Here is a 56,367-nt window from a genome sequence, read left to right as displayed (position 1 = left end):
CGCCGCCAGCGCGAGGATCACTCCGAAACAGCCGACCTTGCGCATTAAAGTTCCCCGGCGGAGGCCGGGGCCCAGTTGGGCAGGCCCTCCGATAAAAGCACCATTCACCCAACTGGACCCGGGCCTTGGGCCCCATCGAAGTATTACTTCGATGGGTGACCCTTCGTCGGGGCGCAGCGGTTACTTGACCAGCGTCATCACCAGCGAGGCGTTGGTGCCGCCGAAGCCGAACGAGTTGTTCAACACCGCGCGGACTTCGCGCTTCTTGGCGACGTGCGGCACCAGGTCGACCCCCACGCAGCTGTCGCTCGGATTGTCGAGGTTGAGCGTCGGCGGGACGATCTGGTCGCGCAGCGCAAGGATGCAGAAGATGCTCTCGACCGCGCCGGCGCCGCCGAGCAGATGGCCGATCGCGGACTTGGTCGACGACATCGACAGGCCCGAGATCGCATCGCCGAACAGACGACGCACCGCACCGAGTTCGAGCTCGTCGCCGAGCGGCGTCGAGGTGCCGTGCGCGTTGATGTAATCAATGTCCTCGAGCTTCAGGCCCGACTTCTTGATCGCCATCTGCATCGACCGGAACGCGCCATCGCCTTCCGGATGCGGCGCGGTCACGTGATACGCGTCGCCCGACAGGCCATAGCCGATCACCTCGGCATAGATCTTCGCGCCACGCGCCTTGGCATGCTCATATTCCTCGAGCACCAGCACGCCCGCGCCCTCGCCCATCACGAAGCCGTCGCGGTCCTTGTCGTAGGGACGCGAGGCCTTTTCGGGCGAATCGTTGAAGTTGGTCGACAGCGCACGCGCCTGCGCGAAGCCGGCGATACCGAGCGGGCAGACGGTGCCCTCAGCGCCGCCAGCGAGCATCACGTCGGCATCGTCCATCGCGATCATCCGCGCGGCATCGCCGATCGCATGCGCACCGGTCGAGCACGCGGTGACGACCGCGTGGTTCGGCCCGCGCAACCCGTATTTGATCGAGACCTGACCCGAGATCAGGTTGATCAGCCGGCCGTGGACGAAGTGCGGCGAGACGCGGCGCGGCCCCTTGGTGTGAAGAACGATCGATTCGCTCTCGATGCCCGGCAGACCGCCGATGCCCGAACCGATCGACACGCCGGCGCGCCAGCTTTCCTCGACCGTCATCTCGGTCAGGCCCGCATCCTCGAGCGCCTGGCCCGCGGCGTCGATGCCATAGATGATGAACGGATCGACCTGGCGCTGGACCTTGTGGTCCACGCGCTTGCCCGGATCGAAGCCATATTCGTGATCGGCCGGCTTCACCTCGCAGGCGATCCGGCAGACCTGATCGGACGCGTCGAAGCGCGTGATCGGGCCAGCCCCCGACTTGCCGGCGAGAATGTTCGCCCAAGCCGTTTCAACATCGGCCCCCAGGGGGGTGACCAGGCCTAGCCCGGTTACGACGACACGCCGCATGACCTCAAACTCCGTAAGCTTTCAAAACGAAACGGCTCCCCGCCCTCTTAGCCCAAGGACGGGGAGCCGCTCAGATCAAACCCATCAGGGCAGGTCCGAAGGCTCGGACCTCAGGCCCTGATCAGGCCTTGTGCTCGTCGATATAGGTGATCGCGTCCTTGACGGTGGCGATCTTCTCGGCCGCATCGTCAGGGATCTCGACGCCGAATTCTTCCTCGAACGCCATGACCAGCTCGACGATGTCGAGGCTGTCGGCACCCAGATCGTCGATGAAGCTCGCATCTTCGGTCACCTTGTCGGCTTCGACGCCGAGATGCTCGACGACGATCTTCTTCACGCGGTCTGCGGTCTCGCTCATGTTCGTTCCCTCTATCTTTGGGGGTTTTTACCAGTTCCTGAACGCCCGTAGAACGGGGTCCGTTTCGTGGCAAGCGTCAGTTCATCGGGTTAGGCGCTCACTCCACGCGATTGCGCGTCAGATCATCGCCATTCCGCCGTTCACGTGCACGGTCTGCCCCGTGACGTACCCGGCCTCGCGGCTGGCGAGATAGACGACCGCCGCGCCGATATCCGCGCCTTCGCCCAGCCGGCCGGCGGGAATTTTCGTCGTCAGCGCGGTCTTCTGCGCCTCGGGCAGCGCGTCGGTCATCGGCGAGGTGATGAAACCGGGCGCGACGCAATTGACGGTGATGCCGCGGCTGGCAAGTTCCTGCGCCATCGATTTCGACATACCGATCAGCCCCGCCTTCGACGCGGCATAGTTCGCCTGGCCGGGATTGCCGGTGACACCGACGATCGACGTGACCGAGATCATCCGGCCGAAGCGCGCCTTCATCATCGGCTTGGCGGCGGCGCGCATGAGGCGGAACGCGGCTTCGAGGTTGACGCGGATGACGCTGTCCCACTCCTCGTCCTTCATCCGCATCGCGAGGTTGTCGCGCGTGACGCCGGCATTGTTGACGAGGATATCGAGTCTACCGAGCTTTTCCACCGCCTGCGGCACGAGCGCATCGACCGCGGCGCCATCGGACAGGTCGCAGGGGAGCGCGACGTGATCGCCGCCGAGGGTGGCGAGGAAGGCGTCGAGCTTGGCGGCGTTGGACCCGGATACCGCCAGCCGCGCGCCTTGGGCTGCGAGCGCCTTGGCGATCTCGGACCCGATCCCGCCCGATGCGCCGGTGACGAGGGCGGTCATGCCTGTGAGGTCGAACATTCTAATCTCCAAATTCAAGAAATTTGTTCGCGCAGAGGCGCGGAGGACGCAGAGGGGCGATAATTGTTGACGAGACGACGGACGCCCTCTTTCAGGGTGTCGCCGCCGAAGTTGATGAGCAAGCCGACGGGCTGCTTGGTCAGCCTCAGATAGGTCAGCAGTTGCTTCGCGTGGACAGGCAGGAGGCGCTCGACCGACTTGATCTCGACGACCAATCGGTCGTCAACCAGCAGATCGATCCGAAAAGCTGCCTCGAAGCGCAAGCCTTCGAACTCGATATCGATCGCCCGTTGCCGTGCAACGCTGTAGCCCATCGTCACCAGCCGACCCGCAAGCACCGCTTCGTAGACGCTTTCGAGAAGCCCCGGCCCCAGATCCCGATGCAGGCGCAGTGCGACATCGAGGACGTCGCCACTGACCGCATCGATATCCTTCATAAGCTCTGCGTCCTCTGCGCCTCTGCGCCTCTGCGCGAAATCTAAAGCATCTTAACCAACGCCTCGATGTCGTCCATCGTGATGACGCTGACCGTCTCGACGTCGGGGGCGATGCGCTTGACCATCGGGCCGAGCACCTTGCCGCCGAATTCGACGAACTGCCCCACGCCCGCCGCGTGCATCGCCAGTACCGATTCGCGCCAGCGGACCATGCCGGTCACCTGCTGCACCAGCAGATGCCGGATCGTGCCTGGCTCTGCGACCGCGACCGCGTCGACATTGGCGAACACCGGTACCAGCGGCGCGCGCAGGTCGGCCTCGAGCAGGGCCGCCTCCATCGCGTCGGCGGCGGGTTGCATCAGCGGGCAGTGGAACGGCGCGGAGACGGGGAGCAGGACCGCACGCTTGGCGCCGAGATCCTTGGCGAGCGTGATCGCTTTCTCGATGGCGAGGCGGTGGCCGGAGATGACCACCTGGGACGGATCATTGTCGTTGGCGACCGTGCACACCAGTTCGGGTCCGCCCTCGGCCAGGATCGAATCGACCGCAGCGCCCGCGATCAGCTGCGCCTTCTCCAGATCCGCGCCGAGCAACGCCGCCATCGCCCCCTCGCCAACCGGCACTGCCGCCTGCATCGCCCGGCCGCGCAGCTTGAGCAGCCGCGCGGTGGTCGACAGGTCGAGTGCGCCCGCGGCACACAAGGCGGTATATTCGCCGAGGCTGTGCCCCGCGACATAATCGGCCTTGTCGGCAAGCCGCAGACCGCCTTCCTTCTCGGCGACGCGCAGCGTGGCGATCGCGTTCGCCATGATCGCAGGCTGTGCGTTCTCGGTGAGGAGCAGGTCGTCCGCCGGCCCCTCGCTCATCAGCCGGAACAGGTGCTGGCCGAGCGCCTCGTCGACTTCGGCGAAGACGTCACGGGCGACGCTGCTGGCGTCGGCGAGTGCCTTGCCCATGCCGACCGACTGGCTCCCCTGGCCGGGGAAGATGAACGCGCGCATGACCTCTCCTCTTTGAAGCGGGCGGACTAGAAAGGTGCGGCCCGAGTTGCAACCGCACGAACCTGAACGAAGGCGCCGGGCTTGCGACAAACTGCGACCATTTCGCCGTCCCTGCGACAAGCGCCTGCGACAACCGGCCCCCAGATTATGGAGGACGCCGCAGCAACGGCGCCGTGTTTCAACGGGAGATTACCCATGAAGAAGTTCATCCTCAGCGCACTCGCCGCCACCCTCGTCGCCAGCCCGCTGCTCGCCGCCGCGCCGGCCGAAGCGCAGCAGCGCCGCGAAGTGACCACCGTGCGCCAGAACAACAACGGCCGCACCGTCGTCACCAAGAAGACGGTCGTCCGCCCGAACCAGTATCGCAACTGGCGCACCGGCCAGCGCTTCGATCGTCGCCAGGCGCAGAACTACCGCGTGATCACGACGTACCGCAACTATCGCCTCGCCGCACCGCCGCGTGGCAGCCAGTGGGTCCGCTCGGGCAATGACGCGGTGCTGATCAACGGCCGCGGCAACGTGGTCCAGGTGCGTGGCGGCGCGTTCCGGTAAGACCGTGTCGTCCTGAGACCCGCGCCGTCCTCGATAGACCCCGTCATCCTGACGAAAGTCAGGATCCAGGGTTAGACAGGGCGGCGCTCCGTTAATCTGGATCCTGACGTTCGTCAGGATGACGGAGAAGGGGGTAGACGACCGAGGGGTAGAAGGATCACCAACACCTTCGACACCTTGCCTTTCCCCGCCAATCGGGTAAGGGCCATCGCAACCGGGGTGAGGGACTCGCGTCTCTCGCCCCTGTTTGCATTCTAGACGACAGCCGGAGGGGTGCACGCATGGGGCGTGTATCAGCGATCGGCCAAGACGAAGGACAAGACATGGCTCTTTACGAGCACGTGTTCCTTGCGCGCCAGGATCTGGCACAGGCGCAGGTGGACGCTCTGGCGGAAATCGCCACCAAGATCGTGAACGACAACGAAGGTCGGGTCGTAAAGACCGAGAACTGGGGCCTGCGTTCGCTGGCGTACAAGATCGCCAAGAACCGCAAGGCGCACTATGTGATGCTCGAGATCGATGCCCCGGGCAACGTGATCGCAGAGCTGGAGCGCCAGACGCAGATCAACGAAGACATCATCCGTTACATGACGGTCAAGGTCGACACGCTCGAAGAGGGCCCGACCGTGATGATGCGCAAGTCGGACCGCGACCGCGAGCGTCGTGGCGACCGCGAAGGTGGCCGTGAAGGCCGTCCTGACCGCGGCGATCGTCCGGACCGTGGTCCCCGTCGTGACCGCGAAGAGGGAGCTGAATAATCATGGCACGTCCATTCTTCCGCCGCCGCAAGAGCTGCCCGTTCTCCGCCAAAGACGCTCCCCGGATCGACTATAAGGACGTCCGGTTGCTGCAGGGCTTCGTGTCCGAGCGTGGCAAGATCGTCCCGTCGCGTATCACTTCGGTGGCCGCAAAGAAGCAGCGCGAACTGGCCCAGGCCATCAAGCGTGCGCGTCATCTGGGCCTGCTGCCCTACATCGTTAAGTAAGGAGCGCCCCCATGGACGTCATTCTGCTTGAGCGCGTCGAAAAGCTCGGCGCCATCGGCGACGTGGTGAAGGTAAAGGACGGCTACGCCCGTAACTTCCTTCTCCCGAACAAGAAGGCGCTTCGTTCGAACGAAGCCAACCGCAAGGTTTTCGAAGCGAACCGCGCGCGGATCGAGTCGGACAACGCATCGCGCCGTGCCGATGCCGAGACCGAAGCGAAGACCTTCAACGACACGACCGTGACCCTGATCCGTCAGGCGTCGAACACCGGTCAGCTCTACGGTTCGGTCGCGGTTCGCGATCTGGTCGACGCGCTGGTGGCCGATGGCCACAAGGTCGGCAAGTCGGCGATCGTGCTCGACAAGCCGATCAAGGCAATCGGCCTGTATACCGTCAAGGTATCGCTGCACCCCGAGGTGTCGGTGGCCGTCAAGGTCAACGTCGCCCGCTCGCCTGAAGAGGCCGAGATGCAGGCTTCGGGCGTCGACGTGATGTCGTCGATGTTCGAGCGTGACGAGGCTGGCTTCGTCGAGGATTACGATCCGAACGCAGAGCCCGGCGCGACCGCCGAAGCTCCGCGCGACCAGGAGGAAGAGGCGCAGGGCTAACCCCCTCGCCTTCTCCAGGCCAATACGAAAAGGCCCGCCCGGAGCGATCCGGGCGGGCCTTTTTGCTATGTACGGCGGGGGGAAACCTCAACCGGTCCTATGCCACGTATTCAGGGGCAGGTGACGCAGGCCCCGATCATCGCGGCCAGCGGGATCAGGGCGAAGACGATGGGGAATAGCTGTTTCATGGCCTGAACTCTTGGGAGACGGAATGAACCCGAAATGCGCAACCGCGGGAAAGGTTGCGACAGGATTAACGCCGGAGGATCACGTCTCGCACGCCGTTTGGATACCCCTTTGACCGGGCGGGCTTTTTCTGGCCAGCCGACTTTAGTTTTTTCAAACCCGTCAGGCCCGCCGCATCATGACTGTTGAGGTCAGGTGCCGCCGACACCGTGCCTATGGCACGATCGCATAGCTGACGAAGACCTGCGCCCGCGTCTCGATCGGCTTTGGCTTGAGGTCGATCGGGATCGGCGCGGCCATGCTCGGCGCGGGCGGTGCGGGGGGCGCACCCGGCGCGACGCGCGCTTGCGCGCCAAACTCGAAATTCGCCTGGTCGCGGACGCTGACGATCGGGCCGAGCCGTACTCCGGCGCCGCTCGCCACGGCTTCGGCCCGCTGGCGCGCGGCTGCGATCGCGGCGGCACTGGCGCGACCCTGCGCCTCTTCCGGGTTCGCCAGGGCAAAACCCTGCAGCCGCGCATCGCTCGCACCCAGGCGCGAGGCAAGGCCGGCGGCGGTTCCCGCCTTGGCGACGTTCCGCGTCCGGACGGCGTTCTGCATGGTCGCGATATAACCGGTCACCGCGCAGTCGCCCGTGTTGAGCCGCGGCTGGCTGCCATAGCCGCGCCCGTCCGCACACGTCCCGCTACGCGCCTCGATGACAGTGATGTTGCTCGTGGTGAGTTCGCTCCCGGCGCCGAGCAATCCCAGGACGCCGCCCGTCACCGCCTTCTGCTTCGCCGCCAGCGCGGTGGTCGCCGCATCCGGCGTCGCGCCCTCGCCGCGCAGATAGACGTCGAGCAGTGCCAGATCGGGCGCGGTCTCGACGCTCGCCGTCCCGGTCACCTGGATGATCCGCTCGGACGACACCTGTGCCAGCGCGACCTGTGGCGGCACGACCTGCGGAAGCAGCAGCGCGACCAGGGCAAAGCGGTACATCATCGTCCATCTCCCGCCGCCCCTGTCCCCGGGTACCGGCGGCCGGACTATAGCAAGGCCGCAAAGCGGCGCCAGCCACGCCGCAGGGCGGTGCCTGCACCATAGGGCCGGCCTCGGTCACCCGAATGCCGACCGGGGGCCACATCAGGATTGGTGGCAGACACACCCCTCCCCGCCCGCAGAAACGGGGAGGGGTGTGTCCGTTTATGCGAGCCTCAATATCCGGCACCCGCATATGACGTGATCACCATCGCCAGGGCATCCGGATCACCGGTGGATGCGATGCGCGTCGTTTTCGCCTCTTTGCGAAGCAGCGCAACCTGCCGGTCATAATCGGCATAGTTGGCCGCGAAGAGAAGGTTCGCGACAAACCGCTGACCGGACCGGAACCCGTCCGGCATGACGGGCAACGTCCCCAGCCGGTTGATGGAAAGCATCGCGGCCCTGTCCAACCGCCGGTCACCCGATTTCCTGGTGACGGTCAGCCCCGTCGGTCGATTTGCACCATCGGCCCGGAAGCTGACCGACACGATCCCGCTTTTTGGCACCTCGTTGATGAATTGCGGGAAGACCATCACCCGCTCGAGTTTGCGGCTCACCGCGGTCACCCACCGGGCGGGTGTCTGCTTCAGAGCCTGGACCTGGATGTCCTGCTCCTGCGACTTGGCGTATGACGACGATGTCGCGAACAGCAGCACAAGCGCGGATATGAATGCTTTGAGAAGTGTCATCACGATCTCCATTTCAGGACGATCGGCCGATGAGCGCGCGCATACCCTCTGCGGTATGAGCAGCGTCGATGTCACGGTCGAAGGGGGCGGCGTGATTCTGCGGTCAACGCGCCTTCCCGCGCTCGCTCTCCCGCAACCGGCAGCCGCGGTCAATTCGTAGAACTACGTATGCGGTTCCTCGACATGTCCGCGCGCGCCTGACCCGGCTATTTGCGCCCGAACAGTTTCTCGATGTCGCCATGCGCCAGCTTCACCCAGGTCGGGCGCCCGTGATTGCACTGGCCCGAATGCGGCGTGATCTCCATCTCACGGAGCAACGCGTTCATCTCGGTCACCGACAGGATCCGGCCCGCACGGACCGAGCCATGGCACGCCATCGTGCCCGCCACCGCGTCGAGCCGCTCCTTGAGCGACAAGGCCTCGTCGAAGGCCGCGAGTTCGTCGGCGAGGTCGGTGACGAGCCCCTTGGGATCGCTCTGGCCGAGCAGCGCGGGTGTCGCGCGGACGAGCATCGCGCGCGGCCCGAACCGTTCGAGGTCGAGCCCGAACTCCGACAGTTCGGCCGCGCGCGATTCGAGCCGGTCGCATCCGGCCTCGTCGAGTTCGACCACCTCCGGGATCAGCAGCGCCTGGCTGGCGATCGTCCCCCCGACGAGCGCCGCGCGCATGCGTTCGAGGACGAGGCGTTCGTGCGCGGCATGCTGATCGACGAGGACGAGTCCGTCCTCGGCCTCCGCGACGATATAGGTCTTTGCGACCTGGCCTCGCGCGACGCCCATCGGGAAGGCGCTGGTCTGCGGCGGGGGCGTCCAGGCGGGCTCTGCGCGCGCCTGCGGGGGGGCGGCGAAGAAGGTCGGGCGAGCGTCGCTGACGCTGGCGTAGCTGCGGTTTTCCAGCGGCAGTCTTTGGGGCGTGCCCTCACCGTCCCACCCGCTCTGCGCGCGGGCCCCTTCCTCGCCCGCGGGGGAAGAGGCGGCTTCCTGTTGCCACATCGCCAGGGCGGTGTCGCTGGCGCGCTGGCTGCGGTGGCCGGCGGCGTCGAGCGCGCGGCGCAGACCCGAAACGATGAGGCCGCGGACCATCGCCGGGTCGCGGAAGCGGACCTCGGTCTTGGCGGGGTGGACGTTGACGTCGACCTGGTCGGTGGGGACGTCGAGAAACAGCGCGACGACCGCGTGCCGGTCGCGCGGGAGCATCTCGGCATAGGCGCCGCGGATCGCGCCCATCAGCAGCCGGTCCTTTACGGGTCTGCCGTTGACGAACAGATACTGGTGGTCGGCGATGCCGCGATTATAGGTCGGCAGGCTCGCGACCCCGCCAAGCACGATCATGCCCGACTCGACCGGGCGCTCGATGTCGATCGCGACCGAGTTGTCGGCGAGCGCGCGGTCGGTCAGCGTCGCCACGCGCCCCGGGCGATCCTCGACCTGCATCGCCGACAGCGCGCGCCGACCGTCATGCTCGATCGTGAAGCCGATATCGGGGCGTGCCATCGCCAGCCGGCGAACGACGTCGAGACAGGCGGCATATTCGGCGCGGGGGGAGCGCAGAAACTTGCGGCGGGCGGGGACGCGCGCGAACAGGTCCTCGACGATCACCCGCGTCCCGGGGGGGAGCGCGGCGGGTGCCTCGCGCTCGACGCGGCCATTGTCGACGATCCGCGACCACCCCTCCTGTCCACGGACGCGGCTCTCGATCGTCAGCCGCGCGACGCTCGCGATCGAGGGCAACGCTTCGCCGCGGAATCCGAGCGTCACGACCGATTCAATGAGCTCGTCCGGCAGTTTCGACGTCGCGTGACGCTCGAGCGCGAGCGCCATGTCGGCGGGTGTCATCCCGCATCCGTCGTCCACGACTTCGATCCGCGCGGTGCCGCCGTCGACCAGCACGACGGTGATCCGCCCCGCCCCTGCGTCGATCGCATTCTCGACAAGTTCCTTCAACGCACTGGCGGGCCTTTCCACCACTTCACCGGCGGCGATACGATTGACCAGATGCTCGGGTAGGCGCCGTATTGACATGGGTTTGCGTCTAGACCAAGCGACGGCATCCCGCGACCCGCAAACGCCCCTCTTCTTTAGTTTAGGCACCCGGTGGAGGACAACGCCGGCGGGCCTCGCGAGATTATTGTGCGATGTGCTGCCCGTCCGGCGGCCAGGAATACGGGACCCTGATTGAATGGCCTTTTCGCGTTTCTTCAAGTTCATGTCGCATGACATGGCGATCGATCTCGGTACCGCGAATACCGTCGTCTATGTCCGTGGCCGCGGCATCGTCCTGAACGAGCCGTCGGTCGTCGCGGTCGAGACGATCAACGGCATCAAGCGCGTCAAGGCCGTCGGTGACGACGCCAAGCTGATGATGGGCAAGACCCCCGGCAACATCGAGGCGATCCGCCCGCTTCGCGACGGCGTGATCGCCGATATCGACGTCGCCGAGCAGATGATCAAATATTTCATCCAGAAGGTGCACGGCCCCCGCCGCTTTGCCCGCTGGCCCGAAATCGTGATCTGCGTGCCATCGGGGTCGACCAAGGTCGAGCGTCGCGCGATCCGCGATGCCGCGTCGAACGCGGGTGCCAGCACGGTCTGGCTGATCGAGGAGCCGATGGCCGCCGCGATCGGCGCCGACATGCCCGTCACCGAGCCGATCGGTTCGATGGTCGTCGACATCGGCGGCGGCACGACCGAAGTCGCGGTGCTCAGCCTGCGCGGGCTCGCCTACACGACGTCGGTCCGCGTCGGCGGCGACAAGATGGACGAGGCGATCGTCAGCTATGTCCGCCGCAACCACAATCTGCTGATCGGCGAAGCGACCGCCGAGCGGATCAAGCAGGAAGTCGGGATCGCCAAGCCGCCCGCGGACGGGATCGGCACGATCATCCACATCAAGGGCCGCGATCTCGTCAACGGCGTGCCCAAGGAAATCCAGATCAACCAGGGCCAGATCGCCGAGGCGCTGAGTGAGCCGGTCGCGACGATCGTCGAGGGCGTCCGCGTCGCGCTGGAGAACACCGCACCCGAGCTGGCCGCGGACATCGTCGATCAGGGCATTGTCCTGACGGGCGGCGGCGCGCTGCTCCAGGGGCTCGACGAGGTGCTGCGCGACGAGACCGGGCTGCCCGTGACGGTCGCCGAGGATCCGCTGACCTGCGTCGCGCTCGGCACCGGGCGCGCGCTTGAGGATCCGCTGTTCCGCGGCGTGCTGATGAGCGGCTAAAAGAGGACTGGGGTGGAAATCGCATCGTCGGGACCGCGGGGATAGGGCCCCCGGGGCCGGCGATGCCCGAGAGCAAGGGGACAGGCGCATGGCGCCAGCCCGCGACCGTCGCACGGGGTTTTCAAGGCGACGCCAATATGGTGTGTTCGTTGGCTACGTGCTCGCGGTCGCTGGCGCGGTGGTGGGCGCGGCGCTGCTCGTCATGTCGACGTTCAACCCGCCGGCGTTCAGCGCCGCCCGGATGGGGATCGCCGGGGTCACCACGCCGGTCTCGTCGGGTCTTGCCTGGGCCGTCGGCGGGATCGCCGCGATCCCCGAGGCGATTGGCCAGTATTTCTTCGTGAAGCAGGAAAACATCGCGCTGCGCCGCGAGCGCGACCAGACGCGCGCGTTGCTGATGCGCGCGCGGGTCATCGCCTATGACAATCGCCGGCTGCGGTCGTTGCTCCACGTGCGCGACCGGATCGCCGATCCGGTGGTGTCCGCGCGGCTGGTCAGTTCGAGCGCGTCGAGCGGTCGCCGCTTCGCCTTGCTCAACGCGGGGCGGTGGAGCGGCGTCGGCCAGGGCATGGCGGTGCGCGGCCCCGACGGGCTGGTCGGCCGCGTCATCGAGACGGGCCCCAACGCAGCACGCGTGATGCTGCTCACCGACGCCGACAGCATCGTGCCGATCCGCCGGACCCGCGACGGCCTGCCCGCGATCGCGGTCGGGCGCGGCGACGGGATGATCGACGTGCGGTCGGTCAACGCCACCAACGTCCGTTTCAAGGCGGGCGACCTGTTCGTGACGTCGGGCGTCGGCGGGCTGTATTCGCCGGGGATCCCCGTCGCACGCGTGATGCAGGCGGGCGCGGATTCGGTGATAGCGCGGACGTTCGCGCATCCCGACACGCTTGACTTCGCCGTGGTCGAGCGCAGCTTCATGCCCGTGCCCCCGCCCCGGCCGATCGCCGCCCAGCCCGACGCGCGCCCGTGAGCACGCGAAACTCGGTCGACTACAAGCCGTTCGAACCCAAGGTCGCGGGTGGACGCGCGCGCGCGATCCCGTGGCTGACCGTCATGGCCGGATCGCTGATCACGATAGTGCCGATCGTCGCGACGATCCCGATCCTGCCGCCGTTCGGGTTTGTCATGCTGCTCGCATGGCGGCTGCTCGCGCGCTACGCGTTGCGCCCCTGGGCCGCGGCACCGCTCGGGCTGTTCGACGACCTGCTCAGCGGCCAGCCACTTGGCAGCGCGGTACTGCTATGGTCGCTCGCCTTCGTCGTGATCGACATGATCGAGCAACGGCTGGTGTTCCGCGACTTCTGGCAGGACTGGCTGATCGCGAGCGGCGGGATCGCGTGCTGCGCGCTCGGCGGGCGATTTCTCGCGGTCAGGGTCGGCACGCATGTCGACACCGTGCTATTGGCGCAGATCGTGATAACCATGATGCTTTTCCCCCTGGCCGCGCGCATCGTGGCGATGATCGAACGGCGTCGTGCCCAGGAATGAGTCGAATTCAGCAATGAGACGCCCGCCGCGCGTGGTGACCGAAATGTCGCAAGCCTACAGCTTCTCACGCCGCGCCTGGATATTGGGCGCGGCGCAGGGCGGCGTGGGCCTGATGCTCGCGGGGCGGATGGCGTGGCTGTCGATCGCGCAGAACGACCGCTACACGATGCTGTCCGAAAGCAACCGCGTGAACATGACGCTGTTGCCGCCGCGACGCGGCTGGATCGTCGACCGCCACGGCGTGCCGATCGCGAACAACCGCACCGATTTCCGTGTCGACATCATCCCCGACCGGCTGCGCGACAAGGAACGCGTGCTACCGCTGCTCGGCCGCATCCTCCAGCTACCGCCAGAGGAAGTGGAGCGGATCGCGATCGATCTCGATCATGCCGCCGGGTTCCAGCCCGTGCAGGTCGCGGAGAATCTCGACTGGGAACGGTTCGCCGCGGTCAGCGTGCGGCTGCCCGAACTCCCCGGCGTCGCGCCGACGCGCGGCTTTGCGCGCAACTACCCCGCCGGCGCCGCCGTCGCGCATCTCACGGGCTATGTCGGCGTGCCCAATGTCGAGCAGTACAAGAAGACACGCGACCCGTTGCTCGTCACGCCGGGCTTCAAGCTCGGCAAGGACGGACTCGAGAAGATGCTCGAGGACGAACTGCGCGGTCAGGCTGGCGCGAAGCGCGTCGAGGTCACCGCACGCGGCAAGCTGGTCGCCGAACTCGCGACCAAGCCCGACGTGCCCGGCAAGACCGCGCGCCTGACCATCGACGCAGGCCTCCAGGAATATGCCGCACGCCGGCTCGGCACCAATTCGGGATCGGTCGTCGTCATCGACTGCCGTACCGGCGAAATGCTCGCGATGGTGTCGATGCCCGCCTATGATCCCAACAGCTTCTCGGACGGGATCAGCCATCTCGAATGGCAGATGCTGAGCGACGACGATCACGTGCCGCTGATGAACAAGGTCACGCAGGGGCTGTATCCGCCGGGCTCGACGGTCAAGCCGATGAACGGGCTCGCGCTGCTCCATGCGGGCATCGAGCCGGGCGCGCGCGTCAACTGCTCGGGCGCGATGCGGCTCGGCACCAGCGTGTTCCACTGCCACAAGCGCGGTGGCCACGGGCCGCTCGATCTCAAGAACGCGATCATGCAGAGCTGCGACATCTATTTCTACGAGATGGCGCGGCGCGTCGGCTATGACCGGATCGCGCCGATCGCGCGGACGCTGGGACTAGGGCAGAAGTTCGACCTGCCCTTCTCGACGCAGCGCTTCGGGACGATGCCCGATCCGGCATGGAAGCTGCGCAAGTACAAGCGGCCGTGGACCGTCGCCGATTCGCTCAACGCCTCGATCGGTCAGGGCTATGTGCTCGCCAATCCGCTTCAGCTCGCGGTGATGGCGGCGCGGCTCGCCTCGGGGCGCGACCTTCAGCCGAGCATCCTTGCAAGCCAGGTGCACCGCGACGCCCCCGCGCTCGACATTGATTCGGAGAACCTCGCCCGTGTCCGCGAGGCGATGTTCGGGGTGATAAACGGCGGCGGCACCGGCGGTGCAGCCCGGCTGCTCATCCCGGGCGTGGCGATCGCGGGCAAGACCGGCACCGCGCAGGTCCGCCGCATCACGATGGCGGAGCGGCGTTCGGGCGTGCTCAAGAATGGCCAGCTGCCGTTCAAGCTGCGCGACCATGCGCTGTTCATCGGGTTCGCGCCCGCGGACAATCCTCGCTACGCGCTCGCGGTCGTGCTCGAGCATAACGGCCATACGGTGCGCAACCTCGACACGCCGATGATCGCACGCGACATCATGACCTACATGCTCGACCGCGAACGCGCGCTGAAATCGCTGGCGGAGGTCGAGCCGACCTGGGGCGGCGACATCAGGACGCGGATGGCGGCGACCGCCGCCGCCTATCGCACCGCGCAGTCGGCACCGCCCGCCGCCATCGCGACCAAGACCGACGCGATCGTCCCCAGCGATGCGCCCGCGGTTGCCAATGCGACCGACAGCGCGAACCGCGCGCAGGCCGATCTGGCCACGTCCGACGGCGGCGTCGCCGAGGACGGCACCACGGAGCGTGTCCAATGACCTCGCGTATCGTCCCAGAACAGCTTGCCGCGCTGCCGTGGCGCACGCTGCTGCTCGTCGCCGCGATCGGCACCTTCGGGCTGGTCGTGCTCTATTCGGCCGCAGGCGGCTCGCTGCGGCCCTGGACGCTGCCGCAGGGCGTCCGCTTCTTCGTCCTGCTTGCAGGGGCGGTCATGCTCTCCCGCATCCCCGAACGCGTCTGGAAGGCGGCGACCTGGCCGACCTATGGGGCGCTCGTGCTGGCACTGGTCCTCGTCGAACTGCTCGGTGCGGTCCGGGGCGGCAGCCAGCGCTGGCTCGACCTCGGCTTCATCCGGCTGCAGCCGTCCGAACTGATGAAGCCCGCGATCGTGCTCGCTTGCGCGCGCTTCTACGACATGCTGCCGCCCAACGAGACGCGGCGGTTCGCAGGCATCTGGCCCGCCGCAGTGCTGATCGGCATTCCCGCGGCGATCGTGATGAAACAGCCCGACCTCGGCACCGCGCTGATGATCTGCGCGGGCGGCGCGACGGTGATGTTCCTCGCGGGCATCCCGATCAGGCTGTTCGTCGGCGGTGCAGTCGCCGCGTCGGTCGCGATCCCGCTCGCGATCAACTTCGCGCTGCACGACTACCAGCGCAACCGGATCCTGATCTTCCTCGATCCCGAGAGCGACCCGCTGGGCACCGGCTATCACATCAGCCAGTCGAAGATCGCGATCGGATCGGGCGGGCTGTGGGGCAAGGGATTCCTCAACGGCACGCAGAGCCATCTCGACTACCTCCCCGAGGGGCATACCGATTTCGTCTTTGCGACGATGGCCGAGGAATGGGGGCTGGTCGGCGGCTGCCTGCTGATCCTCGCCTTCCTGCTCGTGATCCGCTGGGGGATCGAGGTCGGGCAGCGCGCACAGTCGCGGTTCGCGCGGCTCGCCGCCGCAGGGCTTGCCACGACGATCTTCTTCTATGTCGCGATCAACCTGATGATGGTGATGGGCCTCGCCCCCGTGGTGGGCATCCCGCTGCCACTGGTGAGCTATGGCGGGTCGTCGCAGATGACGGTGCTGTTGTGCCTCGGGATTTTGATGTCGATTGATCGCGAAAATCGAAAAACTGTTCGCTGGTAGGACGAAAAGGGGTTGCGGCCCCCGATGAGTCTGCTAACAGCGCGCCTCCAGCAGCGGGGCGCCACACCAGGGCGCCACCAAAACCGCCCCGGAATGGACGCATAGCTCAGTTGGTAGAGCAGCTGACTCTTAATCAGCGGGTCCTTGGTTCGAGCCCAAGTGCGTCCACCAGATTTTTCAACGGCTTCGCAGCGATGCGGGGCCGTTTTGGTTTGGGCCTTCCCTGACGTCCCCCGTTCCCTGCGCCACATGAGAACGGCGGGCCCGCTGTGAGCTACCAGTCGCGATCCACGCGCAGCCCTCTCCCATTTGATGCAGAGCAACGCTTCAACCGCTTGAAAACGGACAATGTAGAGATATGGTAGCGCTAACTATAAGATAGGGAGGATTGCCGATGGGCACGCAGTATCGCGCGTGGATGATTGCCGCGCTTCTCGCAACGAGCAGCGCAGGGGTGACGCAGGCACCCGATCGGGCGCCACTCCGGCTCGACCGCTCCGATTATTTCGAGGCGGCGGGCGTCAACTGGCTCGTCTTCTCCAACGTCAACGAAGGGTTGTTCGCCGACGCCAAGATCAGCGGCGTCGAACTCATCCAGCAAGGCGTGCGTACCGCCACCAACGGCGATGTGCGCCTGTCCGCGACGCCGGGTCAGTGGGACCCGGCCGCCACCTTCGTCCGCCGGCGCGTCGACAAGGCGGCGGGTGTGATCGAGGTCGCGATGCGCTATCCCGACTTCAGCTATACCGTCCGCGCCGAACGCCGCGGCGCCATCGTCGTCCTGTCGGTGCTGCTCGACCAGCCCCTGCCAACGGCACAGGTCGGCAAGGCGGGGCTGAACCTCGAATTCGTACCCTCTGCCTATTTCCACAAAAGCTATGCTGCCGACGGCAAGCCCGCGCTTTTCCCGCGCTATCCCGCCGACGCGATGACGCTGGCACCCGAGCGCAATCTGGCGAGCGGGCGCAGCGATGGTCCGGGCGCCGAACCGCAACCCTTTGCGAGCGCGCGCCAGTTGATCCTCGCGCCCGAAGACCCCGCGCGGCGCGTCGGCATCACCACGCGCGAGAGGGGGCGGTATCGTTGTACGACGGGCGCAACCAGGCGCAGAACGGGTGGTATGTCGCGCGTCAGCTGCTGCCGGGCGGTCGGACAGGCAAGGTGATCGAATGGACACTCGACGCCAACAGCGTTCCCGACTGGCTGCGCCCGCCGGTCATCGGGCATTCGCAGGCCGGCTATCGCGCCGATCTGCCCAAGGTCGCGACGATCGAGCTGGACCGCGACGATCGCCGCGCGCTCCGCCCTCGCCTGCTGCGGCTGACCCCGGGCGGCGTCTTCGCGCCGGTGGCGGCGGGGTCGACGCGCGAATGGGGCAACTATCTGCGCTCTCGCTACGTCCGGTTCGACTTCAGCACGGTGAAGACGCCGGGCACCTATGCGATCGACTATGGGACGACGCGCAGCGCGCCCTTTCCGATCGGCGCGGACGCGCTGACGGGACTGTGGCACCTCACCAACGACGTCTATCTGCCGATCGCGATGGATCATGTCGCCGTCAACGAAGCCTATCGCGTCTGGCACGGCGATCCACACCGCGACGATGCGCGACAGGCGCCGGTCAACCACGAGCATATCGACCTGTATCGGCAGGGGCCGACGACCGACACGCGTTTCAAGCCCGGCGAGCATATCCCCGGCCTTGCGGTCGGCGGATGGCTCGATGCCGGCGATTTCGACATCCGCACGCAGACCCAATATCAGGTCGTGCGCCAGCTCGTCGACGCGGTCGAGACCTTCGGGATCGACCGCGACACGGTGGCGGTCGACTGGGCGACGCGGCGGGTGGAGATGCACGTGCCCGACGGTGTGCCCGACATCCTGCAACAGATTCGCCACGGCAGCCTGCAATTGCCGGCGCAGTATGACGCGGTCGGCCATGCGATCCACGGTATCGTCGAGCCCGACGTTGGCCAGTACACGCATCTGGGCGATGCGGCGACCAAGACCGACGGGCTCATCTATGACCCGACGCTCAAACCCTATCAGCGCGCCTACGACGCGCGCGGGGGGCGCAGCGGTACGCCCGACGACCGCTGGGCCTTCACGAGCAAGGCCTCCGCGCTCGATTATGGATCGGCGGCGGCGCTGGCCGCGACCTATCGCGTGTGGAAGGCGCGCGATCCGGCGTTCGCCAAACGCTGTCTCGACCGTGCGCAACAGGTGTGGGCCGACGAACACCGCCATGCACCCGACCTGTTCAGCCACGGCAACACGACGGGCGGCCCGCTCGACGCCGAAGAATTCACCGCCGCGGTGGAGTTGCTCGTCGCGACCGGCGAAACGCGCTACGGCGAACGGGTCGAGGCGCTTGCCCCGGCGATGCTGCGTCGCTTCGATGCGACTGCGACGACGATGGTGAAGGCGCTTCGCCACATGCCGGATGGCTATCGCCGGCAGGTCGAAACCGCGGCGCGCGACTGGGCAGCCCGCGCGAAGGTGATCGAGGCCGCCAATCCGTTCGGCGTGCCGATCACCGCCGGGGGCTGGGCCGGGAGCGGCGCGGTGCTCAATTTCGGCCTGACCGCCGACGCGCTTCGCCGCGCCTTTCCAACCGTGGTCGACACCGCGCCAGTGTTGCGCGCGCTCGACTTCCTTCACGGGCATCATCCGGCGTCGGACCGCTCGTTCGTCTCTGGCGTCGGTGCGATGTCGAAGGAAGTGGCCTATGGCAGCAACCGCGCGGACTTCTCGTTCATTCCCGGCGGTGTGGTGCCGGGCGTCCTGCTGCTGAAGCCCGACTATCCGGAGAACCGCGACGACTGGCCGTTCTTCTGGGGGGCGAACGAATATGTCGTCCCGGAAGGCGCGATGTATATTAGCCTCGCGAGCGCCGCCGCACGGCTTTGACGTTCGTTACTGGAGGCGCGCCACGCACGCGCCTCTGTCGTTTACCGGTCGAGCCTCGCGTTCGATAGTGCGGCGGCCGACTGACGGACGCCGACGCTTCCTTCCTGGCCTCACCACGTCGGACGCCAACTCATCTCCGCGATTTGACCGGTTTTGCCGCCCGGCCTGCGAATGTCGTGACGGGAAAGGAAACCGGCTGGCCCGCTGTTGCGCAGGTACAGTGCGAGGCTGCTGCTCCATACACACGGGCTGGCCCTGCCGGATATATCGGCTATGCTGGATACATGGATATCGGCTTGGCAATTACCGCGCTCGGGGCGCTCGCGCAGGATACGCGCCTCGATGCGTTCCGCCTGCTTGTACGACACGAGCCGGACGGGATGGCGGCAGGCGAAATCGCCCGACAGCTCGGCGTGCCGCAGAACACCATGTCCGCGCATCTGGGCATCCTCGCCCGCGCCGGCATCGTGCGCTCGGAGCGGCACAGCCGTTCCATCATCTATCGCGCCGATCTGGACGGGCTGCGCGCGCTGACGCTGTTCCTGATCAAGGACTGCTGCGCCAGCTCGGCCGAGCTGTGTGCGCCGCTCATCGCCGAACTGACCCCCTGCTGCTGAAAGGACGCGCCATGGCCGTCGACGTCGTCATCTATCACAACCCCGCCTGCGGCACGTCACGCAACACGCTGGCGATGATCCGCAACGCCGGTATCGAACCGCACGTCGTGGAGTATCTGAAGACCCCGCCGTCCCGCGCCCTGCTCGTTGAGCTGGTCGACCGCGCCGGCCTTACGCCCCGGGATCTGCTGCGCGAGAAGGGCACGCCCTATGCCGAACTCGGTCTTGGCGACGCCTCGCTGAGCGACGACGCGCTGCTCGACGCGATGATCGCGCACCCGGTCCTGATCAACCGCCCGCTGGTCGTCTCGCCCCTCGGCGTGAAGCTCTGCCGCCCGTCCGAAGCCGTCCTCGATCTGCTCCCCGAGCCGCAGCGGGGGGCGTTCGCCAAGGAGGACGGCGAACAGGTGGTGGACGCCGCCGGGCAGCGCTTCGGCTGACCGCTTCAAACGCGCGAGAGCCTTCGACCGAGACGTCCATTGCCAGCCTCGGTCTTCAGAGCGCGGGTGGTTCATCGTCAATCTGATCCCCGAGATCTCGCCACCAACCATCCAGAGCGAGTGAAAGAGTTTCAGGTTTCGGTTGAGCACATCGCGGCGCCGGACGTCTATCTATTATGATGAAGCCCACGCGGCCTGCCGGCGCCACGCCTTCGCGCGACCTGTCGGCGCTGATGGAACGCATGCGGCCGGCGCTGATGGCGTTCTTTATCCGGCGTCTCGGCGATCCGGCGCAGGCGGAGGACCTGATCCAGGATCTCTTCATCCGCATGGCGACGATGACGAGCCCGGCGACGAGCAATCCCGAAGGCTATATCTTCCAGGCCGCGGCCAACCTGCTGCGCGATCATTATCGACGCGAGGCCACGCGCTCGCGGTATCAACGCTCGAATGCGGGCGATCCGGACCTTGCGATCGATCCGATCGACGCCGAACGGTTGCTGTCCGCGCGGCAGAGCGTCGGCTGCGTGGCGCGGACGCTGGGCGGGCTGCCCGATCGCACGCGACAGATCTTCATACTCTACCGGCTGGAGGGCATGCAGCGAAAGGCGATCGCCGACGCATTCGGCATCTCGGTCAGCGCGGTCGAAAAGCATATCGCCAGCGCGATGCGCGCGTTGCTGGCCGTCATGGGAGAGGCGAAATGACCGCGCTCCGCCCCGATGCGGATGCCGATGCGGACGTCGTCATCGACTGGTGCCTGCGCCTGAGCGACGGCACGATGTCGCCGCAGGACCGCGAGAGACTGCACGAGTGGTTGGCCGGCGACGCGGCGCGCGGTGAGCAACTGGGCGCGGCACTCGCCGCCTGGGACGCGGTCGAGGCGGATGCCGACGCGCCCGAGATGCTGGCGCTGCGCCGCGACGCGCTCGGTGCGGTCCACCGCGCGGGGCAACGACGCTGGCTGCGGACCCGGTTCGTGCCCTCCCCCATCCCCTGGGCCCGCCCGATTCTCTGGGCGATCGCCGCGGCGCTGGTGTTGACGCTGTCGGTCGGTTCGCTGCTGTGGTGGCAGGGCGGGCGCGATGCCTATCGCACCGGGATCGGCGAACGTCGCGTCATCGCGCTGGCCGATGGCTCGCGCCTGTCGCTCGATGCCGACAGCCTCGTCACGGTCGCCTTCACCGCACAGCGGCGGAACATCGTCCTCGAAAAGGGCCGGGCGCGGTTCAAGGTCGCAAAGGACCCGCTGCGCCCGTTCGCGGTGCGCAGCGGCCGCAACGTGATCGTCGCGACCGGCACCGAATTCTCGGTCGAACGGCTCAGCCGCGAGATCCGGGTCGCGCTGTTCGAGGGGCACGTCGCGGTGCTGCGCGATACGCCGCAGGGCCAGACGAACGCAATCGTCCGTCGCGACGGTCGCCGCCTCACGGTCGAGCGCGCGCTGACACCGGGCCATGAGATTGGCCTGCCAGTGTCGGGGACGATCGGCTCGATCGGTCCCGCGCTCGGCCCCATCGCCGGCGGCGAAAGTTGGGGCGCGGAACAGATCAGCTTCACCGCGGAGACGCTCGGTGCCGCCGCGGAACGGATGAACCGCTATGCCGAGCGACGCCGCATCGCGGTCGATCCCGGCGTCGCGGACGTGCGGATCAGCGGGGTGTTCAACGTCGGCGATGTCGACGCGTTTGCGCAGGCGATCGCCGCGACCTTCCCCGTCGACGCCACCGTCGACGACGCAACCATCCGGTTGAAACGCCATCGTTGATACCGGTTGCCGACCAAAAGAAGATCAATTGAAGATAATTGCGGCAATTTGCTGAGTATCTCGCCACCCCGTGCGTCATAAAAGTATAACAACACTAGGGGGCGGTGGATGACTGTGACGAAGCGTATGATCCTCGGCGCGAGCTGCGCTGTGATCGCGACGATGATGACGGCGGCGCCGGTGCTGGCACAGACGGGCCAGACCCAGCGGGTCGTCCGTGTCGACGTACGCGCCCAACCGCTTGGTCCCGCGCTACGGTTGCTCGGTCGGCAGATGCACGTGCAGTTGGTGTTCGACGAAGCCGCGCTTGGTGGTCGCGTCGCCCCGGCCGTCAATGGCGCGATGACCGCGGACGCGGCGCTGGGCCAATTGCTCCAGGGCAGCGGTCTGACGATGTCGCGGACCGGCCAGGGCGTCTATGTCATCACGCGCGCGGCCGCGCTCACGCGGGTGTCGATGGCGGCCCCCGGACAACAGACCGCGGGCGGTCAGGACCGTGCAGCGAGCACGACCGGCGACGCCGCGGCAACGACGGACGATGCGGTCCCGACGCCACCCCCCGGCGGCGACATCGTCGTAACGGGATCGCGCATCCGCTCGAAGAACCTCGTCGAAACCGCGCCGGTGACCAGCGTCACGCAGGCCGACATCAAGCTGCAGGCGGCGTTCAGCGTCCAGGAGGTGCTGAACCGCGTACCTGCGATCAAGAACAGCGACACCAATTTGTCCAACGGCAACGGGCGACAGCAATTCGATTTCCACGGGCTCGGTACCAACCGGACGCTCACGCTGATCGATGGCCAGCGGATCGGCGTTACCGAGGGCATCGACGCCTCGGTCGTGCCGGTCGGGTTGATCGAGCGGGTCGACCTGCTGACCGGCGGGGCGTCCGCGGTCTACGGGTCGGATGCGATCGGCGGGGTGGTGAACTTCATCCTCCGCAAGGACTTTGAAGGCGTCAACGCGAACGTCAATTACGGCTTCTACAATGCTGACAACCGCGACAACATCGCCGCGCAGGCCGCGCGCAATGCAGGGTTTGCGGTACCAAGCGGCATGACCAACGATGGCGGCCGGTTCGATGCCAATATCAGCATGGGCAAGAACTTCGCCGGCGGTCGCGGCAATATCTCGATCTTCGGCGCATACAGCCAGGTCGAGCCCGTGCTGGCGTCGTCGCGGTCGTTCTCGGTCTGCCCGATCACGCTGTCGGGCCAGTCGGTGGTCTGCGCCTCGCCATCGTCCGCGACCTCGGCCGGCTATTTCCAGGCGCTGTCGGGACCGGCGCAGAATGGCAGCGTCCTGACCAACGCGGCCGGCGGCAGCCGCGAATTCGTGCCGTTCACGGGCACGAATGGCTATAATTACAACGAAAGCTTCTTCTTCCAGCGCGAGAACACGCGCTACAACGGCGCGGCGTTCCTCAACTACGAGGTGTCGCCCGCGATTCAGCTCTATGCGAACGGCCTGTATCTGCGATCGGAATCGCAGAGCCAGTCGGATCCCGCGACGATCCAGCCCGGCTCGACGCCGTACGACATCAACTGCAACAACCCCCTGCTGTCGGGACAACAGGCGGCGGCATTGTGCGGATCGGCGGCCGGCACGGGCACGAGCGTCCGGACCGACGTTCGCTATCGCTTTACCGAACCCCAGACGACCCGCTCGTCGAACGAGATCTATCGCGCGGTGGCGGGGGTTCGTGGCGATCTCGGCAGCGCCTGGCATTACGACGTCGGCGGAGTCTATTCGACCACCTTGTACCGGCAGCAGCAGACTGGCCGGATCGATCCCACCAAGGTCGCCAAGGCACTCCAGGTCGTCGACGTCAACGGCACGGCGACCTGCGTCGCGGCGGTCAACGGTACCGACCCCGGGTGCGTCCCGCTCGACATCTTCTCGACCAATGCCCCCAGCGCCGCCGCAGTCGAGTATCTGTCGTTTGCGCAGGGCGGCGGCGTGTTCCGCGAGCGCTATGAACAATGGGTCGGAAACGCGAACCTTTCCGGCGACCTTGGCGACTATGGGCTGAAAAGCCCGTTCTCGAGCAAGGGCATCAACATCGCCCTAGGTGGCGAATATCGCGCGAACACCTATCGCTCGCGCCCCGATGCCGCGTATCAGGCCGCGTTCGGCGCGACACCGTCGACGCTGTCGAACGATGCCGTCGATCTTTACGGCGAGGTCAACGTCCCGCTGGTCAGCGACAAGCCGTTCATCCGCGACCTGAGCATCGGCGCGGCAATCCGCGGGTCGAAATATTCGGGCGTCGAGAACATCCGGTCGACCTACAAGATCGACGGCAGCTGGCGACCGGTCGAGGACATCCTGTTCCGCGCGAGCTACAACAAGGCGACGCGCGCACCGAGCATCTACGAACTCTCGTCGAACGCCAATACCAGCTACGGCACGCTCGACACCAACACGCTGGGCGACCCGTGTGCCGGAACCAGCCCGGTCGCGAGCCGGGATATCTGTGCAAGCACCGGTGTCACCGCGGCGCAATATGGCGCGATCCAGCAATGTCCGGATTTCCTGTGCACCGTGCGCAACGGCTCGGAGGGGCTGGTGACGCCCGAGGTGGCGCATACCTATACCTACGGCCTCGTCCTCACGCCGCGGATGCTGCGCGGTTTCTCCGCTACCGCCGATTATTACAGCATCGAGATTCAGAACGGCATCGGCTATTACCGCGCGATCGACTTCCTGCAGACCTGCGCCAACACCGGCTATGACTTCTTCTGCAGCCAGCTGCAGCGCAACGCCGACGGGACGCTGTTCAGCGATGCCGGTGCCGCGACGGGCTATATCAACCAGGGATACAGCAACCTCGGCCGGACCAACGCGCGCGGCTTCAACTTCTCCGCCAATTACGACACGCGGATGGGCAGCTGGGCGCGGTTCTCGACAAGCTATGTCGCGACGCTGCAAACCGCGAAGGGTGGCGATCTCGGGCTGCCCGATACCGACTATAATGTCGTCGGGCTGTTCGGCCCCTATGCGGGACAGGGCTATCGCCGCTATCAGCACAATTTCCGGTTCACGCTGAGTTCGCCCGAGTCCGCGCAGACGCAGGGACTGGTCTCGGTCAACTGGCGCCACAATTCGGGGCTGAAGAACTCGCGCCTTGCTGGCAACCCGATCTTCGGCGAGGACGATCCGACGGTGCCGGCCGAATATAAATACCTGCCCGCCTACGACGTCTTCGATCTCAGCGGCAGCGTAACGGTATCGCGCGCGCTGACGTTGCGGCTGGTGGTGAACAACGTGCTCAACCGCGCGGCACCGGTCCGCCCCAGCCCGCCGCTTGAGGCCGCCGAACGCGTGAACACCTCGCCGTCGGTCTACGACGCGTTGGGTCGGTCGATCAACATCGGGGCGACGGTCGATTTCTGAGCTGGGCACCAGGTCCCCCGCGTCCGGCCACGTATCGCGTCGCGCGGTCCTGGCCGGGGGTACGGGGTCGGTGCTTGCCGGCCTGCTCGCAGGAATGGGCGATGCCGCTGCCGAGCCGGGGACGGACGCACGCCACCGGATCTCCGCCGATCAGCCCGCCACCGAGTGGTTGCTCGGCCATCCGGTCGGGAACGGGCAGCTGGGTGCGATGATGGGCGGCGGGATCGCGCGCGACGTGATGTCGCTCAATCACGACACGCTGTGGAGCGGACAGCCCGCAGACACCGCCGATCACGACGGCCGGGATGCGCTGGCGGCGGTCCGTCAGTCCGTCTTTGCGGGCGACGCGGTGAGCGCCGATCGGCAGAGCGCGGCGCTGCAGGGGCCGTTCAGCGCCAGCTACGCGCCGATGGCGGATCTCGAGCTCGAGATGGATCATACCGAAGCCCCGCAGGCGTATCGGCGCGTGCTCGACCTCGATCGCGCGGTCGCAACAGTCGGCTATCGCTGTGGCGACGCGACCTATCACCGCGAATTGTTCGTCTCGCATCCCGACTCGGTGATCGTCCTGCGCCTGACCGCGGACCGGCGCGGGATGATCGATTGCCGCCTCAAGCTGACCAGCAAACTGCGCGCGACGGCGACCGCCACCGCAAATGCCGGCGGCAACCGGATCACGCTGGTCGGCAAGGCGCCGACGTTGTGCGAACCCAATTACCGCGACGTCCCAAACCCCGTGCGCTATTCGGACACGCCGGGTCGGGGGATGGCGTTCGCGACGCTCCTGTCGGTCGAGACCGATGGCGGCGCGGTTACCGCATCGGACGGTGCGCTGCGCATTCGCGGCGCCACCTCTGTGACCGTCCGGATCGCCGCCGCCACCGGATTCCGCCGCTTCGACCTGATGCCGGACACGCCCGCGGCGGCCGTGCGCGCGTCGGCGGAGCGCATCCTCGCGACCGGCGCGCGGCATGGCTATACGGCGCTGCTCGACCGTCACGTCGCCGATCACCAGGCGCTTTACCGTCGCGCCGATCTCGCGCTTCACGGTGCAGCGGGTGATCGCGATACCCCGCGCGCCGCGCGCCTGTTCCAGCTCGGCCGCTACCTGATGATCGCCAGTTCGCGTGAGCACACGATGCCCGCCAATCTCCAGGGCGTGTGGAATACCGAACTGCGCCCGCCCTGGAGCGCGAACTACACCACCAACATCAATCTCCAGATGAACTACTGGCCGGCGGAGAGTTGCAATCTCGCCGACTGCCATCTGCCGCTGATCGACCATATCGAGCGGCTTGCGGCCACCGGCGCGCAGACCGCCCGATCGCTCTACGGCATGCCGGGCTGGTGCGTGCATCACAACAGCGACCTATGGGCGATGAGCCATCCGGTCGGTGCGGGCGTCGGCGATCCCAATTGGGCGAACTGGCCGATGGCGGGGCCGTGGCTGGTCCAGCACGTCTGGGAGCATTACCGCTTCGGCGGCGACCGCGCGTTCCTTGAGACGCGTGGCTTCCCGTTGATGCGCAGCTGCGCCGAATTCTGCGCGGCCTGGCTGGTCCGCGAACCCCGCAGCGGCCATCTGACCACCGCCCCGTCGATCTCGCCCGAGAATTTGTTCATGACGGCATCCGGCAAGGCCGCGGCGATCTCGGCCGGCTGCACGATGGACCTCGCGCTGATCCGCGAGCTGTTCACCAACTGCATCGCGGCGATGCGCGTGATCGGCGACGTCGACGGGCTGAGCGCTCGCCTCGCGGGATTGCGCGAACAGCTCGAGCCGTACCGTGTCGGCCGCTACGGCCAGCTGCAGGAATGGTCGACCGACTTTGCCGAGCAGGATCCGGGGCATCGCCACATCTCGCATCTGTATCCGCTCTATCCCGGCGATGCGATCGACCCGGTCCGGACACCGCGGCTCGCGCAGGCAGCCCGTGCCGCTATGGCGCGGCGCGAGGCGCATGGCGGCGCCAGCACCGGGTGGAGCCGCGCCTGGGCGACCGCGGTGTGGGCCAGACTCGGCGACGGCGCACAGGCCGGGCGGTCGCTCTCCGCGTTCATCGCCAACAGCGTGGCGGCCAATTTGCTCGACACGCACCCCGCGCAACCGCGCCCGGTATTCCAGATCGACGGCAATCTGGGCATCACCGCCGCGATCGCCGAGATGCTGCTGCAAAGCCGCGATACGGAGATCGCGCTGCTGCCCGCGCTGCCGCCGCAATGGACCTCGGGGCGCGTTGCCGGTTTGCGTGCGCGCGGCGGTCACGAAGTCGCAATCGCCTGGAGCGACCGGCATGTCGACGCGACGCTGACCGCGGGGGGCGAGCGCCTGACCGTCCGGACGCCGCCGGGGTTCGAGGCGGTGACGGTATCGCAGCAGGGCAAGGCGGTCCGGTTCGAACGGACCCCGCATACGATCACGGTCGCGACCACACCGGGCCGCCCCTACCGCATCGCGCTGCGCAAGCGCTCCGACCCCGCATGACCCAAGAGTTTTCAGGAGCCGCCATGTCGATCATCACCCGCCGCAATATGCTGGCCTCGGGGCTCGCATCCGGCCTGACCTCGCTCGGGACATCGAACGGTTGGGCCCGCAAACCCGCGTCCGATTCCGCGCCCAAGCCCTGGGGGGCAACCCCCTCCCCGCGCCAGCTCGCCTGGCATGCGCGCGAGCAATATGCCTTCGTCCATTTTTCGATCAACACCTTCACCGATCGCGAATGGGGCTATGGCGACGAGGATCCCAAATTGTTCGCGCCGACCGACTTCTCGGCGGATCAGATCGTCGGCGCGGCCAAGGCGGGCGGCCTGCGCGGTATCGTCCTGACCGCCAAGCATCACGACGGTTTTTGCCTGTGGCCGACGATGCTGACCGAGCATTGCGTCCGCAACAGCCCGTTCCGCGACGGCAAGGGCGATATCGTCCGCGAGTTCGAACAGGCGGCACGCCGCGCCGGCATGGATTTCGGGATCTACCTGTCGCCATGGGATCGCAACCACGCGGACTATGGCCGCCCCGCCTATCTCGACTATTACCGCAAGCAGATCGTCGAGCTCTGTACGCGCTACGGTACGCTATTCGAATTCTGGTTCGACGGGGCGAATGGCGGCGACGGCTATTATGGCGGCGCACGCGAGACGCGGAAGATCGATTCCGAAACCTATTATGACTGGCCTTCGATCTTCGCGCTGGTCCACCAGCATCAGCCAATGGCCTGCACGTTCGAGCCATTGGGCTCCGACGTGCGCTGGGTCGGCAACGAGGACGGCGTCGCGGGCGATCCATGCTGGCCGACCATGGCCGATCACAAGCCCAGCCAAGCCGAGGGCAATGCCGGTCTCCGTGGCGGCCCCTTGTGGTGGCCCGCCGAGACCAACACTTCGATCCGCCCGGGCTGGTTCTATCACGCCGACGAGGATTCGAAGGTCAAGGATCCCCAGCGGATGCTGAAACTGTTCGACGAATCGGTCGCGCGCGGGACCAATCTGATCCTCAACCTGCCGCCCGACCGGCGCGGTCGCCTCGCCGATCCCGACGTCGCGGTGCTGCGCGCGTTCGGCGACGCGCAGCGCGCCACGTTCGCGAAGGATCGCGCGCAGGGTGCGATCGCATCGGCCGACCATGTCCGCGGGCCGGGCTTTGCCGCGGCCAACGTGCTCGACCGCGATCCCGCGCGCTATTGGTCGACGCCCGATGCCATCCATACGCCGAGCCTCGTGCTCGACCTGCCGCCCGGCACCAGCTTCGATCTCGTCCGTATCCGCGAATTCCTGCCGCTCGGCGTGCGCGTGGACCGGTTTGCGATCGATATCGACCATGGCGCGGGATGGACGGAGGTGGCGCGCGGCGCATGCATCGCGGCGCAGCGCGTCGTCCGCCTGCCGACGCCGGTCGTCGCGCGACGGTTGCGGCTGCGGATCGTCGCGGCACAGGCCTGCCCGGCGATCAGCGAAGTCGCGCTGTTCCGACAGGTCGCCCCCGTCGCCGTGCAACTGCCCGCCGCCCGTGCGCCCGACGTGCTGCCCTCATCCGACCTTGCGGTCGTGTCCGCGTCCGGATCCGGCGCAGGCGCGCTGATCGACAGTGATCCGGGCAGCGTCTGGCAGGTTCCGGTCGCCGCCGCCGCGGGATCGGCGACGGTCACGCTCAAGCTCGTCAGGCGACAGCCGCTGGGCGGCTTCATCCTGACCCCCTCGCGCGCGGTCAACACCGACAGCGCGCCACCGAAACGATTTGTCGTGGAAACCAGCCTCGACGGCAAACGCTGGAGCAAGGCGGCGTCGGACGAATTCTCGAACATCGCCAACGCGCTCTCGCCGCAGCGCATCCTGTTCGGCACCAAGGCGGACGCGGTCTATGTGCGGATGACGTTCATCGGTCTTGCAGCGCCCAAAACCCATCTGGCGATCGCGGGTATCGACCTGTTTCGATGACGTTCGGACCAGGATCGGACCTGAGCCAGTCGGTGGCTACCCGACAGAGCAAAGTATTACGTGCGTGCTTTACGTAGTCTACCTAGTGGCGAGCCGCATCGGCAACTTTATAGTTTACGACTTGGAGCTCACGTCTTGAAGTGGCCGATCGGAGATTTCTGATGAAGATCCAGGGCTTGTACGCGGTGGCATGTGTAACGGACATGGCGCGCGCTGAAGATTGGTATACGACGCTACTCGCCCGACCCGCTGACGACCATCCTATGCCCACCCTGACGCAGTGGCGGAACATCGGCACGGCCGGTATCCAATTGATCCTCGACGCCGATAAGGCCGGGCAGTCCGTACTTACGATCGTGACCCCCGACATTGCGTGGGAAAGAGACAGGCTTGCCGATCTCGGTGTCGATATCGACCCGATCAGCCGGGGTGGTTTTGGCGCGATAGCCGAGATTTCTGATCAGGATGGCAACAGGATCATCATAGCGGAGCCGCCAAAGGGTTTCACGGGTTGACGCGAAGTCGGTCTCCTGGGTCACCCTCATGATCGATGCCAGCCGTCTTAGCGCTTTGCTCGGGCCCGTCTCGTAGCGCCCGCTTACAAGCTCGCGGAGCTTCGGACGTCGGCCCTGACTATCAAGACATGCCGCACTGGCTCCTGGCCCCTCCAAGCCGTGTAGGAGTCTTCGAGCACCCGGGCACGGACGCCCAGCCGAGCTGGACCGATGTCCGCTTCCGCCGGGGCAACGGCAACTGGGCGGAACTGTCCAGCAGCGCGAGGCTGGGATCGCCCGCAACCTGGCGCCGGAAACCGGATCTTAAGCCCGCTGATGCATCCGTGAGCGATGCTTCACCTCGCCATGCTGCTCGTGCAGGCCGCCCCCGCCGTCATCCCGTCGCCGCCGCCGCAACAGCCGATCGGTGCGGACGCACCCGGCGCTGCCGCCCCGGTCTCGCCGCCGGCCCCGTGCAGGATCCGGGATCGCAGGGGGCGGCTGGTGGACTTCAAACCAACGTTTTGCGAATCGCTGGCGAATTTCTTCAAGCCCCGTGCACCCGCAGCGGGTCCGCCGTACACGCTGTTGCAACTGGGCGTCGATCCGACGGGCAAGGTCGACCAGTGCAGCGTCGTCGAATCAAGCGGCGTGCCCCGGCTCGATGTGAGGGCGTGCGCGATCGCGATCGACAAGGCCCGCTATACCTCGACATCCGCGAAGGGCAGCCCGCGACGCCAATCGGTGCGGCTGCGTATCAGCTGGCCCGCAAGCCTCGCGACCATGATCGCAACGCCTGTCCCCGCGTCGCCCGCGGACGCTGCGAACGGCGCTGCAGCCTCGCCCGTGGCGCGTCCCGTGGCAGGGCCGGTAGCGCAGCCTTTAGCCGAGCCAGTCGTCCAGTCGCGCCCCCTGCCCGCGCCTGAACGCCGCTTGCCCGCGATAGCCCGGCGCACGGCGAGCGCAGCGACGCCAAATGGCCCGAGCTATGCTGAAAAGCTGGCAGCGCAGCGCGGCATCCGCGGGCGCAATGTCGAGCAGGGCTGGACGATCAGCGACTAGCGGCATGACGTCGGCGCCGCGCCGCGCACCCGGTTACTTGCGTTTGCAGGGATATGCGCGCTGCAGGGCGTCGCGGACGACGAACGCGGGTGCGCCGGTCGCGGTCTTCCCGCGCGTGCGCAGATATTTGCGGACGGTCGCGAGAACCTTGACCGTCGTGGCGCGCGTCGATGACGGGCAGATCTGGCGGGACCGCGACAGCGTGTCGAACGCACCGAGGATGTAGCCCGTGCAGAAATCGGGTGTCGGATCGGCGTCCTTGCCCCGGCACTGCGCGACGAGCTGTTCGGTGGTGAGCGCACTGACGACCACCGCATCGCCGGGCGACGGAGTGCCCCGCGCCGGCGGGTCGGCCATGAGCAGCGCGGCCAGCGTCAACAGGATCATGATCGTCCTTCCGAACCCGCCCGTCGATCCGCATCGACCGGCGCTGTGGCGAGCGGTCCGGCCGGCGGTATGTACGGCAGCAGCCGCAGGCGGGGAAACACTTCGTCGACCGGCCGCGAGTCGGGGAGGACGTAGACGATCCCGCCCTTTTTCTGAAACAGCGGGCGGAGCGTCTTGGTATAGAAACTGGTACCGACGTTGATGCAGCCGAACGTGACGCGATTGTCGTCGGGCGTCGGCGACAGCAGCCGCGCGACCCGGCGCTCCTTCTTGTTCGTCGTGATCACCGCATGCAGCGCGACCGAGTTGGCATAATCGACCCACAGCACGCGCTGATTGCCGAACGCGCGACCGAACTTGGCGATGAAGCGCCCTGCCGGAGTCGTCCGTTCGGCCGGGCCGATCTCGGCAAGGCTCTTCGCGCCGACGCCGGGCGACGAATCGTCGCCGATGCCGACACCGAGCAGCACGGGCGCCTGCCCCAGCGCCTGCCCATCGCCACCGAACAGCAGAAGCAACGCATTCTGCTTGTCGATGACGATATAGGGCATGCCGCGATTGTCCTTCGCGGCGGCGACCCAGGCGACAAGACGATTGGTCGCCTCCGACGGCATCGGAGCGTCCGCCAGCGCCGCCTGCTCGATGGCAAGCGGTTCCGCACGCGGTTTGGGCACCGCCTTGCGCGCCCGCCGCTCGACACCCTTTGCCGGTACCGGCGCAGCGGCCACGGCCTGCGCCGCCAGCAGCGCGAGAACGGCGCTGGCGGCGATGCCGAGACGGCGGGCGTCATGGAAAGGCGCTGTCGCCGTCGTCTGGAACACGCGTGCGGGGCCGGGTCTTAGCCGCGGGGCCGGCGCTGCTGACGCTGCTGCTGCTGCTGCATCTGCTGGTCGAGGCCATCGACGCGGCCGTTGATCTGATCGATGCGCTGCGCGTTCTGCTGCGCCTGACCGGCGGCCGCCTGCGCCTGCGTGAGCGCCTGACCCGACGTTCCCTCGACGGTCCGAAGGCGGCCGTCCATCCCGTCGATCCGCGTGTTCACGGTTGCGATCTGCTCCCTGACGAAGCCCTTTGTGGCGCATCCGCCGAGCCCGACCGATCCGACCAAGATCATCGCAACTGCCGAATATTTAGGGAAACTTGTACGCATAGCTTGAACCTCCAAGATGGATTTGCGCACCCAGCGCGGGGTCTGTCGGACTGACAATCGATATTAGTCGAGACGTGCAGATCCTGCGGCGGGAAACGCGCGCCGGCCGGGCGTCGATCGGCGGACCCGCGAACGCCGTGCGGACTCGGTCGGGCCGGGACGTTAACCAAACCAGGCGCTCAAAAGCGGCGGGTTTCGACCGAGGTCCCCGTCTTGATCCGGTAGTCGACGGGGCGGTTCGGATCGATCGTCTGCGTCCAGTCCGCACCCGCATACAGGCGGCGTGGCGGGAGCGTGCGGCAATCCTTGCCCGCCGCATCGCACTGGCGCCCTTCGTAGAGCTCGACATTGGTGCTGCCGGTGTTCGCCAGTACGAGCGCGGTTGCGGCGCGGGTGGCGGTGATCGTGCCGGCGAGCACGGGTGGGCGGACGATCACGAGCATGTCATAGCCGACGAGCAGTTTCAGCGCCGACCCCGCCGCGGAAATCTCGCCCGCGACCGGCTTGACGGTGACGCGGTAGATCCGGTCGCGCGCGCGCCGCGCACCGATCACCGCGATACGCAACAGCCGCCGCTCGCCGGGCTCTAGGATCAGCTTCTGCGGCGTGACCAGCAGGCCGCTCGCTGCGGGATCGACGCTGGCAACGCGGCGTTCGCGCGGCGTGCCGGGATCGACGATCTCGGCCGGCTCGGCGACGACGTACATCCGCTCGGCCCCCGTGTTCCACGCCTCGATATCGGCGCGTGGCGGGCCGCTGGCCGCGAGATCGACGACGACCTGGCTCAGCACGAGGTCCGCCCGTGCCGGCGTCGCCCCCAACAGCGTCGCGAACGCCAGCGCCGCAATCCATCGCATCATATGCCCGTCCTCCTTCGTCACGGCGTCGAATCCGCCATCTGCCTCGATGAAAATGCGCGCACGCAGACCAGCGTGCCGATCGCCGCATAGCCCTCCGCGCCCGGGGCCGCCGCGACCGGCAGGCGGCATTGCCCGCCATCCGCGGTCTGGACCTTGAGCGTTGTCCGCACGCCGGCCTCGATCTGGAAATAGCCCTTGTCGTCGGTCGTGCCGATCGCGTCGCCCGCATGGACCGCGGCGTTCGCCATCGGCGTACCGTCAGCATGGACGATCCGACCGAACATCGCGACGACGGGGTACGCCGTCCAAGACGCGCGCGCGACGGTGCCGGGATACACGCTGACGTCGCGCGCGCCGCCGTCGACATGGACCAGATCGGCGCCCGTCGACCGGATCCGCACCGCATAGCGGCGATAGGCCGGCACCAGCACCGACGCGGTGCGCCCCGCGCGAACGACGCCCCGCACCGTGCCGTCGATCAACAGCTCGAACGTCGCACTCGGATCGAGGCCGGCACCCTCGACCCCGACGAGGATCACGCTGTCGCTCCGCTCGCGCCCTTCGAATGCGAGACCCTGCCCGCTGACGGCCGCCGTCGTCTGGAAGCCGAGCGCATATTGCGTGGCGCCGTTGCGCCCGCCGACCGGCTGCGCGAGATCGGCGGACACCGTCGCTGCGCGCGTTCGAAGATCCGCATGCCCCCGCGCCAGCGCACCATAGACCTCGCGCTCGAGCCCACCCGACAGCGCGACGTTACCGCCGAGTACGCCATCCCGCTGCCATGCACCGCCGATCCCGCCGACCAGCGCGGTCCCGCCACCGAGACGCGAACCGCCGCCATCGCGCGCGCCGCCCCCCGCGCCCGATATCGTGCGTATGCCGGCATTGGCATAGGTCGACGACGCCCGGCGCAGACGTTGGACGCTCAGCCCGAAAAACGCCGAACGGCCGCGGTTGGACAATGTCATGTCGCCGCGCAGACTGACCTGCAGTCCGCCGCGCTCGATGAGCGGCATGTAGAGCGTGGGGCCGATCCCATAGCTGCGACTGGCGCGGGCGTCGTCGCGGTAGAAGCCGGTGACGCCGATCTGGCCCGGGCGCAGCGTATAGCTGAGCGTGCCGTAGACCTGGACGAACGATCCCGCGCCAAGCCCGCGGACGCTGTCGATCGTGCCGACATCATAGCCGCGCGACAGGTCGCCGAGCGGGATCAGCGGCCGGTCGCCCCGGCTCCACACGCGCCGCGCTTCGAGCGTGTAGTTCAATCTCGCGGATCCCGGCGAGGAAATCTGGACAAGCAGACCGGCATCGCGGCGGACCGAGGCAAGCGCCGCACCGCGGATCTGCGCGCGTTCGCCGAGCCAATAGCCGCCCAGCTCGAGCATCGCGGTGCGGTCGGTCCCCAGCAGCGTCGCATCGACCGCGACATGCGGGGACAGACGGCGCGCCACGCCCCCCTCGTAGAACGGCGTCCGCGACACCGCGACCGGCGTCCCCCGGCGGTCGTTCGCGAGCAGCCCCGCATAGGCGAAGAAGATCGGCTCGCCGACCGCCGCGATCGCGGCGTCCTTGGTAAAGAAACGCCGCTCGTCGCGAACAGCGCCGCCCGCTTCCTGGATGCGCAGGATCACCTCATACGCGCCGTCGGGCAGGCTCGAGCTGTCGAGCGCGTGGTTTCCCGCGTCATAGGTCCGCGACGACACCAGCCGCCCCTCGCGCAGGATGTCGACGCGCGAGCGTACTGCGAGCGACACGACCAGCGGACTTCCCGCGATCAGCATGCGGTCGAGCCGCGTATCCTGCTGGCTCTGCACACCCGCACCGACGATCTTGCGGCGGCCGGTGAGATCTATACCCGGCGCCCATAGCGCCCCGGCGGCATAGCGGACGCCGGGTTTGTCGAGTTCGGCGGCAAGCGTATCGACGACCAGACCGAAGCGCGACGAATAGAACATCTCGTTGCGCAGCCGCGCGTTGCGGTAGCCGAGGATCGCACGATTGTTCAGCGCGATCTCGGCAGTACCGCCGCTCCCCGCGATCGTCCCGCCAAACTGATCGACCAGCGACAGCCCGGCGGAAGGCGGCGGCAGAAAGTGGCGCTCGGCAGCGGCATGGACGGACAGGGCCGACGGATTGACGACGATATCGACGCGGAACCGCGCCTCGTCGAAGACCACGCCCGCGACAGCGGGTTGCAGCGTGGCACATGCCGCCGGGACCGCGTCGGCCGCACAGACGAGCTCGGCATGCGCATCGAGCTCGGGCGCGCCCAGGACGGCGCGGATCGCGGCGGGATCGCGCAGGTCCGGGATCAGCGCGATCACCGCCTCGACATCGACGAAGGTCAATCGCCCGGCCCCGTGGGTGATCTGCGCCTGTCCGACGATCCGGCCGCCGATCTGCACGTCGACCACCGCCTGCTGAACGCTCGCGAGCTGATCGAAGCCCGCGGGCTGACCGACGACGACACCCGTCTTGCCGGTGCTGTCCTGCGCGCGGGCAACGATCGGCGCGATCGTGCCGGCAAGCAGCAGCGGCACCGCCAGCCTGTCGAGCCGGAGTCCGGATTCAGACATCGCCGATCCGCCGCTATTCTGCAGCGACGAGCAACGTCAGCGTACCCGTATACGCACCCGCGGTCGCCGCGCTGAGATCGGCTGCGCGGAGCGCGATGATCAGGCTTGCCGAGTCGTTACCGAGCACGCACCCGAGATTGAGCCCCAATGCCGTCGAGACGAGACCGCCCCGCGTGGTGCCGGGCTGGAGGGCAAGGCCATTCGACTGATTCGGACGCGCCGCCCATTGCACGTCATACGCCATCGGCGCGCCGACCCCTGCGAGCGTGAAGGCCCCACCGCCGCCGCTGCCGATCGCGCGGATGCTGTAGCCGCCCCCGAGCGATGTGGCGGAGACGCACACGTTCCTGCTCTGCGTCACGTCACCCGCGGTCGTCGCCAGCACACCGAAGCTGAAGTCGGCGAGCCTGGTGATCTGCACCTGCTGCGCCCATGCGTGCTGAAGCAGACAGGGCGACAGCGCGAGCGCGATCCCGGTCAGCAGCGTCGGCAGGACCCGCATCGCGCCGCGCGCCGCTCAGCCGGTCAGAGCGGGTTGACGAGCAGCGTCAACGTGCCGGTATAGCTGGTCAGCGATGCCATCGTCTGAAGCTGGGCCGGCGCGATCGACACGACCAGCGACGACGTCGTCGTTGGTGCCGTCGCGCAACCGGGCAGCACCGCGGTCGACACGAAGCCCGCCGACGCGGTTGCGGGGACGAGCGCCGTGCCCGTCGTCTGACCCGATTGCTGGCTCCACGCCACCGCATAGGTGACGGGCGTCAGCGCACCCGACGCCAGCGTGAACGCACCTCCGGTGCCGCTGCCGGTCGCGGTGATCGTGTAGCCCTTGGTGGCGGTATTGCTCCATACGCACGTATCCTGCGGCTTCCGGGCTTCGGCGCCGGGGTCGACATTGGCGAGTGTGATGTCGGTAAGCCCGGTGATCTGCACGCGGCTTGGAACGGAGACCGTGATTTGCACGCTACCCGTCGACGTCGCGCCCAGCGTGCCTTGCGTCGACGCCAATGCCGGCGACGCCAGCAGGACGGGGGCGGCAGAACACACCGCCAGACCCAGTCGTTTCGACGTCTGTGTCAAAATGCGGCCACGAACCATAGTTATGATCCGGTTCTTAATAGAACCCGGACCGGTTGCAACGCCATACACCAATAGAGTCACTGCCATTCTCCGCCCAATCGCTGCTGTCGGCAAAAGTCTGTTCAGCAACCGTGGTTGAACTTCGATTTGGCAGGCCGTGATTAACGAAACGTAATTACAGAGTTGCCTGGTTCGCAAACAGGGGATTTATCGAAGTCATTCCCGTTTCAGTATCACCAGAACCGGTTTGTCGAGTTATTCCACATGGCGCTACCGTCCTCGCCGGTCGACGGATTGCACGATCGTCTGCCACGGCGTCAGCCGGTATCGGCCGCGCCAAGATGGATTGAGAGCGAGCCTGCCCGGGCCGGCGACCGCGGCAGGGTCTTCAGGCGAGCGCGTCGCGGCTGCGGCGCAGGATGATGTAGAGCGCGCCCGCGCCGCCGTGGCGGGGATGCGCGCCGCGGACCGCGACGATACCGCCCGCATGACGCGAGATCGACAGCCAGTCGATCACCGCGGCACGGATCGCGCCGCGTGCGTGCGGTCGCTCACTTTCGGGGCGCGGCGGCTTGCCCGTCACCAACAACAGCACACGGTCGCCGCGCGCGATCGCACGCGCCAGCCCGGTATCGAGGATCGCATGCGCCGACGACAGCGTATGGCCGTGAAGATCGATCGAACTGTCGGGACTGACGGCGCCGCGCAGCAGCCGCTTGTCCCATCCGCCGTCGAGCGTGTTCGCCGGAGCGAGGCCCCGCGGCGCAGTCTTGGCCGGAGCGGAAACCACGGCCGCAGCCTGGGTCGGCATGCGAATGCCCTTGGTCGGTTTCACCTTGCGTGCCGGCCCGTTCGCGGGTGCGGCAGCGGGCGTTGGTGGCGCAAGCACGGCCGACCGCAGTGGCACCGCGCGGATCGGGCGCACGGTGGCCATCACGCGCGCCCAGAGTTGCGCCTCGTCAGCGTTGAGCGGCCGACCCGTCATAGCGCGCTCCATTCGCTGTTCCGGCGTTGAGCCGCGCCACCGTACCGATCGGCAGCAGCAGGAACGCGGTACCACGCCCCGCCATCCCGCCCGCGGTCGCCTCCGCCGCGGCGCCTGCGCCCCAGAAGGTGTCGAAGCGGTTGCTGCCCTTGATCGCGCCGCCCGTGTCCTGCGCGATCCACAGCCCGGTCGCATCCTGCCGGTCGAGCGACAACACGACCGGCGCGCCGAGCGGGACGAACTTGACGTCCGCCGCCGCGCTGACCTGCCCCGTCACGGCATACCCCATCGCCCCCTGCGGCGGACCGTCAAGTTCGCGGAAGAAGACGAAACTCTTGTTCTCGCGCATGATCGCCTGCCCCTCGACCGGATGATCGTGGAGCCAGCCGACGATCCCCTGCATCGATGTCTGCCCTGGCTGGAGCAGTCCGCGCGATTTCATCAGCGCGCCGATCCCGGTATAATCGCGCCCGTTCTGCGTGTCGTAGCCGATCCGCAGGATCGACCCGTCGGGCAGCCGGAGGCGTCCCGACCCCTGGATCTGCAGGAAGAACAGCTCGACCGGATCCTTCGCCCAGGCGAGGATCGGCGCGCTGTCGGTCAGCGCACCCTGCTCGATCGCGGTACGATCATAATAGGGAATGAAATTGCTGCCCGACACGCGCCCGCGGATCTTCTTGCCCTTGAGCGATGTCGAAAACGCGCCGAGATCGACGTCGATCAAATCGCGCGGTCGGCCATAGACCGGCGCATAGCCGTCGCGCCGGTCGAGCGACCCGGCGATCTCGGGCTCGTAATAGCCGGTTGCGAAGGCCTTGCCGTCGCCGACCTGAACCGCCTCGAACCACTGCGTGAAGAACGTACGCGCACCACCGCGTGGAACCGACGCCGCAGCGGCGCAGGCGGGCTGCCAGTCCGCGCCGCGCGTGAGCCCTGACTGATCGGTGCGACGCTGCAATCCCGGGCAACTTGTGAGAAACGCGACGCGTGCGGCTTCGGCCTGAAGCTCGCTGATCGGCAAGCTTGCAATGTCGGGGCCTGCAACGACACCCGCGGCGACGGCACGATCGGCCGGCGCGAACGGCGGCGTAACCGGAACGGGGAGGATCGGCACTGCGCCGATGATCCGCGCAGGAGTCTGGATACCGCGAATGTTCTCGCTGTTACCTGCATCGCGTATTGGATGGACCCGACCAGGCTTGGGACGCGGATCACCGGTCCCGGCGATTGGCGGGCGACCGGCCGACGGACGATCGGTGGGGGGCGCAACGCCGCCCACGCACCCGCTCAGGGCGACGGCAAGAGCCAGTCCCCCGACGATTCCCCCCCGAGCGCGCATCACGCCTCGTCGGTATCCGCCAGCTTCCAGTTCGGATCGCTGCTCTTCAGCGTCCGCGCAAACGTCCACACGTCATGCGTCTCGACCGCGTCGGTAAGCGAGCCGGCAATGACCTCGCCCGCCTCGTTGCGCGTGATCGCGGCGATATCCGCATCGAACCGCACCGTGATGCTGGCGTCGCGACCGGACACCGCTGCATCCGCGATGACCGCGCGCTCGATCGTCACGAGGCGATTGTCGAGCGTCTCACCCGCCGCCTTGCGGGCCTCGATCGCCTCGACGAACGCCGCGCGGACGTCGTCGTTCGCCAGCGTGGCCAGCGTGTCCGCGTCACCCTTCCAGAACGCCTCGAGCGTCATGCGATACGCCGCCTGCGCGCCCTCGAGGAACTGGTTGACGTCGAACCCCGGCTCGCCGGCGACGATCGAGCGCAGCGCGGGCTCCGCGCGCGGCTCGATGTTGCGGTTCGCGATCGTCCGCTGTTCGGGCGTCGCATCGACCGTGCGAACGATCGGCACCTGCGCGGGACGCTCCTCGGCCGCACGGGGCAAGGGCTGCTCATGACCGGTTCGCTTCCCGAGCACGCTATAGAGACGCATCGCAAGAAACCCTGCGACCATCGCGAGAAGAACAACGTAAAACAACACGGCCTCCGATCTTCCGGCCAACATAGGCCAAAGGCGTTACGATTCAAACCCGCTGCAAAATCCGAAGCCGTTGAAACGCCCGTCGGGCACTGCTACGCGCACCGCCTCAAGACACGAACGCGCGACACCTCCGCTTCGGTCCAATTTCATTCGCATGAAGGACTTGCAGATCATGGACGACCAGAACGGCATGACGATCGCAGATCAGCCGCTTGCCAATGGTGCCGACGAAGCGCCTGCAGCCGGCTTGATCTCGCAGTACGTCAAGGACCTCTCGTTCGAGAACCCGAACGCCCCCGCAGTCTATCAGAACCAGACGCCGCCCGCGATCGACGTGCAGTTCAACATCGGCGCGGCACAGGTCGGCGACGAAGTGCACGAGGTCGTGCTCAAGATCGACGTCCGTGCCGAGACCGATGGCCAGGTCGCGTTCATCGTCGACCTGTCCTTTGCGGGGCTGTTCGGGCTGCGCAACATCCCCGCCGAGCATGTCCAGCCCTTCCTGCTGGGCGAGGCCCCGCGCCTGCTGTTCCCGTTCGCACGTCGCGTGCTGTCCGACGCCGTGCGCGACGGTGGCTTCCCGCCGCTGCTGCTCGAGCCGATCGATTTCGCGCAGCTCTACGTCCAGCAGTCCGAGCAGCAGGGCATCCAGCCGAACGTCGGCGATTTCGGCCAGGCCTGATCCGGGAGATCGGGGGCTGATCGGATGAACCTCGCCAAGGCGCTGGGATCGGTTGGCGGGCTGACGCTCGCCAGCCGGGTCCTGGGGCTCGTCCGCGACTCGCTGTTCGCGCGGTTCGTGGGCGCGGGGTTCGCCTCCGACGCGTTCCTGATCGCGTTTCGCCTGCCCAACATGTTCCGCGCGCTCTTCGCCGAGGGTGCGTTCTCCGCCGCGTTCATCCCGATGTTCAACCGCAAGGTTGGCGACAAGGACGGCCGCGGCCTGCCCGATGGCATCAGGTTCGCCGAGGACGCGCTGTCGGTACTGCTGCCCGTGCTCATCGGCATGACGGTGCTGCTCGAGCTCGCGGCATGGCCCGTCACCTGGCTGCTGACCTTCGGGTTCAACGGCGCGAGTGCGGAGCGGTTCGCCTATGTCGTCCACCTCTCGCGCATCACCCTGCCCTATCTGCTGCTGATCAGCCTCGTCTCGCTGCTCGGCGGCATCCTCAATTCGCTGCACAAATTCTGGATCAACGCCGCCGCGCCGATCCTGCTCAACGCGACGCTGATCGCCGCGCTGCTGCTGTTCCACGAGCACCAGCCGCTGCTCACCGCGCGCAACCAGGCGATCGCGGTGACGGTGTCGGGCGCGCTCCAGCTTCTCTGGCTGATCTACGCCTGCCGCCGATCGGGTGTCGTGCTCCGGCTCAAGCGTCCGCAGCTCAATCCCGACGTGAAGCGGCTCATGGCGCTGATCTGGCCCGCCGCCGCGGGTGCGGGTGCGGTGCAGATCAACCTCGTCGTCTCGACCGCGCTCGCCGCCGCCCTGCTGCCTGCGGGTTCGGTCTCGTACATCTATTTCGCCGACCGACTAAACCAGCTGCCGCTCGGGCTGATCGGCATCGGGCTCGGCACCGTCCTGCTCCCCACCATCTCGCGCCAGCTCGGCCGCGGCGAGGAGGCGGAGGCGATGGCGACGCAGAACCGCGGCATGGAGCTCGCGCTGTTCCTGACGCTGCCGGCGACGGTGGCGCTGATCGTGTGCGGCGTGCCGATCGTCGGCGCGCTGTTCCAACACGGCAAGTTCGCGCTCGAGGACAGCGTGCTGACCGCGCAGGCGCTCGCCGCCTTCTCGATCGGGCTGCCGTCATACATCCTCGTGAAGGTGCTGACGCCGGGCTATTACGCGCGCTCGGACACGCGGACGCCGGTGCGCTATGCGACGATGTCGATGGTCGTGAACCTCGTCCTCAACCTCGCCTTCATCAAGCCGCTCGGCCATATGGGCCCGCCGCTCGCCACCGCGATCGCGAGCACGGTCAACGTCGCGATGCTCTATCGCACGCTCGTCCGCCGCGGGCATTTCACCCCCGATGCACGGCTCGTGCGGCGGACGTGGCGCCTGCTCGTCGCGGCGCTGATCATGGGCGGCGTCATGTATTTCCTCAACGACCTGTTCCAGCCGTTCGTGACGGGGACTGGAACCGAGCGCTGGGGGGCGATGCTGGTGCTGGTCGCGACCGGCGGTGTCGTCTATGCGATCGCCACCCTGCTCACCGGCGCGTTCCGGCTGGGCGACATTTCCACGCTTCTGCGTCGTTCCAGATAGGTTTTCCCATGCGCGTCGTCTCCGGCATCAAGCCCACCGGTAATCTCCATCTCGGCAATTACCTGGGGGCGGTGAAGCAGTGGGTGACGCTGCAGGACGACGTCGTTGCGCAGGGCGGCGAGTCGATGTTCTTCATCGCCGACCTGCATGCGCCGACCGAATGGATCGCACCCGCCGAACTGTCGTCGCACACGATCGAGGTCGCCGCGACGATGATTGCGGCGGGGATCGATCCGGCCAAGTCGATCCTGTTCAACCAGGCGCGCGTGCCCGCGCACAGCGAGATGGCGTGGCTGCTCAACACCGTCGCGCGCGTCGGCTGGCTGAACCGCATGACGCAGTTCAAGGACAAGGCGGGCAAGAACCGCGAGGGCGCGAGCGTCGGGCTGTATGACTATCCGGTGCTGATGGCCGCCGACGTGCTGCTCTACAATGCGACCCACGTGCCGGTCGGCGAGGACCAGAAGCAGCATCTCGAGCTCGCACGCGACATCGCGACCAAGTTCAACGGCGATTACGGCGTCGACCTGTTCACGCTCCCCGCGCCGCTGATCAGCAAGGCGGCGCCGCGCGTCATGAGCTTGCGCGATGCGTCGGCGAAGATGTCGAAGTCGAACCCGTCCGAACAGTCGGTGGTCAAGCTGATCGACAGCGACGACACGATCGCAGACAAGTTCCGCAGGGCCAAGACCGATCCCGACCTGCTCCCCGCCACGGTCGAGGAACTCGGCGACCGGGCGGAGGCGCGCAACCTGCTGACGATCTATGCCGCGCTGGCAGACTCCGACGTCGCGACCGTGCTGGGCGAATATGGGGGCAAGGGGTTCGGCGCGTTCAAGCCGGCGCTGGCGGATCTCGCGGTCGCCAAGCTCGGGCCGATCCGTGACGAGATGGTGCGGCTGCTCGACGATCGCAGCGCGGTGACCGCGGTGCTGCGCGACGGCGCGGAGAAGGCGCGCGCGCTGGCGGCGCCGGTGCTCAAGCGTACGCAGGATGCGATGGGGTTGCAGGTCTAGGCTGCCGCGCACCCGTTGCGCCGACGCACCCTCCCGTCATCGTGATGCCCCCGTCATCCTGACGCCCTCCCGTCATCCTGACGAAAGTCAGGATCCAGGGTCACGAGCGGTGTGGTTTGTAACTCTGGATCCTGACTTTCGTCAGGATGCCGGCGGCGGGTGCGACTAGCCTCAGCCCTCGAGCTCGCGCATCAGCACACGCACCGCCGCGTCGATATCGCGGTCCTGGTCGCGCAGTTCCTCGATCTTGCGGACCGCATGGATCACTGTCGAGTGATCGCGCCCGCCGAACCGCCGGCCGATCTCGGGCAGCGACCGCGTCGTCAGCCGCTTGGCGAGATACATCGCGATCTGCCGCGGCCGCGCGACCGCACGCGCGCGCCGCGCCGAAATCAGGTCGAGTGGCTTCAGCTCGAAATGCGCGGACACGAGCTTCTGGATCTCGTCGATCGTCACACGCTTCTGCGCCCCGCGAAGCACCTCGCCCAATGTCGCCACGGCGAAATCGAGGTCGATCGTGTCGCCCGTCAGTTGCGCATAGGCGACGACGCGGTTTAGCGCGCCTTCGAGCTCGCGGATGTTCGCGTGGATCCGGCTCGCGAGCAGGTCGAGCACGTCGGTGGGCACGCGCATGTCGGGCAGGTCGACCAGCTTGCGGTCGAGGATCGTCCGGCGCAGTTCGAGATCGGGCGCCTTGATGTCCGCGACGAGACCGACCGCCATCCGGCTGATGATCCGCGATTCGACACCCTCGAGTGCCTGCGGGCAGCGATCCGCGGAGATCACCAGCCGCTTGCCCGCCGCCATGATCTCGTTGACCGTGTGGAAGAATTCTTCCTGCGTCGCGTCCTTCCCGGCGATGAACTGGAGATCGTCGATCAGCAGCAGGTCCGCGCCGCGCAGGCGCTGCTTGAACGCATGCGTGTCGCGCGCGCGCATCGATGCGACGAAATCATACATGAACCGCTCGGCGGACATGCACAGCACCGTCGCGCGCGGGTTGGCTGCAAGAAACGCGTGGCCGATCGCGTGCATCAGATGAGTCTTGCCCTGCCCTGTGTCGCTATGCAGGAACAGCGGGCTGAACCGCACCGGACCCGGCTCGGCGAGCACCTTGGCGGCGTTGAACGCGACCTTGTTCGACGGATCGACGACGAAGCGCTCGAACGTGTAGCGCGGATCGAGCGGCGGGCGTTCTGGAAGGTGGGCCGCGATCGTATCGGCGGCGGACGGCGCCGGCTTCAGCGCCGGGTCGACGCCGAACTTCAACGACGCCTGTGCGGGCTCGACGACCGGCGCGGGGGCAGGTTTCGATGCCGCATTCGCCGTCATTGCCGACTCCGCTTTGGCATCCTCCGCCTCGACAGCCGGTACAGCCTGCGGTGCGGGCTCATCGGGGACGATCGCGAGCACGACCGGCGCGGGGCCGGGCGCGCGCGTCTCGATCTGCACGGTGCGGACCTGCGGCATGATCTGGCGGAATTCGAGCGCAAGCCGGTCCGCATAATGATTGCGGACCCAGTTGGTCATGAACGCCGAGGGCAGCGCGAGCCGAATCGCGTCGCTGTCCTCGCTCGGGATCAACTCGATGGGTTTCAGCCATTGCTCGAACAGCCGCGCGCCCGCGGATTCGCGCAACGACGCACGCACGCGGCCCCAGGCCTTTTCGGCCTCGGTCGCATGCACGGTCGATCCTCGCAAATTCGTCACGCGCACGCTTCTCCGACCCCGCGCGACAGCCACGCTGGTGATATAGTCCCGACAGAAAATGATACCCCGCGACAGCCATTTAGACCGCCCGGCATCTTCGCCCTATTGCCCGCGCGGTGATGATCCACGTCCGTGATTCACCGCCGCTGCGGGTTGCAGTTATGAAGCGATCGGCCCGTGTAGCAAGGCCCACGCACGTCACATTTTCGAAATAAAGCGGGTTGACTTGATCAACCCCCGGAAATGCGTCGATATTTTTATAAGTGGCTGTGTTTACGCATTTTTTGCGTTTTATGGCTTGGTGCGGCTTGACGTCGCGCCACTCGAATCGCGGGGAATCCTAGGGTTGCGCAACCACGCGATCGGTTCCCTTCGCAGACGCAAAAAACCCGCCGGAGAAACCCCGGCGGGTGATCTACGCAGCAGTGACGGTTCGCTCAGGCGAGCCCGGTCACGGCCTTGGTCAGACGCGCGAACTTGCGGCTCGCGGTGTTCTTGTGCAGCACGCCCTTGGCGACGCCGCGCTGGAGCTCAGGCTGTGCCGCGGCCAGTGCGGTGGTCGCTGCGCCCTTGTCGCCCGAAGCCAGTGCGGCCTCGACCTTCTTGATGAAGGTACGGATACGGCCGACGCGGTTGCCGTTCACTTCCGCGCGACGGTCGTTGCGACGGATACGCTTTTTCGCCTGCGGCGTGTTCGCCATGAAGCCCTCTGGATGTTCGAATGATGAAAAGGGGCGCCGGATTGCTCCTACGCCCTCTCGAAGCCGCGGCCCTAGCCACTCCGCGCCGAATCGTCAACCGACTTCGATCAGCCGCGTTGGCAGCGGGGACACCAGAAGGTCGAGCGCCCGCCTTCGGTACGCCGCCGCACGACCGCGCCGCATTCGCACGGCTCGCCCTCGCGACCATAGACGCGCCACTGCTTGGAGAAATAGCCGAGTTCGCCGTCGGGCCTGACATAATCGCGCAGCGACGAGCCGCCGGCAAGGATCGCTGCGGTCAGCACCGCGCGAATCGCCTCGACCAGACGGTCGAGCCGGAACAACGAGATCCGCCCCGCCGCACGGCTCGGCGCGATCCTCGCCATGTGCAGCGCCTCGCACACATAGATATTGCCGAGCCCCGCGACGATTCGCTGATCGAGCAGCATCGCCTTGATCGACGCGCCGCGCCCCTCGAGCGCGTCGAGCAGATACGCGCCGGTCAGATCGGGGCCGAGCGGCTCGGGCCCCATGCTCAGGAACGGGGGATAGTGGGCGATATCGTCGGTCGCCCAGAGATCGAGAAAGCCGAAGCGTCGCGGATCGTTGAGTGCGACGACCCGCCCCGCAGCCGTTCCGATCAGCAAATGATCATGCGCGAGCAGTTCGCTCGGATCGACTCGCCAGCGTCCCGACATGCCGAGATGGAACACCAGGGTATCCCCGCGATCGGTGTCGATCAGCCCGTATTTCGCGCGGCGGCCGAGCGCAGTGACGGTCGCCCCGGTCATCCGCTGACGCAGATCGACCGGGATCGCCTTGCGCAGGTCGGCACGGCGCGGCTCGACCGAGGTCAGGCGCTGGCCCTTCAGCACGGGCTCCAGCCCGCGCACGGTGGTTTCGACTTCTGGTAACTCTGGCACGATTTGCAGCTAGGTTGCGTTTGCCCGCGCCACAAGGCGCGGCTAGAGCGCAGCATATGAACGACTTGATCGCGCCCCCGGCTGCTCTCACGCCAGACACCGTCTCCTTCGGCTACGAAGACATCCCCGCTACCGAGAAGACCGCCCGCGTCGGCGGCGTCTTTTCGAACGTCGCATCCAAATACGACCTGATGAACGATGCGATGTCGGGCGGCATGCACCGGCTCTGGAAAGACCGCTTCGTCCGCCGCGTGAAACCGCGCGAGGGCGAGCAGATCCTCGACATGGCGGGCGGCACCGGCGACATCGCGTTCCGCATGGAGCCGTCGGGCGCGTCGATCACGGTCGCCGACATCAACCCGCAGATGCTCGAAGTCGGCATGGAGCGCGCGCAGAAGCGCGGACTCGACGGCCTGGTTTGGACCGAGGCCAACGCGGAGACGCTGTCCTTCCCCGACCGGTTCTTCGACGCGTACACGATCGCGTTCGGGATCCGGAACGTGACCGACATCCCCAAGGCGCTGCGTGAAGCGCACCGCGTCCTGCGGCGTGGCGGGCGGTTCTACTGCCTCGAATTTTCTACCACCGTCTGGCCCGGTTTCGCCGAGGTGTACGACGCCTATTCGCACAAGATGGTCCCGAAGCTCGGCCAGCTGCTCGCGCAGGACGCCGACAGCTATCGCTATCTGATCGAGTCGATCCGCCGATTCCCGGACATGCCCAAGTTCAAGGGCATGATCGCGGATGCGGGCTTCGTGCAGACCAAGGTCGAGCCTTTGCTCGGCGGTCTGGTCGCGATCCACTCGGGCTGGAAGATCTAGTGATCACGCGAAGGCGCGAAGGCGCGAAGAGGGGTTCACGCGGAGACGCGGAGACGCGGAGAGTAAGCACCGCGCCCGCGCGACAGCGCATTGCTCCCTCATCGCTGATGATGAAAAGCCGCAGCTGCGGCGGGGCGCACCCCCTCCGCGTCTCCGCGTCTCCGCGCGAACCCATTATGCCTTCTCTTCGCGCCTTCGCGCCTTCGCGTGAACCAATCTCTATCTACGGCGCGCACGGCCTGTGACCGCCTCGACCACGCACATCTGGCGTCTGCTCAAATGGGGCCGCATCCTCGCCCGCCACGGCGCGCTGCGCGGGATCGAGCGTGACCCAAACACGCCAGCCCCCGTCCGTCGCCTCGCGCGGATCGCCAGGCTCGGTGCGCGCGTCCCCGCGGTGCCGCGTTATGCCGACGCGTTCCAGGCGATCGGCCCCGCCGCGATCAAGCTCGGCCAGACACTCGCCACGCGCCCCGATCTCGTCGGTGAGGAAGCGGCGCACGACCTGCTCCGGTTGCAGGACCAGCTCTCCCCCGTCCCTTACGCGACGATCGAGGCGGCGATGCTGGCAAGCTTTGGCAAGCCGCTCGAGACGTTGTTCTCGCGCATCGAGCAGGTCCCGGTCGGCGCCGCGTCGATCGCGCAGGTCCACCGCGCGGTCACGACCGACGGCCGCCAGGTCGCGGTCAAGGTCCTCCGCCCCGGTGTCGAGGATGATTTCGCGCGCGCGATCGACACCTATAGCTGGGCCGCCGCGCAACTCGAGGCGCTCAGCCCCGAGGCGATGCGGCTGCGCCCGCGGCTGACGATCGAGACGTTCAAGCGCTGGACCTTGCGCGAACTCAACTTCCGTCGCGAAGCCGCCTCCGCCTCCGAGCTCGCCGAGGGGATGACCGCCGAGCCCGATTTCATGATCCCCGCGATCGACTGGGCGCGCTCGACCAACAAGGTCATGACGATCGAATGGATCGACGGCATCAAGCTGTCCGATCGTGCGGCGCTGGTCGCCGCGGGCTATGACCTGCCGGGCCTCGCGCAGACGCTGGTCCGCGCGTTCCTGCGCCAGGCGATCGCCGACGGGTTCTTCCACGCCGACATGCATCAGGGAAACCTGTTCGCGCTGCCCGGCAACCGCATCGCCGCGATCGATTTCGGCATCATGGGCCGGATCGACCGGCGCGCGCGCGTCTGGCTCGCCGAGATCCTCTACGGGCTGATCACGGGCAACTACAAACGCGTCGCCGAGATCCATTTCGAAGCGGGCTACGTCCCCGCGCATCACGACGTCGCCGAATTCGCCACCGCGCTGCGCGCGGTCGGCGAGCCTATGCGCGGGCTGCCGGTCAAGGACATGTCGATCGGGATGATGCTCGACAGCCTGTTCTCGATCACGCGCGATTTCGACATGGTGACTCAGCCGCATCTGTTGCTGCTCCAGAAGACGATGGTGATGGTCGAGGGTGTCGCGACCAGCCTCGACCCCGACATCAATCTGTGGGAGGCTGCCGAGCCGTTCGTGCGCGACTGGATCCGCGGCGAACTCGGCCCCGAGGCGATGATCGCCGACCGGCTGATCGCCGATTTCCAGACGCTGACGCGGCTTCCCGAACTGGTCCGCCGGATCGAGGCGCATTACCCCGCCCCCGGTGGCGCCCCGCCGACGATGCCGCTGCGCGAGATCGAAGTCATCCGGATCGGCGGTGGCTGGCGCTACGCGCTCGTCGCGATCCTCGCCGCCGCCGCCGGCGTCGCGTCGACGCTCGTGTTCGGCTGAGTCGCGCGTGCGATGAACACGCGCAAGCGCTCGGGATTATGGCTTGCCGGCCCGACCCGGTTCGCCGGACTACCGCAGGCGCGGGCGCAGATGTACCTCGCCGTGCTCGTCCTGCTGCTCGCCTGCCTCGCGGTGATGGGCCCGCCCGCTCTCCCCTCGCTCGCGACCCGGGTCGGCGATCAGACCGACATGACGCTCTATCACGCCGTGATCGACCGCGTCCGTCACGGCGAACCCTATTACACCGTCGTCGCCGAGCTTCACCGCGCGGGCGGCTATCCGCTCAAGCCCTTCTTCACCGTGCGGCTGCCGACGCTCGCCATGGTCCAGGCGATGCTGCCGCATCTCGTCGTCCGGCTGATGCTATGGCTGCTGTGTCTTGGCACCGCGGCCGCATGGATCATCCGCGTGCGACGCATCGCGCCGCGCTGGCCGCCTCTGGCGCTGACCGGTGCCACGCTGATCGCGGCGATGGTGGTCAATGTGCAGCCCGGTCTCGACGTGTTCCATGAAACCTGGGCGGGGCCGTTGATCGCGCTGTCGCTCGCGCTTCGGCGTCCGGGCCAGTGGACCGCATCGGTCGCGCTGGGGCTGTCGGCGATGCTCCTGCGCGAAACCGCGCTGCTTTATGTCGCGATCATGGCCGCTGCGGCGTTGATCGACGGCCAGCGTCGGGAAGCGGCGGGATGGATCGCCGCGATCCTGATCTTCGGCATCGCGCTTGCCGCGCATGCGCAGGCGGTCGCACGGATCCTCGAACCGCTCGATGCCCAGTCGAACGGGTGGTTCGGCTTTCTCGGTCTGGGCTTTTTCCTGCGCCTTGCCTCGCTGTCCACCGCGCTGACGTTGACGTGGCCATGGCTCGCGTCGGCGATCCTCGTGGTGAGCGCGCTCGGCTGGACGGCATGGCGCGATCCGACCGCGTCGCGCGCGGTTGCGACGATCGGCGGCTATGTCGTGCTGATCGCGGTCTGCGCACGCAGCGACCATGTCTATTGGGTGCTGATGGTCACCCCGCTGCTCCTGCTCGGACTGGTCTTCGCGGTCGACGGCCTGCGCGACCTGATCGTCGCGGCGATGGACACGCGCCGCATTACGGTGACGCGCATAATCCGCTAGGGATCGTCGCCATGAAGCGCATTCTCCTGATCGTCGGTGGCGGGATCGCCGCCTACAAGGCAAGCGAACTGGTCCGTCTGCTCCGCAAGCGCGGCCATGCCGTCCGCTGCGTGCTGACCGAGGCGGGCCATCATTTCGTCACGCCGATGACGCTCGCCGCGCTGAGCGAGGACAAGGTCTATACGACGCTGTGGGACCTGAAGGACGAGGCCGAGATGGGCCATATCCAGCTCAGTCGCCAGGCCGACCTGATCGTCGTCGCACCCGCGACGGCCGACCTGATCGCGCGGATGGCCGCCGGGCTCGCCAACGACCTCGCGACCACGCTGCTGCTCGCGACTGACAAGCCGGTGCTCGCGGCCCCCGCGATGAACGTGCGGATGTGGACGCACCCGGCCACGCAGCGCAACGTCGCGCAGCTTCGCGCCGATGGGATCACAGTGATGGCGCCCGACGAGGGGCCGATGGCGTGCGGCGAATATGGTCCGGGTCGCCTCCCCGAGCCCGAGGCGATCGCGGAAGCAATCGAACAAGCGCTCGGCGAGGGTGCGGCGCCCGATATGGCCACCGGCCCGCTGGTGGGGCGACACGTCCTCGTCACGGCGGGGCCGACGCACGAGCCGATCGACCCGGTCCGCTATATCGCCAACCGTTCGTCCGGGCGGCAGGGGTTCGCGATCGCCGGCGCGCTGGCAGCACTCGGCGCCCGCGTGACGCTGATCGCTGGCCCGGTCACGCTCCCGACGCCGCCGGGAACGACGCGCGTCGACGTCGAGACCGCGCGCGAGATGGCCGCCGCGGTCGACGCTGCGCTGCCCGCCGACGCCGCGGTGATGGTCGCGGCGGTCGCCGACTGGCGCGTCGATGCCGCCGGGCTGAAAATCAAGAAGGGTATGGCTGCGCCGACGCTCAACCTCTCGGAAAACCCCGACATCCTTGCAACCGTCGCGCAGGGTGCACGTCGTCCCGCCTTGGTCGTCGGCTTTGCCGCGGAGACCGACCACGTCATCGAGCATGCCACCGCGAAGCTCGCCCGCAAGCGCGCGGACTGGATCGTCGCCAACGACGTATCGGGCGACGTGATGGGCGGCGATGCCAACACCGTCCACATCGTCACCGCGCATGGCGTCGAAAGCTGGGAGCGGCTCGACAAGACCGAGGTCGCACGCCGGCTCGCCGGAAAGATCGCCGAGGCGCTCACGACGAGCTGAGCCGCTAATCCGCCTGATATTGATCGAGATTGCCTAGGAAGTCAGGACATTAGTGTCTCTGCCCAGCGTTGAGCAGCGCCAGCGAGTGGCACCGGAGAGACAGATCATGGCTGTGAAATTTGCAGGAACGATGAACGCGATCAACCGCGGCCTCGATTCGACCAAGCCCGCCAAGGGCGCGGACATCGTCGAGGATTGGGAGGCCGCACTGGCCGATATCGATACGCCCGGCGCAAAGGGCATCCTTCGCGACCTCACGTCGCTGCGCAAGCAGCTCGAAAAGGGTGAGCCCGACGCGGATCGCATCCATACGCTGCTCCACCGTCTGGGCACCGCGACGACCAAGATCGCCGAAAAGGCGGACAAGTCGCAGGACAAGCTGAAGGCGCTCGGCGAAGCGCTGACCGAAGCCGGCGAGGACACGCCGGACGAAGACGAGGACGTCGAGGCGGCAGCCAACCCGAAGCGCGCGCGCAAGAAGGGCTGACGCACGAACGGGCCGGATCACTCCGGCCCGTTCTATTTCGTGTCCACCGACCCGGCCGATCCCCGGCCCCGTCTGTTCTGGCGGCAGCCGCATCCGTCGGAAACTCGGCCGGTCACGTTACCGGCGGATCAGCCCGATCGCCTCAGCGTAACGGCTGATCGCGGCTCGCAAGCAGGCTCGTCGGAACGACCGGGCGCGCAGGGTTGGCGCCGATTTCCGCCACGAGGGCATCGAGCGCGGTCGCGCGTGACTTGGACGATGCATGTGTTCGACTCCGGAAAAGCCCGCCATCGACGTCGCCGCCCTTCGTACGCCAGAATTGCGGCGCGGATCGCGGATCATAGCCGGCATTGGCCAGCAGATAGACGCCAAGCCGGTCGGCTTCGTCCTCGGTCTGGCGGATCAGACGGCCGTTGCGCCCAAGCTCGGCGGTCAGCCCGCGGCTGACCTTGGCCGCGTCGAGCCTGTCGCGGTGCCGCAGGATGTTGTGCGCGAGTTCGTGCGCGACGACGACCGCGATCTCCGCATCGCTATAGCCTTCGAAGAATCGCTCGCCGATCTGGACGACCGCGCCGTCCGCACTCGCACCCAGACCGCTCCCGAGCAGGATCTCGAACCGCGATCGACAGCCGGGCTCGGCGGGCACCGCCACCGTCAGTGGCTTGCCGCCCCGCAGCAACATCACCGGCACGGGACGACCAGTCGGGAGCGCCGCGACGATCGCCTCGGCCGCATCGCGATCCGCCGGCGTCTCGGTCCCCTGCGCGGCGCCGATCGCCGGAAGCTTCCTGTCCCCCAGCGCGACGATCGAATCGCCTGCCGCGATCCCGGCCCGCGCCGCCGGGCCACCCGGGACGACCGCCTCGACCGCGACCAGCGTCTCGAACCCGAAGACCGCCATCGCATTCGGCCGCGCGTCGGTGCCATATTGGTTGAGCGCATGGATCGGCATGCCAAGCTGTGGCTGTCGCCGGTCGCACAGCGCGACGTTGGCGGACGTCAGCCGGTATCCGATCGTCGCCAGTCGCAGGTCGGCCGCGCGCAAGGCCTCGAAAAACGCCTTGGGTGGCGGCGACTCGGCGGCTGGCGGCGTTGCGGGCGCCATTGCGGACACCGGGCCGATGATCGCCGCACCGAGCAGCGCGGGAAGCAGACGCAGGATAGAAGACATGACCGCCTCCCTACCGCGCTTGGCGGTCGACGCCACCCATCTTGTGCCCGCCCGGCGACCGGCGACCCAAACTGGCGCAGTCGGAGAACCGAGCGGTTCAGCGTGCGTTGTGACCGCTGCGGTAACGCCCTATGGCCCGTCGCAACGGATAGCTATTTTATGATCATGAAGTTTTTTCGGTCCAAGGACACCCGGCCCGCCGGCCGTGGGCCCAAGTCGACGATACCGGACGGCCAGCGTGTCTATGCCGTCGGCGACATCCATGGCTGCGCGGATCTGCTCGACGATCTGATCGCGCAGATCGAAGCGGACGATGCCGTGCGTGGTCCGGCGGAGACGACGGTCATCTTCCTCGGTGACATCGTCGATCGCGGCCCTGCTTCGGCCGGCGTGATCGATCGCCTCATCGCGCTGTCTGATTCCCGGCCGAATGTCCGGTTCCTGCTCGGCAATCACGAGGAAATCTTCCTCGGTGCGCTCGACGGCGAACCCAAGGCGCTGCGGTTGTTCTGTCGAATCGGCGGGCGGGAGACCGTGCTGAGCTACGGGATGGACGCGGCGGAATATGAGCGGCTCGACTATGAAGAGCTCGTCGAACGGCTCGGCCAGCTTGTTCCGGCGAGGCACCGGACCTTTCTCGACGCGTTCGAGGACCTGATCACGATCGGCGACTATGCGTTCGTCCACGCCGGCGTCCGGCCCGGAACGCCGCTCGAGGATCAGCGGTCGTCCGACCTTCGCTGGATCCGCGATCCGTTTCTCGACCATCGCGGTCCGCTCGCCAAGATGATCGTGCATGGCCACACCGTCACCGAAGCCGTCGATCCGAAGGCCCACCGAATCGGAATAGACACGGGCGCCTATGCGACCGGACGTCTGACGGCGCTGGGTCTTGAGGGCGACCAGACCTGGCTCCTTCAGACCGGTTCCGCGATCACCTCGTCGGGAAACACGGCCGATCTCTGAATTCGCCTATTCTTTCTTTACCCGCATTGGCTATACATAGGTTGCGACGACGGCGTGTTGCCTTGTCGCAACAGTGTGGAGCGCTTCCACACCGTTTTGCATACTCAGTTGCCTCAGGCGGGCTTTCATGCCATTGCCTGACGCGACGAGCACAAAGGGAGTTCATCATGCGTCTTGGGAAGTACATCCTGACCGCAGCAGCAGCCACGATGGCAGTTGCTCCGGCCATGGCAGCACCGGCAAATTCGGCAGCTAGCCTTTCGGTTTCGAAGTCGGTTCGCACCGGTTCGGCATCGGCAAAGAAGAACGAGCTGGCAGGCGGCGGCATCATCGTCGCAGTCCTGGCAGCTGCAGCAGTTGTCGCGGGCATCGTGATCGTTGCCGACAGCGATGATAATTCGGACAGCAACTAAGCCTAGGCTTGGTTACTAAGGAATAGCGGCCTTCGGGCCGCTATTTTTTTGTCTGCTGTAGATCGGGCAGACGATCACAGTGAAGGCCCAGGCGCTTCGCCATGCGAGCCGGCAACGGCGAATACCGCCCCCCCCTATCACGTCGATGCTCGGACATCCGTGACGCGGCGCGCTCAGAACAGCCGCACGCGATTGCCGCCACCCCGCAGACATCGGCAACCCCGTAGATCGCCGGCAAACCGCATCGTCATCCGCGTTACCAGGGCCCAAACGACGATCGGCCCGGGCCGACGCCGCAGCGCCGGCCCGAGCCGATCGAATCACACCATCATCGAGCGTGGGGCAGCGCGGACCGCCGCCCCGTCGTGTCGATCAGCGCGGCTGCGGAGCCGGAGCGCCGCCGCCTGGCATGCCGGCGCCGGGAGCACCCTGCATCTGCATTTGCATCTGCTGCTGCGCCTGCATCTGCTGCACGACGCTCTGCGGCAGGAAGTCGAGCAGTTCGACGTCGAAGATCAGCGTCGAATTGGCGGGGATCGGGCCGCTCGCCTTGTCGCCATATCCAAGCGACGGCTTCAGCCAGAAGCGGTATTTCGAGCCCTTCGGCATCAGCTTGAGCGCTTCGGAAAAACCGGGAACGACGCCCGTGACGGGCAGCGGGGTCGGCTGCTGCGACTTGTCGAAGGTCGTGCCGTTGAGCAGCTTGCCTTCGTAATTCACCAGCGCGACGTCGGCATCGGTGGGCTTTGCCGCACCGGGCTTGCCCGCGGTCAGCACCTTGTACTGAAGGCCCGACGCGGTCGTGACGACGCCCTTTGCACGGGCGTTGCGCGTCAGCGGGTCGTCACCCTGACGGGCTAGCGCGACGGCACCGATAAGGGCGAGTGCGATACCGAGCCAGAGATAGACGAGATAGCTGCGCTTCACCGGCTGCAGCGGTACGGCGGTGACGGTCGACATCGGATGACCCCGGGTCTTCTGGTCACGCCCGGACGTCGTGCGTGCCGTGAATGAAACGATGCGGGGCGACCAATGCCGCCCCGTGAAGCCCCGACCCTATCTGAGGGCCGGGCAATACGTCTGGCCGGTCTTACCGTGCGCCGTCACGCTCGGCGCGCTTGCGCTCGAGCTTGCGCGAACGACGGATGGCAGCAGCACGCTCGCGCGCACGCTTTTCCGACGGCTTCTCGTAGTGGCGGCGCAACTTCATCTCGCGATACACGCCTTCGCGCTGCAGCTTCTTCTTGAGCGCGCGAAGGGCCTGGTCGACGTTGTTGTCGCGGACGATGATTTGCATAAACCCGTTAAGCTCCGGTCGAATAGATACGAATAGATAGCGCCGTCGCGAACAAGTCCGCGCCGCATGAACGGGAGCCCCTAACAGCGTGTGCCGCGGGTTTCAAGCCAAACCACCATATGCGCCGACCCGGCTGGCGGGTTTGCGACACCGCAGGGCCAAGGCTAAGAGCCGATGATGACCAGCCCCGCCCAGCCTTCTGCCCAGCGCCCCGAGAAGCACGCCATCGAGCGCGCCGACGAAACCGCCATGCCGCTCACGCTTTACAACAGCCTGACGCGGCAGTTCGAGCGATTCGCGCC

At 67.1% G+C, this 56,367-nt stretch carries 56 protein-coding genes and 1 tRNA gene (2 of these 57 only partly in view); 32 read left to right on the top strand and 25 right to left on the bottom strand.

Annotation, left to right across the window (positions count from 1 at the left end):
- From mltG to fabD, 6 genes are all read right to left on the bottom strand, one after another.
- On the bottom strand, nt 1-45 hold the beginning of the coding sequence (gene mltG, locus AC0CH3_RS06475) for an endolytic transglycosylase MltG (RefSeq protein ID WP_354302787.1). Its footprint begins 924 nt before the window's first position; only the first 45 of its 969 coding nucleotides appear in the window; the start codon lies at nt 43-45; the stop codon falls past the left edge of the window.
- A gap of 135 nt (nt 46-180) precedes the next feature.
- Nucleotides 181-1,443 carry a beta-ketoacyl-ACP synthase II gene (fabF, locus tag AC0CH3_RS06470; RefSeq protein WP_354302785.1) on the bottom strand — a complete coding sequence of 421 codons (1,263 nt, stop codon included), beginning with the start codon at nt 1,441-1,443 and terminating at the stop codon, nt 181-183.
- A 121-nt stretch (nt 1,444-1,564) separates the two neighbouring features.
- On the bottom strand, nt 1,565-1,801 hold the full coding sequence (locus tag AC0CH3_RS06465) for an acyl carrier protein (RefSeq protein WP_031393971.1): 237 nt from the start codon (nt 1,799-1,801) through the stop codon (nt 1,565-1,567).
- A gap of 117 nt (nt 1,802-1,918) precedes the next feature.
- Entirely contained in the window at nt 1,919-2,656 is a 738-nt protein-coding gene (fabG, locus tag AC0CH3_RS06460) for a 3-oxoacyl-[acyl-carrier-protein] reductase (protein WP_354302782.1), read from the bottom strand.
- Nucleotides 2,657-2,670: 14 nt separating this feature from the next.
- Nucleotides 2,671-3,093 (bottom strand): GxxExxY protein, encoded by a 423-nt coding sequence (locus tag AC0CH3_RS06455; RefSeq protein WP_465237708.1) that lies wholly within the window; start codon nt 3,091-3,093, stop codon nt 2,671-2,673.
- A 41-nt stretch (nt 3,094-3,134) separates the two neighbouring features.
- The gene (gene fabD, locus AC0CH3_RS06450) at nt 3,135-4,094 is read right to left on the bottom strand and encodes an ACP S-malonyltransferase (protein WP_354302779.1); all 960 of its coding nucleotides are present in this window, start codon (nt 4,092-4,094) and stop codon (nt 3,135-3,137) included.
- Nucleotides 4,095-4,289: 195 nt separating this feature from the next.
- Here fabD and AC0CH3_RS06445 point away from each other — a divergent pair, with 195 nt between their 5' ends.
- The 4 genes from AC0CH3_RS06445 to rplI all read left to right on the top strand — a co-directional run bounded on the left by AC0CH3_RS06445 (nt 4,290) and on the right by rplI (nt 6,239).
- The gene (locus tag AC0CH3_RS06445; protein ID WP_333996738.1) at nt 4,290-4,646 is read left to right on the top strand and encodes an RcnB family protein; all 357 of its coding nucleotides are present in this window, start codon (nt 4,290-4,292) and stop codon (nt 4,644-4,646) included.
- A gap of 323 nt (nt 4,647-4,969) precedes the next feature.
- Nucleotides 4,970-5,404, top strand: coding sequence for a 30S ribosomal protein S6 (rpsF, locus tag AC0CH3_RS06440; RefSeq protein ID WP_031393977.1), 435 nt, complete (start codon nt 4,970-4,972; stop codon nt 5,402-5,404).
- Nucleotides 5,405-5,406: 2 nt separating this feature from the next.
- Nucleotides 5,407-5,631 (top strand): 30S ribosomal protein S18, encoded by a 225-nt coding sequence (gene rpsR / locus AC0CH3_RS06435; RefSeq protein WP_031393978.1) that lies wholly within the window; start codon nt 5,407-5,409, stop codon nt 5,629-5,631.
- Nucleotides 5,632-5,642: 11 nt separating this feature from the next.
- Nucleotides 5,643-6,239 (top strand): 50S ribosomal protein L9, encoded by a 597-nt coding sequence (gene rplI / locus AC0CH3_RS06430; protein WP_056021874.1) that lies wholly within the window; start codon nt 5,643-5,645, stop codon nt 6,237-6,239.
- A gap of 399 nt (nt 6,240-6,638) precedes the next feature.
- Here rplI and AC0CH3_RS06425 read toward each other — a convergent pair whose 3' ends face one another.
- The 3 genes from AC0CH3_RS06425 to mutL form a co-directional block, all read right to left on the bottom strand.
- On the bottom strand, nt 6,639-7,406 hold the full coding sequence (locus AC0CH3_RS06425; RefSeq protein WP_354302774.1) for an SIMPL domain-containing protein: 768 nt from the start codon (nt 7,404-7,406) through the stop codon (nt 6,639-6,641).
- A gap of 212 nt (nt 7,407-7,618) precedes the next feature.
- The gene (locus AC0CH3_RS06420) at nt 7,619-8,146 is read right to left on the bottom strand and encodes a hypothetical protein (protein WP_354302772.1); all 528 of its coding nucleotides are present in this window, start codon (nt 8,144-8,146) and stop codon (nt 7,619-7,621) included.
- A gap of 194 nt (nt 8,147-8,340) precedes the next feature.
- Nucleotides 8,341-10,155, bottom strand: a complete 1,815-nt coding sequence (gene mutL / locus AC0CH3_RS06415) for a DNA mismatch repair endonuclease MutL (RefSeq protein ID WP_465237707.1) — start codon at nt 10,153-10,155, stop codon at nt 8,341-8,343.
- A 157-nt stretch (nt 10,156-10,312) separates the two neighbouring features.
- Here mutL and AC0CH3_RS06410 point away from each other — a divergent pair, with 157 nt between their 5' ends.
- The 17 genes from AC0CH3_RS06410 to AC0CH3_RS06330 all read left to right on the top strand — a co-directional run bounded on the left by AC0CH3_RS06410 (nt 10,313) and on the right by AC0CH3_RS06330 (nt 31,160).
- Complete coding sequence (locus tag AC0CH3_RS06410) at nt 10,313-11,353, top strand: rod shape-determining protein (RefSeq protein ID WP_056021862.1); 1,041 nt, start codon at nt 10,313-10,315, stop codon at nt 11,351-11,353.
- Nucleotides 11,354-11,441: 88 nt separating this feature from the next.
- Entirely contained in the window at nt 11,442-12,329 is an 888-nt protein-coding gene (locus AC0CH3_RS06405) for a rod shape-determining protein MreC (RefSeq protein WP_465237706.1), read from the top strand.
- A complete protein-coding gene (gene mreD / locus AC0CH3_RS06400; RefSeq protein ID WP_056021856.1) occupies nt 12,326-12,847 on the top strand; it encodes a rod shape-determining protein MreD in 522 nt (173 codons plus the stop codon). The genes AC0CH3_RS06405 and mreD overlap by 4 nt, the downstream gene beginning before the upstream one ends.
- Before the next feature lie 13 nt (nt 12,848-12,860).
- Complete coding sequence (gene mrdA / locus AC0CH3_RS06395; RefSeq protein WP_056021853.1) at nt 12,861-14,933, top strand: penicillin-binding protein 2; 2,073 nt, start codon at nt 12,861-12,863, stop codon at nt 14,931-14,933.
- Nucleotides 14,930-16,039 carry a rod shape-determining protein RodA gene (gene rodA / locus AC0CH3_RS06390; protein ID WP_354302766.1) on the top strand — a complete coding sequence of 370 codons (1,110 nt, stop codon included), beginning with the start codon at nt 14,930-14,932 and terminating at the stop codon, nt 16,037-16,039. Before mrdA ends, rodA begins: the two co-directional genes overlap by 4 nt.
- Nucleotides 16,040-16,134: 95 nt before the next feature.
- A tRNA-Lys gene (locus tag AC0CH3_RS06385) sits at nt 16,135-16,210 on the top strand.
- Nucleotides 16,211-16,433: 223 nt separating this feature from the next.
- A complete protein-coding gene (locus tag AC0CH3_RS06380) occupies nt 16,434-17,204 on the top strand; it encodes a hypothetical protein (protein WP_354302728.1) in 771 nt (256 codons plus the stop codon).
- Nucleotides 17,201-18,949 carry a glycoside hydrolase family 9 protein gene (locus AC0CH3_RS06375; RefSeq protein WP_465237705.1) on the top strand — a complete coding sequence of 583 codons (1,749 nt, stop codon included), beginning with the start codon at nt 17,201-17,203 and terminating at the stop codon, nt 18,947-18,949. Before AC0CH3_RS06380 ends, AC0CH3_RS06375 begins: the two co-directional genes overlap by 4 nt.
- A 284-nt stretch (nt 18,950-19,233) precedes the next feature.
- Nucleotides 19,234-19,566 carry an ArsR/SmtB family transcription factor gene (locus AC0CH3_RS06370; RefSeq protein WP_333996682.1) on the top strand — a complete coding sequence of 111 codons (333 nt, stop codon included), beginning with the start codon at nt 19,234-19,236 and terminating at the stop codon, nt 19,564-19,566.
- Nucleotides 19,567-19,577: 11 nt separating this feature from the next.
- Nucleotides 19,578-20,006, top strand: a complete 429-nt coding sequence (gene arsC / locus AC0CH3_RS06365; protein WP_354302724.1) for an arsenate reductase (glutaredoxin) — start codon at nt 19,578-19,580, stop codon at nt 20,004-20,006.
- 176 nt (nt 20,007-20,182) lie between these two features.
- Entirely contained in the window at nt 20,183-20,713 is a 531-nt protein-coding gene (locus AC0CH3_RS06360; RefSeq protein WP_333996681.1) for an RNA polymerase sigma factor, read from the top strand.
- Complete coding sequence (locus tag AC0CH3_RS06355; RefSeq protein ID WP_354302722.1) at nt 20,710-21,774, top strand: FecR family protein; 1,065 nt, start codon at nt 20,710-20,712, stop codon at nt 21,772-21,774. Before AC0CH3_RS06360 ends, AC0CH3_RS06355 begins: the two co-directional genes overlap by 4 nt.
- Nucleotides 21,775-21,882: 108 nt before the next feature.
- Nucleotides 21,883-25,170, top strand: a complete 3,288-nt coding sequence (locus AC0CH3_RS06350; RefSeq protein ID WP_354302720.1) for a TonB-dependent receptor — start codon at nt 21,883-21,885, stop codon at nt 25,168-25,170.
- Nucleotides 25,171-25,240: 70 nt separating this feature from the next.
- On the top strand, nt 25,241-27,655 hold the full coding sequence (locus AC0CH3_RS06345) for a glycoside hydrolase family 95 protein (protein ID WP_354302718.1): 2,415 nt from the start codon (nt 25,241-25,243) through the stop codon (nt 27,653-27,655).
- A gap of 23 nt (nt 27,656-27,678) precedes the next feature.
- The gene (locus AC0CH3_RS06340) at nt 27,679-29,604 is read left to right on the top strand and encodes an alpha-L-fucosidase (RefSeq protein ID WP_354302716.1); all 1,926 of its coding nucleotides are present in this window, start codon (nt 27,679-27,681) and stop codon (nt 29,602-29,604) included.
- Between the two features lie 161 nt (nt 29,605-29,765).
- Complete coding sequence (locus AC0CH3_RS06335) at nt 29,766-30,119, top strand: VOC family protein (RefSeq protein WP_354302714.1); 354 nt, start codon at nt 29,766-29,768, stop codon at nt 30,117-30,119.
- A 483-nt stretch (nt 30,120-30,602) separates the two neighbouring features.
- Nucleotides 30,603-31,160, top strand: a complete 558-nt coding sequence (locus tag AC0CH3_RS06330) for an energy transducer TonB (protein WP_354302712.1) — start codon at nt 30,603-30,605, stop codon at nt 31,158-31,160.
- A 33-nt stretch (nt 31,161-31,193) separates the two neighbouring features.
- Here the strand turns inward: AC0CH3_RS06330 and AC0CH3_RS06325 are convergent, their stop codons facing one another.
- The 10 genes from AC0CH3_RS06325 to AC0CH3_RS06280 all read right to left on the bottom strand — a co-directional run bounded on the left by AC0CH3_RS06325 (nt 31,194) and on the right by AC0CH3_RS06280 (nt 40,181).
- A complete protein-coding gene (locus tag AC0CH3_RS06325; protein ID WP_354302710.1) occupies nt 31,194-31,547 on the bottom strand; it encodes a Rap1a/Tai family immunity protein in 354 nt (117 codons plus the stop codon).
- A complete protein-coding gene (locus tag AC0CH3_RS06320; protein ID WP_457325685.1) occupies nt 31,544-32,368 on the bottom strand; it encodes a hypothetical protein in 825 nt (274 codons plus the stop codon). The genes AC0CH3_RS06325 and AC0CH3_RS06320 overlap by 4 nt, the downstream gene beginning before the upstream one ends.
- 17 nt (nt 32,369-32,385) lie before the next feature.
- Nucleotides 32,386-32,661 (bottom strand): hypothetical protein, encoded by a 276-nt coding sequence (locus AC0CH3_RS06315; protein WP_056021793.1) that lies wholly within the window; start codon nt 32,659-32,661, stop codon nt 32,386-32,388.
- 215 nt (nt 32,662-32,876) lie between these two features.
- Complete coding sequence (locus AC0CH3_RS06310) at nt 32,877-33,557, bottom strand: hypothetical protein (protein WP_354302707.1); 681 nt, start codon at nt 33,555-33,557, stop codon at nt 32,877-32,879.
- Nucleotides 33,558-33,574: 17 nt separating this feature from the next.
- Complete coding sequence (locus tag AC0CH3_RS06305) at nt 33,575-36,133, bottom strand: TcfC E-set like domain-containing protein (protein WP_465237704.1); 2,559 nt, start codon at nt 36,131-36,133, stop codon at nt 33,575-33,577.
- Nucleotides 36,134-36,146: 13 nt separating this feature from the next.
- Entirely contained in the window at nt 36,147-36,635 is a 489-nt protein-coding gene (locus AC0CH3_RS06300; protein WP_354302703.1) for a hypothetical protein, read from the bottom strand.
- Nucleotides 36,636-36,658: 23 nt separating this feature from the next.
- Nucleotides 36,659-37,231 carry a hypothetical protein gene (locus AC0CH3_RS06295; RefSeq protein ID WP_354302701.1) on the bottom strand — a complete coding sequence of 191 codons (573 nt, stop codon included), beginning with the start codon at nt 37,229-37,231 and terminating at the stop codon, nt 36,659-36,661.
- Nucleotides 37,232-37,601: 370 nt separating this feature from the next.
- On the bottom strand, nt 37,602-38,198 hold the full coding sequence (locus AC0CH3_RS06290) for a Smr/MutS family protein (protein WP_056021778.1): 597 nt from the start codon (nt 38,196-38,198) through the stop codon (nt 37,602-37,604).
- Nucleotides 38,173-39,537 carry a murein transglycosylase A gene (gene mltA / locus AC0CH3_RS06285; protein WP_354302866.1) on the bottom strand — a complete coding sequence of 455 codons (1,365 nt, stop codon included), beginning with the start codon at nt 39,535-39,537 and terminating at the stop codon, nt 38,173-38,175. The genes AC0CH3_RS06290 and mltA overlap by 26 nt, the downstream gene beginning before the upstream one ends.
- Nucleotides 39,537-40,181: a Tim44/TimA family putative adaptor protein gene (locus AC0CH3_RS06280; RefSeq protein WP_354302864.1), complete on the bottom strand. Its 645-nt coding sequence runs from the start codon at nt 40,179-40,181 to the stop codon at nt 39,537-39,539. Before AC0CH3_RS06280 ends, mltA begins: the two co-directional genes overlap by 1 nt.
- Nucleotides 40,182-40,356: 175 nt before the next feature.
- On the opposite strand from AC0CH3_RS06280, the gene secB reads away from it, so the two are divergent.
- The 3 genes from secB to trpS are packed head-to-tail and all read left to right on the top strand — an operon-like array spanning nt 40,357 to nt 43,472.
- The gene (secB, locus tag AC0CH3_RS06275) at nt 40,357-40,866 is read left to right on the top strand and encodes a protein-export chaperone SecB (RefSeq protein ID WP_333996665.1); all 510 of its coding nucleotides are present in this window, start codon (nt 40,357-40,359) and stop codon (nt 40,864-40,866) included.
- 24 nt (nt 40,867-40,890) lie between these two features.
- Complete coding sequence (murJ, locus tag AC0CH3_RS06270) at nt 40,891-42,456, top strand: murein biosynthesis integral membrane protein MurJ (protein ID WP_354302699.1); 1,566 nt, start codon at nt 40,891-40,893, stop codon at nt 42,454-42,456.
- Between the two features lie 8 nt (nt 42,457-42,464).
- Nucleotides 42,465-43,472: a tryptophan--tRNA ligase gene (trpS, locus tag AC0CH3_RS06265; RefSeq protein WP_354302697.1), complete on the top strand. Its 1,008-nt coding sequence runs from the start codon at nt 42,465-42,467 to the stop codon at nt 43,470-43,472.
- A gap of 171 nt (nt 43,473-43,643) precedes the next feature.
- On the opposite strand, the gene dnaA is transcribed toward trpS, so the two are convergent.
- The 3 genes from dnaA to mutM all read right to left on the bottom strand — a co-directional run bounded on the left by dnaA (nt 43,644) and on the right by mutM (nt 46,806).
- Nucleotides 43,644-45,182 carry a chromosomal replication initiator protein DnaA gene (dnaA, locus tag AC0CH3_RS06260; RefSeq protein WP_465237703.1) on the bottom strand — a complete coding sequence of 513 codons (1,539 nt, stop codon included), beginning with the start codon at nt 45,180-45,182 and terminating at the stop codon, nt 43,644-43,646.
- A 437-nt stretch (nt 45,183-45,619) separates the two neighbouring features.
- Complete coding sequence (gene rpsT / locus AC0CH3_RS06255; protein WP_031394736.1) at nt 45,620-45,883, bottom strand: 30S ribosomal protein S20; 264 nt, start codon at nt 45,881-45,883, stop codon at nt 45,620-45,622.
- A gap of 107 nt (nt 45,884-45,990) precedes the next feature.
- The gene (gene mutM, locus AC0CH3_RS06250; protein WP_354302690.1) at nt 45,991-46,806 is read right to left on the bottom strand and encodes a bifunctional DNA-formamidopyrimidine glycosylase/DNA-(apurinic or apyrimidinic site) lyase; all 816 of its coding nucleotides are present in this window, start codon (nt 46,804-46,806) and stop codon (nt 45,991-45,993) included.
- A gap of 56 nt (nt 46,807-46,862) precedes the next feature.
- On the opposite strand from mutM, the gene AC0CH3_RS06245 reads away from it, so the two are divergent.
- The 5 genes from AC0CH3_RS06245 (at nt 46,863) to AC0CH3_RS06225 (ending at nt 52,218) form a co-directional block, all read left to right on the top strand.
- Nucleotides 46,863-47,627, top strand: a complete 765-nt coding sequence (locus tag AC0CH3_RS06245) for a class I SAM-dependent methyltransferase (RefSeq protein ID WP_354302688.1) — start codon at nt 46,863-46,865, stop codon at nt 47,625-47,627.
- A gap of 241 nt (nt 47,628-47,868) precedes the next feature.
- Nucleotides 47,869-49,401, top strand: coding sequence for a 2-polyprenylphenol 6-hydroxylase (gene ubiB, locus AC0CH3_RS06240; protein ID WP_354302686.1), 1,533 nt, complete (start codon nt 47,869-47,871; stop codon nt 49,399-49,401).
- Between the two features lie 12 nt (nt 49,402-49,413).
- Nucleotides 49,414-50,520, top strand: coding sequence for a hypothetical protein (locus tag AC0CH3_RS06235; RefSeq protein ID WP_354302684.1), 1,107 nt, complete (start codon nt 49,414-49,416; stop codon nt 50,518-50,520).
- Nucleotides 50,521-50,531: 11 nt separating this feature from the next.
- Nucleotides 50,532-51,731 carry a bifunctional phosphopantothenoylcysteine decarboxylase/phosphopantothenate--cysteine ligase CoaBC gene (gene coaBC, locus AC0CH3_RS06230; RefSeq protein WP_354302682.1) on the top strand — a complete coding sequence of 400 codons (1,200 nt, stop codon included), beginning with the start codon at nt 50,532-50,534 and terminating at the stop codon, nt 51,729-51,731.
- Between the two features lie 106 nt (nt 51,732-51,837).
- A complete protein-coding gene (locus AC0CH3_RS06225; RefSeq protein ID WP_354302680.1) occupies nt 51,838-52,218 on the top strand; it encodes a hypothetical protein in 381 nt (126 codons plus the stop codon).
- 142 nt (nt 52,219-52,360) lie between these two features.
- On the opposite strand, the gene AC0CH3_RS06220 is transcribed toward AC0CH3_RS06225, so the two are convergent.
- The gene (locus AC0CH3_RS06220) at nt 52,361-53,389 is read right to left on the bottom strand and encodes a M48 family metallopeptidase (protein ID WP_354302678.1); all 1,029 of its coding nucleotides are present in this window, start codon (nt 53,387-53,389) and stop codon (nt 52,361-52,363) included.
- A gap of 165 nt (nt 53,390-53,554) precedes the next feature.
- Here AC0CH3_RS06220 and AC0CH3_RS06215 point away from each other — a divergent pair, with 165 nt between their 5' ends.
- The gene (locus AC0CH3_RS06215; protein ID WP_354302676.1) at nt 53,555-54,355 is read left to right on the top strand and encodes a metallophosphoesterase family protein; all 801 of its coding nucleotides are present in this window, start codon (nt 53,555-53,557) and stop codon (nt 54,353-54,355) included.
- Nucleotides 54,356-54,522: 167 nt separating this feature from the next.
- Nucleotides 54,523-54,768 carry a hypothetical protein gene (locus AC0CH3_RS06210; protein ID WP_056021748.1) on the top strand — a complete coding sequence of 82 codons (246 nt, stop codon included), beginning with the start codon at nt 54,523-54,525 and terminating at the stop codon, nt 54,766-54,768.
- Between the two features lie 372 nt (nt 54,769-55,140).
- On the opposite strand, the gene AC0CH3_RS06205 is transcribed toward AC0CH3_RS06210, so the two are convergent.
- Both AC0CH3_RS06205 and rpsU read right to left on the bottom strand, forming a co-directional pair.
- Nucleotides 55,141-55,728, bottom strand: coding sequence for an FKBP-type peptidyl-prolyl cis-trans isomerase (locus AC0CH3_RS06205; RefSeq protein WP_333996654.1), 588 nt, complete (start codon nt 55,726-55,728; stop codon nt 55,141-55,143).
- 130 nt (nt 55,729-55,858) lie between these two features.
- Entirely contained in the window at nt 55,859-56,065 is a 207-nt protein-coding gene (gene rpsU / locus AC0CH3_RS06200; protein ID WP_031394635.1) for a 30S ribosomal protein S21, read from the bottom strand.
- 249 nt (nt 56,066-56,314) lie between these two features.
- On the opposite strand from rpsU, the gene cysS reads away from it, so the two are divergent.
- A protein-coding gene (gene cysS / locus AC0CH3_RS06195; RefSeq protein ID WP_354302862.1) for a cysteine--tRNA ligase crosses the window boundary here: on the top strand, nt 56,315-56,367 show its start. Its footprint extends 1,390 nt past the window's final position; 53 of the gene's 1,443 nt are visible here — the first part of the coding sequence; the start codon lies at nt 56,315-56,317; the stop codon falls past the right edge of the window.

This window comes from Sphingomonas sp. AC449 (assembly GCF_979253475.1).
Note: the sequence above shows the minus strand (reverse complement) of the source record. Positions and strands in the feature narration are given on the sequence as shown.

Bases quoted from the DNA above. Each gene is read 5' to 3' on its own strand.
- rodA (WP_354302766.1), top strand. From the start codon at position 14,930: ATGACCTCGCGTATCGTCCCAGAACAGCTTGCCGCGCTGCCGTGGCGC.
- AC0CH3_RS06215 (WP_354302676.1), top strand. From the start codon at position 53,555: ATGAAGTTTTTTCGGTCCAAGGACACCCGGCCCGCCGGCCGTGGGCCC.
- AC0CH3_RS06315 (WP_056021793.1), bottom strand. From the start codon at position 32,661: ATGATCTTGGTCGGATCGGTCGGGCTCGGCGGATGCGCCACAAAGGGC.
- fabD (WP_354302779.1), bottom strand. From the start codon at position 4,094: ATGCGCGCGTTCATCTTCCCCGGCCAGGGGAGCCAGTCGGTCGGCATG.
- AC0CH3_RS06465 (WP_031393971.1), bottom strand. From the start codon at position 1,801: ATGAGCGAGACCGCAGACCGCGTGAAGAAGATCGTCGTCGAGCATCTC.
- AC0CH3_RS06220 (WP_354302678.1), bottom strand. From the start codon at position 53,389: ATGTCTTCTATCCTGCGTCTGCTTCCCGCGCTGCTCGGTGCGGCGATC.
- rplI (WP_056021874.1), top strand. From the start codon at position 5,643: ATGGACGTCATTCTGCTTGAGCGCGTCGAAAAGCTCGGCGCCATCGGC.
- AC0CH3_RS06340 (WP_354302716.1), top strand. From the start codon at position 27,679: ATGTCGATCATCACCCGCCGCAATATGCTGGCCTCGGGGCTCGCATCC.
- AC0CH3_RS06205 (WP_333996654.1), bottom strand. From the start codon at position 55,728: ATGTCGACCGTCACCGCCGTACCGCTGCAGCCGGTGAAGCGCAGCTAT.
- trpS (WP_354302697.1), top strand. From the start codon at position 42,465: ATGCGCGTCGTCTCCGGCATCAAGCCCACCGGTAATCTCCATCTCGGC.
- rpsU (WP_031394635.1), bottom strand. From the start codon at position 56,065: ATGCAAATCATCGTCCGCGACAACAACGTCGACCAGGCCCTTCGCGCG.
- AC0CH3_RS06310 (WP_354302707.1), bottom strand. From the start codon at position 33,557: ATGATGCGATGGATTGCGGCGCTGGCGTTCGCGACGCTGTTGGGGGCG.
- fabF (WP_354302785.1), bottom strand. From the start codon at position 1,443: ATGCGGCGTGTCGTCGTAACCGGGCTAGGCCTGGTCACCCCCCTGGGG.
- AC0CH3_RS06290 (WP_056021778.1), bottom strand. From the start codon at position 38,198: ATGACGGGTCGGCCGCTCAACGCTGACGAGGCGCAACTCTGGGCGCGC.
- murJ (WP_354302699.1), top strand. From the start codon at position 40,891: ATGAACCTCGCCAAGGCGCTGGGATCGGTTGGCGGGCTGACGCTCGCC.
- AC0CH3_RS06405 (WP_465237706.1), top strand. From the start codon at position 11,442: ATGGCGCCAGCCCGCGACCGTCGCACGGGGTTTTCAAGGCGACGCCAA.
- AC0CH3_RS06380 (WP_354302728.1), top strand. From the start codon at position 16,434: ATGGGCACGCAGTATCGCGCGTGGATGATTGCCGCGCTTCTCGCAACG.
- AC0CH3_RS06410 (WP_056021862.1), top strand. From the start codon at position 10,313: ATGGCCTTTTCGCGTTTCTTCAAGTTCATGTCGCATGACATGGCGATC.
- AC0CH3_RS06245 (WP_354302688.1), top strand. From the start codon at position 46,863: ATGAACGACTTGATCGCGCCCCCGGCTGCTCTCACGCCAGACACCGTC.
- mrdA (WP_056021853.1), top strand. From the start codon at position 12,861: ATGAGACGCCCGCCGCGCGTGGTGACCGAAATGTCGCAAGCCTACAGC.
- AC0CH3_RS06210 (WP_056021748.1), top strand. From the start codon at position 54,523: ATGCGTCTTGGGAAGTACATCCTGACCGCAGCAGCAGCCACGATGGCA.
- mutL (WP_465237707.1), bottom strand. From the start codon at position 10,155: ATGTCAATACGGCGCCTACCCGAGCATCTGGTCAATCGTATCGCCGCC.
- rpsT (WP_031394736.1), bottom strand. From the start codon at position 45,883: ATGGCGAACACGCCGCAGGCGAAAAAGCGTATCCGTCGCAACGACCGT.
- AC0CH3_RS06455 (WP_465237708.1), bottom strand. From the start codon at position 3,093: ATGAAGGATATCGATGCGGTCAGTGGCGACGTCCTCGATGTCGCACTG.
- coaBC (WP_354302682.1), top strand. From the start codon at position 50,532: ATGAAGCGCATTCTCCTGATCGTCGGTGGCGGGATCGCCGCCTACAAG.
- AC0CH3_RS06370 (WP_333996682.1), top strand. From the start codon at position 19,234: ATGGATATCGGCTTGGCAATTACCGCGCTCGGGGCGCTCGCGCAGGAT.
- rpsR (WP_031393978.1), top strand. From the start codon at position 5,407: ATGGCACGTCCATTCTTCCGCCGCCGCAAGAGCTGCCCGTTCTCCGCC.
- AC0CH3_RS06425 (WP_354302774.1), bottom strand. From the start codon at position 7,406: ATGATGTACCGCTTTGCCCTGGTCGCGCTGCTGCTTCCGCAGGTCGTG.
- AC0CH3_RS06350 (WP_354302720.1), top strand. From the start codon at position 21,883: ATGACTGTGACGAAGCGTATGATCCTCGGCGCGAGCTGCGCTGTGATC.
- AC0CH3_RS06445 (WP_333996738.1), top strand. From the start codon at position 4,290: ATGAAGAAGTTCATCCTCAGCGCACTCGCCGCCACCCTCGTCGCCAGC.
- rpsF (WP_031393977.1), top strand. From the start codon at position 4,970: ATGGCTCTTTACGAGCACGTGTTCCTTGCGCGCCAGGATCTGGCACAG.
- arsC (WP_354302724.1), top strand. From the start codon at position 19,578: ATGGCCGTCGACGTCGTCATCTATCACAACCCCGCCTGCGGCACGTCA.
- secB (WP_333996665.1), top strand. From the start codon at position 40,357: ATGGACGACCAGAACGGCATGACGATCGCAGATCAGCCGCTTGCCAAT.
- AC0CH3_RS06300 (WP_354302703.1), bottom strand. From the start codon at position 36,635: ATGCGGGTCCTGCCGACGCTGCTGACCGGGATCGCGCTCGCGCTGTCG.
- AC0CH3_RS06355 (WP_354302722.1), top strand. From the start codon at position 20,710: ATGACCGCGCTCCGCCCCGATGCGGATGCCGATGCGGACGTCGTCATC.
- AC0CH3_RS06360 (WP_333996681.1), top strand. From the start codon at position 20,183: ATGATGAAGCCCACGCGGCCTGCCGGCGCCACGCCTTCGCGCGACCTG.
- AC0CH3_RS06235 (WP_354302684.1), top strand. From the start codon at position 49,414: ATGAACACGCGCAAGCGCTCGGGATTATGGCTTGCCGGCCCGACCCGG.
- AC0CH3_RS06295 (WP_354302701.1), bottom strand. From the start codon at position 37,231: ATGGTTCGTGGCCGCATTTTGACACAGACGTCGAAACGACTGGGTCTG.
- fabG (WP_354302782.1), bottom strand. From the start codon at position 2,656: ATGTTCGACCTCACAGGCATGACCGCCCTCGTCACCGGCGCATCGGGC.
- mltA (WP_354302866.1), bottom strand. From the start codon at position 39,537: ATGCGCGCTCGGGGGGGAATCGTCGGGGGACTGGCTCTTGCCGTCGCC.
- AC0CH3_RS06335 (WP_354302714.1), top strand. From the start codon at position 29,766: ATGAAGATCCAGGGCTTGTACGCGGTGGCATGTGTAACGGACATGGCG.
- AC0CH3_RS06325 (WP_354302710.1), bottom strand. From the start codon at position 31,547: ATGATCCTGTTGACGCTGGCCGCGCTGCTCATGGCCGACCCGCCGGCG.
- AC0CH3_RS06420 (WP_354302772.1), bottom strand. From the start codon at position 8,146: ATGGAGATCGTGATGACACTTCTCAAAGCATTCATATCCGCGCTTGTG.
- AC0CH3_RS06305 (WP_465237704.1), bottom strand. From the start codon at position 36,133: ATGTCTGAATCCGGACTCCGGCTCGACAGGCTGGCGGTGCCGCTGCTG.
- AC0CH3_RS06225 (WP_354302680.1), top strand. From the start codon at position 51,838: ATGGCTGTGAAATTTGCAGGAACGATGAACGCGATCAACCGCGGCCTC.